Origin of the sequence: Kineobactrum sediminis, from assembly GCF_002868715.1 — a bacterium.
Classification (GTDB): Bacteria; Pseudomonadota; Gammaproteobacteria; order Pseudomonadales; family Halieaceae; genus Kineobactrum; species Kineobactrum sediminis.
Genome location: NZ_PKLZ01000001.1, coordinates 631802 through 688453, shown reverse-complemented (window position 1 = coordinate 688453; position 56652 = coordinate 631802). Strand labels below are relative to the sequence as shown.

Genomic DNA, 56652 nt, shown 5'->3' with positions numbered 1-56652 from the left:
TCCCAACCATCTGGCGCAGGAGGTGATCGACAACAGTGTCGACGAGGCGCTGGCCAAGCACGCCACGCGCATAGATGTCATCCTGCATCGCGATGGGGCCGTTACCGTCAGTGATGATGGCCGCGGCATGCCTGTGGATATGCACCCGGGGCAAGGCAAACCGGGCGTTGAAGTGATCCTCAGTACCCTGCACGCCGGCGGCAAGTTCTCCAACAAGAGTTACGAGTTCTCGGGCGGCCTGCACGGTGTGGGTGTATCGGTGGTCAATGCCCTGTCGCGGGAACTGGAAATCACTATCCGCCGCGACGGCAATGTCTACCGGATGACATTTGCCGGGGGCGAAAAAACCTCCGAGCTCGCGGTTATCGATAGCTGTGGCAAGCGCAACACCGGTACTGCAATCAAATTCACTCCCGATCCGCAGTATTTTGACTCGGTGAATTTTTCCGTTCCGCGCCTGCAGCACGTGCTCCGGGCCAAGGCGGTATTGTGCCCCGGGTTGCGGGTCACCTTCCTCGACGAGAAAAAAGGCGAAACCGAGGAATGGTATTACGAGGACGGTCTTACCGACTATCTGACGGATGCCACCAGTGAGTTCCCCTGCGTTCCCGAGCGCCCTTTCGTGGGGAGTTTCAGTAGCAGCAGTGCCGCTGTAGACTGGGCGCTGCAGTGGCTGCCCGAGGGCGGAGATGTCGTTGCCGAGTCCTATGTCAACCTGATCCCCACTGCCCAGGGCGGCACCCATGTCAATGGCCTGCGTACCGGGTTGCTGGACGCCCTGCGTGACTTTTGCGAATTGCGTAACCTGCTGCCCCGGGGTGTGCGACTGACCCCCGACGACATCTGGGACCGCTGCTGTTACGTGCTCTCGGTGAAACTGGCGGATCCCCAGTTTTCCGGCCAGACCAAGGAGAGGCTGTCCTCCCGCGAGGCAGCAGCCTTCGTTTCCGGCGTCGCCAAGGATGCCTTCAGCCTGTGGCTGAACCAGCATACGGGTGAGGCCGAGCAAATTGCCGAGCTGTGCATCAACAGTGCGCAAAATCGCCTGCGTACGGCACGCAAGGTCACCCGCAAAAAAGTCACCGCCGGCCCGGCGCTACCCGGAAAGCTCGCGGATTGCTCCGGGGAAGACCCTGTCCGGGGCGAGTTGTTCCTGGTGGAGGGCGACTCGGCCGGTGGGTCCGCCAAGCAGGCGCGAAGCCGGGAATTCCAGGCAATCCTGCCCCTGCGCGGCAAGATACTCAATACCTGGGAAATCGATTCCCAGGAGATTCTGGCCTCCCAGGAGGTGCATAACATCTCCATCGCCATTGGCATGGACCCGGCCAGTGATGACCTGAGCGGCCTGCGTTACCACAAAGTGTGTATTCTCGCCGATGCGGACTCCGACGGCCTGCATATTGCCACCCTGATCTGCGCCCTGTTCGTGCGCCATTTCCGGCCCCTGGTGGCAGCCGGCCATGTCTACGTGGCCATGCCTCCCCTGTATCGGATTGATATCGGCAAGGAGGTGTACTACGCGCTGGATGAAAGTGAAAAACAGGGCGTTCTCGACCGTATTGAAGCGGAAAAGAAAAAGGGCAAGGTAAACGTCCAGCGCTTCAAGGGCTTGGGTGAAATGAATCCCCTGCAATTACGGGAGACTACCATGGACCCTGATACCCGCCGCCTGGTGCGTCTGGTGCTGGACCCGGACGACGACACCAATAGCATGATGGATATGCTGTTGGCCAAGAAACGCTCCAGCGATCGCAAGGCCTGGCTGGAAAGCAAGGGCGACCTGGCCGATATTGCCGTAATCTGAAGAGGGTTTTACGTGATGCTTACACTGGCCAGGACACGGCTAGTGCGCGCTGGTAAATGCCGGTAAGCGCCGGAGTCGCTATCGCTCAACCGTATTGGCGAGACGCTGGTACAGCTGCCGATAGCGAGTATTTTGCGGTGCCGTCGCGGCCAACTCGCGGGCGTAGCGAACCGCCTTTTCCCTGTTCCCCAGCTCGGCGCTGTAGTTAACCAGTGCCAGCAGTACTTCCTCGTTACCCGGGATGCTGCGCTGTAGTGCCTCAAGTCGGGCAAGTGCCTGCTCCGGTTGCCCGCTATCGTGCAGGGCAATGGCGTAAACGTAGCGATGGCGCACCCCCTCCTGTTCAAGCTCCGCCGCGCGCTGCAGGTGCACCAGTGCCTGTTCGCGATTGCCGATACGGGTTTCCAGCAGGCCCAGGGCGTGAAGTGCCGCGCCGCTGTTCGGTGCAACCTCCAGCGCTGCCATGATTTCCGCCCTCGCCTCATCCTCGCGCTGTAGTGCTCGTAACAGGTCGGCCAGATTAAGCCGCGCGGGCAATAGCTGCGGATTCAGGTGCAGGGCCTCGCGGTAGGCTTTTTCCGCGGCGGGCAGGTCGCCCCGGTTGGCCAGGAAAATCCCCAGTTGCAGCTGCACGCCAGGCATATCCGCATGCTGGCGCTGGATACGGGTATATTCGCCGAACAAATTGCGTAATTGTTCCCCCTGTGCGGGAGAGACCTGGTCCGGTGGCACGCCCGCCAGGGCCTCCGCTACGGCCATGCGCACGCTGGTGATCTCGTCCGCTACCAGACCTTTCAGCAACTGATAGCGCTGCCCGAGAGGCAGACCAGCGAGGCTGCGTACCGCACTCACTCGCAGCAGCGGCTCCGGAGACTCCAGCTGCGCGGTTGCGTAGCCCGGCAGGCTCGGCGCGCCGGCACGTCCCAGGGCTTCCAGTACGGTAGCGCGCATAATGGGTGCGACGCTGTTGTCATTGGCCAGTTGCTCCAGCCGCGGCATGGCCCGCCGGTTGCCTGCCGCCAGTTGTTGTAAAGCCCGGGCGGGATGACTGGCGGTATCCCCGAACTCGATGCCCCAGCCGCGTACCGCCGCCAGCGCCCAATCCGCATCCTGGCCATCGTGGCACTGGTTGCAGGCGTTGGGTACGCCTGTGGTGATGCTCAGGTCGGGCCGCGGAATTCGCATACCGTGGTCCCGCCGCGGGTCCACCGTCATATAGGTGGTCTCGGGCATGTGGCAGTTGGCGCACTCGGCGCCAGCGGAGTCCGGCGTGTGATGGTGGTGTTCCCGCTGATCGTAGACATCCGCCTTGTGGCATTGGGCGCAGACACCGTTGCCTTCCGCGCGTAACTGCAGGCTATGGGGTTCGTGGCAGTTGCTACAGACAACCCCCGCCTGGTGCATTTTGCTCTGGACAAAAGAGCCGTATACGTAAACTTCGTCACGAATCTGGCCGTCGGGGTAATAGAGAGGCGGTTCGGGCAGTGCCAGGCGGTGGCTGTCCAGCAGGGGTTTACCGTAGTGATAGTCATCGAGAGTACCGCGCCGGGCATGGCAGCGACCGCAGTTGTCGATCTGGGCATTGCCGGTGGGCTCCTGCCGGCGCCGGGCAATGGACTCGTTAGCGGTGAATACCCATTCACCGCGCTGGCCCAGGGTCGTCTCCAGGCCGGTGTCCCGGCCGGCACCGAGCTGTCCTTTCGCAGCGAGCCTGATGTGTTGTTCTCCCGGGCCATGGCAGCTCTCACAGGCCACGTCGATTTCGGCGAAAAGGGTATCGTAACTGCGGGTAACCGGGTCATACCGCTTCTGCAGGTCAGTGCTGTGGCACTCGGCGCAGCTCAGGTTCCAGTTCATGTAGGGGCCGGTCCAGTGCAATGGGTCGGTGTGATCGGTCACCTCTTCCGGGTTCAGGTGAAACCAGCGCTGGCCGCCCTCGCCCGCGGGTCGCGAGTCCCAGGCGATATCAAAGGCCTGTAACCGGCCCCGGGACAAGGGCAGCAGATATTGCTGCAGTGGATAAACGCCGAACACATAGCGCACTGTAAAGTCCTGCAGGGTGCCGTTCTCTCCCGCCGTGCGCACAATAAAGCGCTCGCCGTCGCGGCGAAACGTGGTGGTGACACCCCGGCGAGTGAAAGAAGCGCCGTTGAAATCCCCGAGCACGGTGCCGGCATCAGGTTCCTGCATGGCCAGGTCATGATGGGAGTCTTGCCACAGCTCATGTTGTGGAGCATGGCAGCCGGCACAGCTTGCAACACCGGTGAAGGTGCCGGCTTGAGCGGCTGACGCCAATACTAAAAAGAGCAGGACACACCTGAACACGTTTGGTCACTCTGGGCATTAAAGCCGCTCAGGCTACCTTATCCCGCGGGAATTGCCCAATACCGGTACCCGCTCCCTCGAGCCACAACCACCGCTGCATTTCGCACATCTCATGCCCGGCTCCGTCGGCAAGCCAGCGCGCCAGGCACGCCGCAACGTCGGGAAACTCAACCATGGGAGGAGCGGGCCTGTGTTCCAGCCATTGACCCAGTGTGACCGGACACAGAGTGTTCGTCACCGTTGCGTAGCCGAGTTGATCCAGCGCCCGGGCATTCGATAACTGTTCTATCTGGCCCTGAAGGGGGCGCGTAAGCACCGGCTTGCGCCACTGCAGGCATTCACTGATCAGTTCAAAACCACTATTGCAAATCACCCCGGCACACTGAGCAAGGTCCCGTTTGAAGTTATTGGTGCTGGTGGGGCACAACAGGACGTTGGCGACCTGCATCGCGGCAAGGCCACTGGCGTATTGTCGAAACCGGTACTGCGGAAACTGTTGCAGCAGCCCTGTTATCCGCGGCTGTTCCTCAAACGGGAGATACACCACAATATCTTCACTGCGGCCGGCTTGCCGGTCTGGCAGGTGCAGTATCGGTGGCAGGACGTTGTCTGCATACGGGTACCAGTGTAGTCCCAATGGCCTTGTTACCGGCGCAAAACGGTTCATAACCTGGCGCGCCAGCCAGTGGCCGGCAACGGTAGGTGCGGTGTCGCCAAGGGCATACTGGTGGCCAATACCAATCACCGGGAGACCAGCCCGCCTTCCCGCCCAGGCCGTGATCGGCTCAAAGTCGGTGACAACGGCATCAAAGCCCGCCAGCGGCAGCGTCCGAACATCCCTCAGGAATCGCCACAGGTTGTTATGAATCAGTGTGCGGCCATAGTCGATGCGCCCGGCCCGGCTGATAAAAGTCAGTCCACGACGGTGCAGAAAGTCGCCAAAGGGCGCCATGTCAAACAGCTCGTGTCGCTCGCGCCCGGAAAAAAGCCAGGTGACCTCAACATCGTGGGCGGCCAGGGCCTCCGTCATGGCCCTGGCCCTGCTGATATGGCCATTGCCGGTACCCTGCACGCCGTAAAGTATTTTCATGCCGAAGGGAGCTCCGTTCAGCTGCCGAGCAAATGTGCGGTCAACAGCACGATGCTGCTGCCCATCACCGCGCCCGCGAGGGTGTCTCCGGGGAAATGTACCCCCAGCAATACCCGTGACAAAGCGACAGCGCCGGCCCATACAAAGATGACAGCCATGGGGCCGCCATAGATGACTGCCAGGGAAGTGGCCAGCAAAAAGGCACCCGAACTATGCCCTGAGGGGAAGCTGAAACGGTCGGCGGCAGTGACCAGGCTGCGGAATCCCGGCACTGCTTCCTGGGGACGCTGCCGCTTGAGGCTGTTTTTCAGGCTCCAGTACAGCGCACGTTCCATCAGCAGGGCCGGTATCAGCAATTGAATAAATGGCCCTGCATGGGGAGACCCGTATAGCAACAGCAGTAAAGGTAGCAGCAGATGAAGATAGCCATCTCCCGAGCGGGACACGGCCTTCGCCAGCGGCCTCACCATACGCCGCTCGCCCTGGGAAAAGATCCGGCCGAGCAGCTGAAGGTCTAGCCGGTTGATAACGGCAAGCATTTTCATAGAGTCAGCTTGCCGTTCCCGTATGGCAAGATGATGAACATACTGTGGCAGTTTGATGACACCCGCAGGCCTGCCCCAAGGTGGTATGGACAGTTCCCGGGTGTATTCCTATTATGGCAGCCTCATGTTTACCGGCCGCCGTTGCGCCGCCAACTGAAAGGGAGCCACGAGTGAAGCTGGGAATTCTGAAAACGGATGCTGTGCGCCCGGAGTGGGTGCCGGATTTTGGTGAATATCCCGACATGTTCATCGCCCTGCTGGGGCGCCTGGACCCCAGCCTTGAGTTTGTCGTTTACGATGTCGAGCAGGGCCGGTATCCCGCTGAGATTGATGAGGTTGACGCTTACCTGATTACCGGTAGCAAGAGCAGCGTCTACGACGACAAACCCTGGATCGAGACCCTGATGACATTTGTCCGGGAGCTGGACCGACGCCGGAAAAAGCTGGTGGGAATCTGTTTTGGCCATCAGCTGGTTGCCCAGGCACTGGGTGGCAAGACCGAAAAATCAACCAGGGGCTGGGGTGTCGGTTTGCAGGTCCAGCGTTTTACGCGCATGCCGGACTGGCATGACCAGGCCGCGGCGGATTTTTCAATACTCGTGAGCCATCAGGACCAGGTAATCGAAACGGCACCGGGTACGGAGGTGCTGGCGGGAAACGATTTCTGTGAAAACGCGGTCTGCCAGATTGGTGAGCACATACTGACATTCCAGGGGCATCCGGAATTTGTCTCTGGCTACTCGCGCGAGATCATGACTTTCAGGCGCGACCAGATCGGTGAAGAGGCTTACCTTGGCGGCATTGCCTCATTGCAGGATGAACCGGAAGCGGAGCGCATCGGGCGCTGGATCCTGGCTTTCCTGCAGGCATGATGTGGCTTGAGCTCCGATGATTTTTTTGTCACATTGAAGGCTTAACCTTCAGCCAGAGGACACAATAATGACCATCAAGGCCCTGCGCACCCCGGAAGAACGATTCGCTGATATTCCGGATTTTGATTATCCGGTTCACTATGCGGATGATTTGCCTGGTTATGAAGGCCTTCGCGCGGCGTGGGTGGATGCCGGGCCGGCTGATGCCGCGCAGGTTTTCCTGTGTCTGCATGGCGAGCCCAGCTGGTCATTCCTGTATCGCCGGATGCTGCCGGTGTTCCTGGCCAGCGGCGCCCGGGTGGTTGCACCCGATCTGTTCGGTTTTGGTCGCTCGGATAAACCGGCCAGTCCTGATGATTACACCTTTGATTTTCATCGCGACCATTTGCTGGCGCTGGTGGAACGGCTTGATCTGCGCAATATCACCCTCGTCGTTCAGGATTGGGGTGGATTGCTGGGGCTCACGCTCCCCGTTGACGAGGACTTCCGTGGTCGGCTGTCGCGCCTGCTGGTGATGAATACCGCGCTGGGGCTTGGCCTGAGCCCGGGGAAGGGTTTCGAAGCCTGGAAAAACTTTGCGGCAAATACGCCGGAATTCCGGGCCGGCAAGATAATCGCCAGTGGCACCCCGCATCTCACGGACCAGGAGATTGCCGCTTACGATGCGCCCTTCCCCGATGCCAGCTACCAGGCGGGTGCGCGCAAGTTTCCCGCACTGGTACCGGTATCGCCGGAAATGGACGGTGTTGCGCTATCCCGGCAGGCGGCGCAATTCTGGAGTGAGCACTGGAACGGCCCCAGTTTCATGGCTAGCGGCGCCGCCGACCCGGTATTGGGGCCACCGGTGATGGAAGCCCTGCGCAAACTGATCCGGAATTGTCCCGAACCCATGGTCATCACCGATGGCGGCCACTTTATCCAGGAGTGGGGCGAGCCCATAGCCCGGGCGGCACTGGCCGCTTTCGACAACAGCTGAGTGCGGGACCCGGCGTGGCACTTGCTACCAGCTGCCAACCTTCTCCATTGATGCCCAGGGCTCCTGCTTCGGCAGCGGCTCGCCTTCCTGCAGCAACTCGATAGAGATGCCGTCGGGGGAGCGGACGAAAGCCATGTGACCATCGTGCGGAGGCCGGTTGATGGTCACCCCGCCATCCATCAGCCGCTGACAGGTGGCATAGATATCCTCAACGCGATACGCGAGATGGCCAAAGTTACGGCCACCGCTGTATTCCTCGGGATCCCAGTTCCAGGTAATCTCCACCATCGGGCTGCTATTTTGTTCGGCGTTTTCAACATCGCCTGGAGCAGCCAGAAAAACCAGTGTAAAGCGGCCGCCTTCGCTATCGTGGCGACGCACCTCCACCAGGCCGAGTTTGTTGCAGTAGAAATCCAGGGTATCGTCCAGGTTGCTGGCACGCACCATCGTGTGCAGGTATCTCATCGCAGGTTATCCAGTACAGTAAAGGTTACTGTTCATGTTAGGAGCCCTTGCCGATGGTAGCAAGCCCGCAGCGGGCGACTGCCTGGACATAGCCTATGCGCCCGCCGTTGCAATTTGCCTGCCCGCGAGACGGCCGGAGAAAGTGGCATCGCCCACCGACATGCCACTACTGTAGCCCTCGGCCCTGCGCACAATGCCGCAGGCGGTGCGGCCCGCTGCGTATAAACCGGGGACGACCTCGCGCTGGGCGTTCACGACTTCGCCCGTGGGCAGGGTGTCGAGCCCGCCGAGGGTAAAATACGGTACGAATACGCCGCGACCGGGAGTGATATCCAGCGCTACCAGCGGCGGCTCCAGTGGCTTCAACCACTCTGCCGATTTGTGGAACAGGGTGTCTTTGCCGGCAGCGCAGTCCTCGTTATAGAGGGCGACAGTGTGGGCCAGTGAGTCCGCGCGCAAACCCAGCTCCGCCTCCAGCTCAGCGACCGAATCGCCTGTTGCGGCGACCGGGGCACCCAGGTAGCTCATGGTTTCATAATCCCCGTAATCCTCCACACTGACTACCAGGTACAGCCGTTGGGAGAGTTGGCGCAGGGCAAATGCGCCAAGACGACCGTGGTAGACGTCCTCATTGACGAAGCGCTGGCCCCGGTCCGTGATGGCGATGCCGTAGGTGAGGCTCGCGGGTGGATAAAACGGCAGGCTGACGAAGCCCTCATGCATATTGATGGCGGCCCCACCCGCAGCCATTCCCATGAGGATGCCGCTACCGGTATCGCCGGGATTGCCGATCGGTTGCGTGCCCTGGGTGAGCATGGGCGCATATTTATGCAGCATCTCCTCGTTCATGACAAAGCCGCCCGCGCAGAGTAGTACCCCGCCGCGCGCGCGTATGTTGAGTTCCTGCTGGTTTTGCCGGATCACCAGGCCCACTACGCGGTCATCCTCATCAATGATCAGGGTCAGCGCGCGGGTTTCATAGTGCACGGCAATGTTCGCGCGGCTGGCCACGTTATCGGTAATGATCTTCATGAACAGGGGACCGCCGTTATCACCCTCCACCTCCAGGTTGTGGCCCCGCGGGCAGGGTTTGGCCTGCTCGACAAAGGGCCAGGCTTTCTCGCTGCCAGTGTATAGAAGACAGTCATCGGTCAGAGCCATAATGGCGCGCTGGGCATGGAAACTGTCCTTGAACGGTACTCCCAAGTCCACCAGCCACTGGAAGTGTGCGGCGCTCTGTTCGCAATAATTGCGGATTTTGGCTGCGTCGGCCTGGGGACCGGCGGAGGCCATCATGTAGTTGTACATGTCCTCGGTATCATCCTCGAACCCGCAGGCCTGTTGCACCCGCGTGCCACCACTGCCGCCCATGTAGATCTCGGCGCTGGACAGGGCCGTGGAGCCGCCGCTGGCACTGGCCAGCTCGAAAATGATGACCTCGGCGCCATTATCCGCGGCTTCAATGGCGGCACAGCCCCCGGCGCCGCCGAAGCCTACTATCGCGACGTCCGTCTCCAGATCCCACTGCTTTACGTCGCGTACCTTGCGCGGATGGACGGGACTGGTTTTAGCCTTCTCTGTCATTTCTGGTCACCTTGATTAAGCGTAGCGGTGGATTAAACCGATTCGGCCAAATGCGCTCAATAGCAACGGCCCAATATGTTGTACACGGCAGGATTATTATTGTTGGGTTACAATCCCCCACCCATTTAGAACACCTCGTTCCGGGCGAACGAGCATTTTCAGATATTATCGTGGCCTTTGGCCACTACCGGAGTACAACATGTGGTTCAAGAACGTCCGGGCTTATCGCCTGACCAGCCCTTTTGACCTGTCGCCCGAGCTCCTCGGGCAGCAATTGGCCCCCCGTGAGTTCAGTCACTGTACTGCCACCCAGCCTCTCTCCCTGGGTTGGGTGCCGGCATTGGGTGGCACCACCAGTGAGCTGGTGCACCCGGTTAATGGCCGCTATCTGCTGCGTTTGCGCCGCGAAGAGCGGCTGTTGCCCTCCACGGTCGTGCGCGAGCAGCTGCAGGAGAAAATAGCCGAAATTGAAGAGCGCGAGGGGCGCAAGGTATACCGCAAGGAACGCCTGACCCTGCAGGATGAAATTGTGCTGGATTTTCTGCCTCGGGCTTTTACCCGCTCATCCTACCAGCACGCTTATATTGATACCCGCGCCAACTGGGTGTTTGTCGACGCCTCCAGTGCGACCCGGGCAGAAGAGTTTCTCAACCTGCTGCGTGAGTGCATCGGCAGTTTCCCGGTGGTGCTGCCCCAGGTTAACGAGGCCCCCACCGCCACCATGACCGGGTGGCTGGCACATCAAAGCCTGCCCACCGATTTTGCGCTCGGCGAGGAATGCGAATTGCGCGAGCCGGGCGACGAAGGTGGCGTGGTGCGCTGCCGCGGCGTGGACCTGTTAAGTGAAGAGCTGGAGACCCACCTCAACGCCGGCAAGCAGGTAGCCCGGCTGGCGCTTTCATGGCAGGAGCGGGTGTCACTGGTATTGGCGGAAGACCTCTGCCTGCGGCGCCTCAAATTCTCGGAGGAACTGATGAAAGAAAATGAGGACATTCCCGAAGCGGAACAGGCGGCGCGACTGGACGCTGATTTCGTGCTCATGTCCGAGGCCATAACCGGTCTCCAGCAACGGGTTATGGCGCTGTTTGGCGGCGAGGCGGAGTAGCGTTCACTGGCCATGAAGGCGCGACCGGATACCTGCAATTACCGCCAGCTGTTCCTGGATAATACGCCGTTCCTGGACCTGCGCGCACCCGCTGAGTTTGCACACGGCGCGTTTCCGACGTCCTGTAACCTGCCATTGATGAGCGATGACGAGCGCGCCCAGGTGGGTACCTGCTATAAACAGCGGGGACAGGCAGCGGCAATTGAGCTTGGCCACCGGCTGGTAGCGGGTCTCGAGCGCGAACGACGGCTGGCGGCCTGGTCTGATTTTGCCCGGCGTAATCCCGAGGGTTACCTGTATTGCTGGCGCGGCGGGCTGCGCTCGCAAACCGTGCAGCAGTGGCTGGCGGAAGCGGGTGTGCACTATCCGCGGGTGGAAGGTGGCTACAAAGCCCTGCGGCGGTTCCTGATTGACGAACTGGCACGGTCGCTGGCGCGGGCACAGCTGGTGCTGGTAAGCGGTCGCACGGGTACCGGCAAAACTCGCGTTATTGCCGCGCTGCAGCGGGCCGTTGACCTCGAGGGCCTGGCCCGGCACCGAGGCTCCAGCTTTGGCCACCTGCCAGAGGGCCAACCCAGCCAGACTGACTTCGAGAATGCGCTCAGTGTTGCTTTGCTGCGTTTGCTGAATCAGGGTGACGGGCCGGTTTATCTGGAGGATGAGGGGCGCCTTATCGGGCGCCTTGCGCTACCTGAAAACCTCCGGGAGAAGATGCAGGCGGCGCCCATGCTGGTGGTGGAGGAAAGTGTTGAGCAACGAATAGAGGTGGTGCTGCAAGACTATATCGTGGATCTTGGCCAGCGCTATATCGCTCGCGATGGTGTCGCAACCGGGGCCGAATGTCACAGCCGGAGTCTACTGGACGGTCTTGACCGCATACGCAAGCGTCTTGGCGGTGCCCGCCACCAGGCTATTCGTGCGTTGATGGAAGATGCGTTCCGGCAGCAGCGGGCAACGGGCGATATCGAGGCCCATCGACTCTGGATTCGCACCCTGTTGGAGACTTACTACGACCCCATGTACAGCTATCAGCTGTCCCAGCGCGCCGGCAGGATTCTGTTCCAGGGTGATCGTGGCAGCGTACTATCCCACATCGAGGCCCGCTCACCTTGCTGAAGCAGCCTCAGCTCTGTCGCGACCTGGTCCTGGTGGGTGGTGGCCACGCCCATGCACTGGCCTTGCGTATGCTGGCCATGAAGCCCGTTTCCGGCTTGCGCGTAACCCTGGTTTCGCCAGCCAGCCATACCCCCTATTCCGGCATGTTGCCCGGCCTGGTGGCGGGGCATTACACGTTTACTGACAGCCATATTGATCTCGTGCGTCTGTGCCAGTGGGCCGGTGTCCGTTTCATCCGTGCCGAAATCACCGGCCTGGACCTTGCAAGGCGGGAGCTCACGCTGCCCGGTCGCGCCCCGCTGGGTTACGACGTGCTGAGCCTTGATATCGGTTCCCAACCGGAACTCGACAGTGTGCCGGGGGCTCGCGAACATGCGACTCCGGTCAAGCCCGTGGCGGCGCTCTGGCAGCGTTGGCAAAACCTGGAGCTGGCATTGAAGGAACAGCCCCCGGGCCAACCACTGCAACTGGCTGTGGTTGGCGGCGGTGCCGGTGGTGTTGAGCTGGCGCTGGCCATGGCTCACCGGCTACGTGACGCACCGGTTGCTTTGGCCCTGTTCTGCGCCGGTCCCGATATTCTGCCGGGCTATAATCGCTGTAGCCGGCGCGCCGCCAGACGCGCGCTGGACGAGGCCGGGATTGTCCTGCACTGCTACAGCCGCGTACAGCGTGTCGAAGCCACCACTCTGGAATTTGATGACGGCGCCAGTGCGCCCTTTGACACGTTATTCTGGTGCACCGGCGCGGCAGCAGCAACCTGGATCGCGGACAGCGGGCTGGCGACTGATAAGCAGGGTTTCGTTGCCGTTCATGACACCCTGCAGGCAACCAGTGACGACTCCGTTTTTGCCGTCGGCGATATTGCCACCCAGCTTGCACACCCGCGGCCCAAAGCCGGTGTTTACGCCGTCCGCCAGGCCCCGGTGCTGGCGCATAATCTGCGTAACATTCTGCTCGGGAGACCGCTGCGAACGCACCGGCCCCAGCGTGAGTTCCTGTCGCTGCTCTCCCTGGGGCGGCGCCGTGCCATTGCAGACAGAGGCCCGTTCAGTGTTACCGGGGACTGGGTGTGGCGCTGGAAAGACCGTATTGATCGCAAATTCATGGATCAGTTTGCACACCTGCCACCGGTGATGCCGGCCGGCGTCACCGATGTCCTTCCCGATACCGAATCTGCAGCGAGCCAGGCCCCCTGCGGTGGTTGCGGAGCCAAGGTGGGCGGCGACAGCCTGCGCTTTGCGCTGCGGCAGTTGCGTAGCCGCTATCCGCAGCTTTGCCCCGATCCGGAGGCTGCGGATGATGCCGCCATAATGCCGGTACCGCCGGGTGGTATCCAGCTGCAGAGCATCGATATCCTGCGCGCCCTGGTGGGTGACCCCTGGCTGATGGGACGCATTGCCGCCAATCACGCGTTGTCCGACCTGTATGCCAGCGGCGCCCGACCCCTGGCCGCACTGGCGGCGGTAACACTGCCCTTTGCCAGCCCGGCCCTGCAGCAACGTGAACTGGTCCAGTTGCTGGGCGGGGCCCTGGCCGAGTTTGCCCGGGTAAACTGCCAGTTAGTGGGTGGCCACAGTTTGCAGGGGCCGGAGCTGGCAATCGGCTTTGCCGTTCAGGGAGCGCCACTGGATGCCAGCGGCAGGCTGTTGCACAAGCGCGGTCTGCGCGATGATGATTTGCTGCTGCTGACCAAGCCGCTCGGTACCGGCACGCTGTTCGCCGGGCTGATGCAGAACCGCGCTGACGGGCGTGACATCAGCGCGGCAATTGAGATGATGTTGCAGAGTAATTTCGAGGCGGCTGGCCTGGCGCTGGCGCATGGCGTTGAAGGCGCCACGGATGTTACCGGCTTCGGGTTGGTCGGGCATTTGCTGGAGATGCTGGGGCCGGAGCAGGGTGCGGCCCTGGAACGGGCGGCGCTGCCCGCCTTACCCGGTGCCCTGGCCAATCTCCAGGCTGGGATTTACAGCACCATGCATGCAGACAACGCCCGCCTTGGCGAGCATACCGCTACACCGGATCCGCGCCGGGACCTTTTGCTGGACCCGCAGACCAGTGGCGGCCTGTTGCTGGGGGTGACACCCGCGCTGGCCGGCCCGTTACGTGCGGCCTTGCAGGCGGCGGGATATGGTGACGCTGCGGTCATCGGCAAGGTAAACCGTAGACCAGACACCGGCGAACGTATCCAGCTCGACTGATCGTTCAACCGAGGCGACGTTCCAGCCACTGCCAGAGCGGCCCCTGCTGCCGGTCCTTGCCGGTGAGCACATATTCCAGCAACGCATCACTTTCCAGTACCGAGCGCACGGCTTTCGCTGCGCCATCGCGTCCCGCCAGCAACAGGCGATCACCCAGCGCCAGTACAGTGTCATCCGCCGGAAACAGGATGTCCTCCTGTTTCCGGCGGATCAGGGCAACTTCCAGCGGCAGCCGTAGCCCCCGTTGCCGGGGGTTGGTGAGTAGCGCACCCACAGTAACGGTGCGGCCCGATTCTATGGCCCTTGTCAGGGCAGGTGCGCGCTTTGCACTGATTCTTCCAGAGGAAAATTCCGGTGGCCGGTGGTCCTGGTGGCGCAGAAAGCACGCCAGTACATCGCGCGCGAAGGCGTTATCCCGGGCGAGCAGATTGAGGATGAACGGCTCCACCAGGCGAGAACTGATGCGACTCAAAATGGTGCCGGCAATGACCACGCTGGGCTGCCCGATAATTTCCGGTTCGGCGGCGCGAAACAGGGAGTGGCTGGATAGACCGTTTTCCAGTACCACATGGAACAAGTCAGGGTTCAGCGCCCGGGCAGTAATCAGGATGGACAGATTGTCCGCATCGTCATCGCTCGCGGCAACAATACCCACCGCGCTGTATACCCCCGCCGCCGTCAGCTCATCGGCCTGGGTGCCGCAGCCCCTGATAGTACCTTCCGGGCGACCTTCTCCGTTCGGGTCGGGATCGATAACCGACACCTCCATGCCGCGCTCGCGGAGTAGTTGCCACGCAGCGCGCCCAACCCGGTTGAAGCCGCAGACTATCCAGTTGCCCCGGGGCATGGGCAGCTGTTTCATCAGGTGGGCGTCGGGTCCGGAGTTCAGCCAGTGATAGAGACGGAACAGATCCGGTTTGTCGATCGCCAGTTCCAGCCTGCGCACATATTCCTCCACTGGATTAACCACATGATCAGTGGCGAAGGAGCGCATATTGTCGGCCTCACTATGGGTATTGGCACGAGCGTAGACCGCCACCTTGCGATTGAGCAGGGTCGCACTGATGGCAATTTTCAGGTTGACCTGGCCGTTGCCGGTAACTGCAATAACACCGGAGCACCAGCGGTTGCGCAGGCCCGCCTGCTCCAGGTTGTCGGGCCAGTTGGCATTCATGAAGAAAGGAATGACCGGTGCATGGAGATTTTCGATCTCCAGCATCTCTATTTTTTCCTGGTGGGTATCGATAACCACTACCTGGTGGCCGCGCGAGGTCAGCGCCCTGGTGAGCATGCGCCCGGTGTCGCCATAGCCACAGACCAGGTAAAAGGGCTGGTTCATGCCCCGAACCCTGCGCGACAGCCGGGCCCTGCGCAGCGCCCGGGTATAAGCCGGATCCTGCAGCAGTGAAATGATGGAGCCTATAGAAAACAGCCAGGCGATAACCGTGAGGTAGATGCTGACAATGGTCCACAGCCGTTGCGCGGCCGAAAAATCGTAGGGTACTTCACCAAAGCCAATGGTGCTGCCGGTATAGCTCACCACATAGAAGGCTTCAAACAGGCTCATGTGCCAGGGGTTACCCTGGTCATCGGTGCCGGGCATCAGGGTGAAGCCCACGGTGGCGATGGCATAGGCTGAAATCAATACCACCAGGGGCACCCGCATGCGCCGGAGGAACAGAAAAATGAAAGAGTCGTTCAGGGGGCTGCGGGTCGCCACCTGGTCTAGCGTCCCAGGCCCGCGGTTTCGAGGGTAAGCAGCACCAGCGACAGCAGGTTGGCCAGCAGTGCGCCCCCGGACAGCGATACGATGGAGGCCATTACCGCGGGCGTTACACCACCATCGGTCATGTTTGCCGCGACGGCCCAGATGATAGCTGCCGCGATCAATTGCAGGTCCACAACCAGGCTCGACGCAAGCAACACCGCACCAATCTGTGAGCGTTCACCAAACTTGAGTACCGTGGCGATCAGTCCTACTACCAGGGCGGCGAATAACTCATAGACATTATGATGGTCCGGGTTGTCTATATCACCGATGAAAAAGCCAAAATTCAGGGTAACCGCCAGCAGTACAAAGAAACCGAATACGACCTTGCTCATGTTCATTGGCGGATGTCCCAGGTTATTTGATAGTGATTGCCATTATGCGTAAGTGGCGCCGGGTTACCAGCCCTGCGTCAGCCCGCTGCAAAACGGTCAAGAGCCTTGCCGCTCAAGCGATAGCCTACCCATTCACTCTGGGGTTCAGCGCCAAAGGATTCATAGAAGCGTATTGCCGGTTCATTCCAGTCCAGCACATTCCATTCAAAGCGGGCGCAGCCCTCCGCCACGGCCTGGCGTGCCAGGTATTGCAGTAATGCTTTACCGGCACCCTTGCCGCGCTGGGCGGGATCTATGTAAAGATCTTCCAGATACAGGCCCAAACGACCGCGCCAGGAAGAAAAATTATAGAAGTAGAGTGCAAACCCTGCAGCCTCGCCGTCAATCTCACAAATCAGGCCGAAAACTTTCGGGTGCTCGCAAAAGAGCAGGGCGCGAAGGTCTTCCGCGGTGGCGGTAACTTCCTCGAGGGCTTTTTCATAGAGCGCGAGATCGCGCACGAAGCGCAGGATCAGTGAGCAGTCATCGGCCTGCGCGGTACGTATATTCATGTTTGCCATTATCTTATTCACTACTCCAGTTGCGCTGCATTTCGTAAAACAGGAAGGAGGCGGTCCAGGTAATAAGTACCAGTCCGGTCAACGCCTCTATGCCTACAAGATAACGGATCGGGCCCTCCGGGAAAATATCGCCAAAGCCGAGAGTGGAAAACACCGTAAACGAAAAGTACACGCAATCCATTATCGTGCCGCCAAAATTGCCACTCAGGCTACCCCAGCCGAACTCCGTGGTCAGTAGATAGAAGGCAAACCCAAAAATCCAGATCTCTACGGCATGCGCAATTAGCGCCCCCAGTACGCCGACGGTGATTCGGGCACGGTGCACCATCGGTAGCCGGGGCAGCAGCCTGGTCAGCCCATGCAGGAATTCATGATGAATGAGCACAACAAGAGAGACGATCAGGGCGTTGACCAGAAATACGACCATACCAGTGGTTTCCAGTTGGGTAAGTGGTGCCAATGGTAACGTGAACTGCAAGCGGCAGCACTTTTTGCAAGTCGATTCAGTCGCGCCCGGTGCCTGCACGCGGATACCAGGGAAATAGCGCTGCAATAAGCAAGCCTATAACCATAGCCCCCGTAAAAGTAGTGACATAGCCAAAATGAGTTACCGTGGAGCCTGCAATGGCCGAACCGCAAGCCTGGCCGATTGCCACAGGCAGGAAAGCTATGGCCGGGCCCAGGGAACGATGCCCCGGGGTCAGCCGGATACCGGTTACCAGGTAGACACCCGTCAATGTCATGTAGGCAAAGCCGAATATCGACGCCGAGAGAATCGCCAGTGCAAGCTGTCCGGGAAACACCAGCAGCAGGAGCATGGCCAGGGACAGGGCAATCAGCGCACCACTTTGTGTCCTGGCAGCACCGAAGCGGGCGATGAGATCACCGGCAAACGCACCGGCCAGACCGGCAAGTCCTATTGCCAGCCACAGCCAGCCGGTAAGGTGTTCCGGCAGGCCGCCCCGAACAACCGCCAGATCAGGTGCGAATACCCAGAATGCGGCACTCACGAATCCCATGCCGCCGGTAAACACGGTCAACTTCCATAAAGGCGCCCGGAGGATTTTTCTAGCGCCGGTTTCCTCGGTAATAGAGAGTGTGCTCAGTGACTTCTTTTGCGGCATCCAGGCCCAGGCTGCAAGGGCGCCGATAGCGGCAAACAGGGCAAAGGATACGTAAGCGGCACGCCAGGCATTGCTCAACAGGATGACAGCCGGCACTGACACGGCAATACCCAGGCCGGTACCGGCGTTCATGATCGCGACGGTTCGGTCATGAAGCTCCGGCCGGATGGCTACGCCATTGCCGGCGCTCAAGGCCGGCATCATCATGCCTGTCGCAATGCCACAAGTGAGCAGGCCGGTCCCAAGTACTCCTGCGCCATTTGCCTGGCTAACAAACGCCAGTCCCATACAAGCCAGGACTGCGGCAGCAACAGCCGCGACCCGGGGCCCAACCCGTTCCACTACCGAAGCGGCAAACAGACTGGTGACAACAAAACTGATAAAGGGCAGGGAGCCCAGCGCACCCATAACCTGCGCGGACAAACCGAGTTCTTCCCGTATCGGCGGCACAAACAGCCCGAACGCGAACCTCGCCAGGCCATAGCTGATGGCAATCAGGCCGGCGCCAAGAAAGGCGAATTGAGTCGAAGACAATGCTTTCAATACAGAGTCTCCCATGCACACCACGAGGATGATTCTATCGGGGGCTTTGTGTGGCAAAAAAAGCTGTGTGTTAGAAGGGTAGAAGAGGGTCGGCTAAAATGCCTGCATGTTGCGGTGGTTTTTTGTGTGGAGCCCTAGTCTAACGGGGATGCCTGTGGACCAGGGAGCGCCTCGACAGAACCGCTGCGCGCAAATACCGCGATCAGATCCGATCGGGTGACGATGCCAACCAATATCCCATCATCAATGACAGGTACGGCCTGTATTTCATCATCGGCGAGTAAATTGACCAGGTCACCTATCGGTGTCGTTCCAGTAACGGTTTCCGGCTGTGCTGTCATGATATCGCCGGCGGAGATGTTGCGCTTTTTTGTCGCTTGCTTGAGGAGTTCCCTTGCGGCGGCGAAGGTGCCTCGGTAGACCACAGCTTCGCGACTCGCCTTCTGTATGAGATCATTTTGGCTGACGATTCCTTTCAAATGGCGATGGCTGTCCACAACGGGCAGGGTCTTGAAGCGGTGTTTGCTGAACAGCTCGGCAATCCGGTCAAGCGGTGTGCCGGGCTCCACAGTGATGAGCTCCCGGGACATGATGTCGCCACAGGTCTGGCCTTCAAACCGTCGCCGCGCGACTTCCTCTTCCGCAGATGCGAGGATCAGCGCGAAATCCTCAGTACCCAGATTCGCCGATAAATTGAAGCGATTCAGCAGTTCCTCGAGATCTTCAGTCGACAGGCCGAGAGGGCGCGCAGGCGCTTTATAAGGTTTGTCCTGCGCGGTTGTGGTTGTATCGACTAGCTGCCGGAACAGATAACTGCGACCGGTAAGCCTGTTCCAGGCCAGACCGACGAGAACCAGTATGGTGGTATCCAGCATTACCGGTACAAGGGCAAAATTGTAGCCCAGCGTATCCAGCTGCCCTGCGCCGAGAACCGTTGACAATGCGACCGCAGCCCCCGGAGGGTGGAGAGCGCGCAACAGTCCCATGGCTGCGATGGCGCCGCCGACAGACAGGCCGGAAGCGACTGCCAGGGGCAGCTCCAGCCTGATCACGAAAACGGCCACCACGGCCGATGCCGTATTACCGATAATGCAGGACCACGGTTGTGACAGAGGTGAATTGGGTACGGCAAACAAAAGGAAGGTTGTGGCACCCAGGGGCGCCACAAGAATTATGCCTTTGGCGAGGTCGTTAAACAGCAAGTGGACGCCGGTCAGAATGAGCCCGCAGACGGCAAGCGCAATGCCGCCACCAATGGCAGCGCGAACGATCTCCTGTGGTTGCGGGCGCAGCATTGCCGGCCCGAAGGCCCGTATGAAATCCCTGAAGCCCGTCCGACCGCGGTCGGCGGGTGATGGTCCACTTTGGGGCGGCTCCATGGTCTCCTCGATTGCTACTTGTTCAATATTTGCGCCTGAGTGACCAGTATACAGGGTGCGGTGGGTCCCCACTGTGAAGGGTATTGCAGCGGATACCAAATCCTGGTGGCGCTACGGGTAGGCTGGCGCCGCAGCTTCACTCCTCCTGCAGCGCGAACTCCAGGGCACCGGTCACCGCTGCCACCTGGGCCAGGATACAGTTCTCCGCGTCCACGCGTGGGCTGTCGGGATAGACCTCGGTGGTGGTGCGATAGGGGGCATCGGTCAGGCCCATGCACAGCCCCAGCTTGCGCGCCGCATAGTTGATCACGCCGTGCTGCTGCAGCGGTTCGCCCAGTAGTTTGCCCTCGGCATCGGCAGGGGCGATGGGCGTGACTTCGGCAACCGCCTTGATCACCGCCTGCTGGAATGCCGGAGCTGGGCAGTCAGCTTCTCCCACGAGATAAAAGCCGTCCGGGATATCCCAGACGTCGAGCGTCACCCCGTCCCGTGCTGCCAGGGCAGGACGGAACTCGCTGTTGTCGGTATTGGTGGTTTCGTGCAGGTCGATGTGCAGCAGGAACTTGCCGGCAAACGGCTCCAGGTAGCGCATCAGGGTAGCGGCCTCCGGGGCTGGACTGCCCCGTCGGAAGGCGCGATTGGGGTCCATGGCAGCCGGGTTCCAGCGATTGATGGTCTCGTAACCCCAGGGGCTGAGGGCCGGGGCTACCAGCAGGTTGAAGCGATCCGCATAGCGCGGGGCTTCGGTCTCGAGAAAACGCAGTGCTCCCTGCACCCCGCTGGTCTCGTAACCATGCACACCGCCAGTGATCAGGGCGATGGGTTTTGCAGGGTTCCACTGGCGACTGCGTACCGCAAACAGGGGATAGCGCTCCGGATCAACAGGCAGGGCACCGTACTGTTCGACCTCGAATGTCTTGCGCAACGTCGCAAGATGCGACAGGACCTCGTCGGCATAGGAGCGCTGAATTGCCTGGGCTACATACCAGGCCTGTTTTTCTGCGTCACTCCAAGCCTGGCCCGGGGTGCCGATGGGATAGTCATTGGTGGTATGCATGGGTGGTGATGACTCCTCAGGAAAAGAAAACCAGCAGCCTCGATTCGATGCTTTCCCTGGGGGGCGCGGCGACCGGCGCCAGCGGATTGGCGAAAGCGGTGTGAGCGACACGCCGGGCCCGACCATCAGTGGCCGAATCAAAGGTCTTGAACAGCAGTGCTTCCTCGAATTGCTGCTCGGGGAAGTAATACCAGCGGTGCTCCGGATTTTCCAGTACCAGCTGCAGCTCGCCGACCCGATCCTGCGCCCGCCGTTCGCTGGCGACAAAGTCATCGGGGTCGGCTGAACTGAAGTCGCACAGCGCAAGCGGGCTGTTGAACACAGGTCCGTTGATCGAGCGCCACACGTTGATGATCGCGAAGCGGCTACGCAGGCGCCGGGCCGCTTCATCGGCAGGCAACAGGTCGCGAAGCCGTTTCCCGGCGGATGCGTCGGTGTAGTCATTGTGTACCACGGAGGCCGGCTCACGGCTGGTGTGCTGGCCACGTACCGTGCGTGAATCCGAGCGCAGGGTGTGGTCGAATACCATGGCCGCCTCGGCGCCACTCGCGGCGAGTACCAGCGCGATGATCTCGGCCTCGTACTGGTCTCTTACCGGCTCGAGGTGATAGAAATCACTGATCGCGGTGGCGTGATCCACCAGGCAGAAACCCTGCTGCTCGAGGTTGGCGGGCGGGGAAAGTCTTCGGGCGTCGGCAATATCGACTTGCGCTACATCGAAGTGTGCGCCGATCCTGAGGGCGGCGTCGGCACCACCCTGGGAGGCAAAATAGATCGGGCGGTCCGCGCCGGGCCTGAGGTACTGAATTGGTGCCTGTACATCCGCTGAAGTCATAGATCGAGCTGCCAGTGTCTACAGCGGCAGTGTGGACCACTCATATATGGATGCAACTTTTTTTGCCCTGTAGTCTTTTTTCTATTTCCGGGTCATCGAGTATTCCGGCTGTTTTCTTGCAATATTCAGGAACCACTTCCACACTAAAATTCCATCAACCGCATCTTCGGATGCGGGCCATCCAGCTCTGGCGTCAACTCCAATGAGGAATCGACGACATGAAACATTGGGTCTGGTTAACGGGCGAAGTTGTGACAGGGCTACTCCTGGGTGCGGCACTGAGCGTGCCGACGGCGCTGGCCAGCTCCTCTCCGAATGGTGAAGCCATCTACCAGAAAGCCTGTGCCGCATGCCATGGCCCGCGCGGCAGGGGTAATCCCCGGCACGCAGTAGGCTTCGAGACGCCCTTGCCTGACTTTAGCGATTGCGATTTTGCCAGCCGGGAACCCAATGCCGACTGGGTCGCAGTGGCCCATGAAGGCGGGCCCGTACGGGCATTTTCGCCGATGATGCCGGCGTTCGGTGAAGCCCTGAGCGTTGCCGAGTTGCGGGCGGCCATGAGCCATATCCGTACTTTCTGCGCGGACAAGTCCTGGCCCCGGGGAGAATTCAACCTGCCGCGTGCCCAGGTTACCACCAAGGCGTTCCCGGAAGACGAAGTGGTATGGGAGACCCGCATTCCCGACGGCGAAACCGACGCGGTCTTCAACGATCTGATCTACGAGCAACGGTTTGGCGCGCGCAACCAGTTTGAGATTGTCGTACCCATCGGTTGGCGGGAAAATACCCACCCAATGGCCGATGATCAGTGGCGATCCGGCCTGGGGGATATCAAGCTGGGGCTCAAGCGCGTGCTCTACGACAATATGGAGCGTGGTGCCATCATCAGCGGCATCGCGGAGGTGTCCCTGCCCACCGGTGACGACGCTGACGGTTTCGGTGCCGATACCGCCATTTTTGAAGGTTCTTTGGCCTATGGGCAGATTCTGCCGGCCAACAGCTTCTTTCAGGGCCAGATAGGGGTAGATGTACCCAGAGAGGGTGACAAAGCCAACGAGGAAGCGTACCTGCGCCTGGCAGCGGGCCGCAGCTTTTTCTTTGATCGCTGGGGACGGCCGTGGACACCCATGCTCGAACTGGTCGCCAGCCGGGAGAACGCACCCAGCGCCGATACCGAGTGGGACGCCGTTCCCCAGCTACAGATCATGCTCAGCAAGCGCCAGCACGTGCGACTGAATATCGGCTGGCGCATGGCACTGACCAACGATGACATTCGCGATGACCAGTTTCTTGTATATCTTTTATGGGACTGGTTTGACGGCTCACTCGCCGAGGGATGGTAATCCTATGTATCACATCATCTTGCTCGCAATTGGGCTGGGTTTTGCCGCAATCAGCCAGGCGCAAATGCCGGATGACCCGCAACACCGGTTGTTTGAAACAAGCGACAAATGCCTGGCCTGTCATAATGGGCTGCTTACCCCGGGCGGCGAGGATGTTTCCTTTGGCCACGACTGGCAGGGTTCAATGATGGCCAACGCTTCCCGGGATCCCTATTGGCAGGCGGCCGTGCGTAGGGAAATAATGGACCATCCCCAGGCCCAGGCGCAAATCGAGGACGAGTGTGCTGTCTGCCATATGCCCATGTCTCGCTACCAGGCGAAGGCCAGCGGCGAACTGGGGCAGATCTTCACTCACCTGCCGTTCCCGTCCCGGGGCTCGCACCAGACCCTGCTGGCCGAGGACGGTGTATCCTGCAGTGCCTGTCACCAGATCACCGATCGCAATCTGGGCGAGCCGGAAAGTTTTACCGGTGGCTTCCACGTAGACACCGAGTCCCCGCCCGGCAGGCAGCAGATATTGGGACCTTTCGAGATCGATCCCGGGCGCCAGGAAATCATGCGCTCGGCCACCGGCTTCATTCCCCGGCAGGGAGGGCACCTGCAGACCTCGGAGTTCTGCGCCACCTGCCACACGCTGTACACCCATACCCTTGGCGAAGGCGGCCAGGTCGTGGGAGAACTGCCGGAACAGGTGCCCTACCTGGAGTGGCGGCACAGCGATTTCCCCGGCCACCGCAGTTGCCAGAGTTGTCATATGCCGGTGGTGCAGGAGGATACACCCGTGACCTCGGTGCTTGGCGTACCGCGGGAGGGGCTGAGCCAGCATACGTTTCGCGGCGGCAACTTCTTCATGCTGCGCCTGTTGAATCGCTACGCCAGTGAGCTGGGGGTAAAGGCGCCACCCCAGTCCCTGAAGGCCTCGGAAGAGCGAACGCTGGAATTCCTGCGCAACGGTACGGCGCGACTTGAGCTGAAGGCACGACAGGATGGAGAGGGTAGGCTGGAAGCGATGGTGCGGGTGGCCAACCTGGCCGGCCATAAACTGCCGACGGCCTATCCGTCACGCCGGGCCTGGATCCATCTGCAGGTGCATGATGCCGGCGGCGCACTGGTGTTCGAGTCCGGCCGCCTGACAGCTGATGGGGCGATCATCGGCAATGACAATGACTCGGATGGCACACGCTATGAACCTCACTACGAGCTCATAGAGCAACCCGGGCAGGTGCAGATCTACGAAGCCATCATGGCGACCCCGAGCGGCGCAGTGACCACCGGGCTGCTTTCAGCGGTTACCTTTATCAAGGATAACCGGCTGTTGCCACGCGGTTTCAACAAGGCGACAGCCGATTCAGACATCGCCGTACAAGGCCGCGCGTCCGGGGACGACGACTTCGCTGACGGCCACGACCAGGTTCGCTACCGAATAGCGGTTGATCAGTATAACGGGCCATTCCAGGTGGAAGCCCGCCTGTGGTACCAGCCCATCGCATACCGCTGGGCCCACAACCTGGCCGCTTACGATGCCGAGGAAACCAATCGCTTCGTGCGCATGTACCGGAGTATGGCCTCGCAGTCCGGGGTGGTGTTGGCGGAGACCGCCGCCGTGGTGCCAGGGCAATAGCGACGAGTGGGAGGCCCTACCCTGTGCACGGCATGACGAAAGCTACTCTGCTTCGATCACAACGGGTGCCGCCGAGACAAGTTTCCTGCCTTTGCCCAACACATAACGCACCTCGTAGGCGCCCGGCTTATCCGGGGCGTTAAGACTACCTTCCAGATTATCGCGCACTCTGATGTGTTGTTTGACTTCATCGGCCGGGGCATCGGCGACGACGATGGTAATGTAATCGGCAGGATGCACCGGGTTTTCCCAGCTGACCTTGATCCTGGAGCCGGCGATCGCCTGTGCCGGCGCGGAAACGCTGGCATTGGCCGGAGTCAGTTCAAGTGCTGCGCGGTCCACCAGTTTGCGGCCCTTGCCGAGTACATAGCGTACTTCATAGGCGCCAGGCTCGGGCGGAGCTGTGAGTGTGCCCGCGGCATCGTCGCGCACGCGAATGTGGCCACCGACTTCATTGTCCGGGGCATCGGCGGCGACGATGGTAATGTAATCGCCGGGATGTACCGGGTTTTCCCAGCTGACCTTAATGGTTGAACCCGCTGTTGCTATGGCAGGGGCGGAAACCGTTGCCTGCGGCTCAGTAAGTTGAATCGGTTTACGCGCAACCACTCGACCGCTGGCGGTGCTCAAATAGCGAAGCTCGTGTGGGCCGGCAATTTCCGGGGTCCGTAATGTGGTGCCCGAATGTTCCCTGATGCGCTTGTGGCTGTCACGCATATCAGGCTCCGCGTCCACTGACACGATAACAACCATGTCCTGGGGCTGAATATTCTCCCCTTCCCAGCTGACGGCCACTTCGGACCCGGCAACGGCGCTGTCCGGCGCGGTGAGAAGCACCACTGCTTCCGGGGGCGCAGGCTGGGCAGCCATTGCGGCGACTTCATCCAGTGCCTCCCTGAGTCCCTCGGCGTCGCGCGCAGCAAAGAAGCGCCCACCAGTGTTCTCTGCTATACAGCGCAGCTGCGCCTGATCGGCTTCCGCAGACACATCAAAGCCGACTACATGCGCGGTGAAGCGGATACCGGCCCGGGCCAGTTCTTTGGAAACCGCACAGGGATCCGCGTCGCAACTCTCGATGCCATCGGATACGAGCACCACGGTGGCCGGGCTGTCGCGAAAATTCAGGGCATCCGCTGCGTGGCGTACGGCAGCGGTAAGGGGCGTCCGGCCTTTGGGCTGGATGGTTGCAATCTGTTTGGTAAGGGCCTCCCGATCAACCGGCCCGACTGGAACCACCGTTTCTATGTCCGAGCAGTCACTAACATGCCGATGCCCGTACGCTACCAGGCCAATGTTGGTGTTTGAGTTCCAGCCTGCAATCAAATCCGTCATCACGCGGCGGGCAATACTTATTTTGGCCTCACCTTCGATCTGCCCCCACATCGAATTGGAAGCATCGTAGACGACCACAGTGTCCTCGGCTGCCGTCGGCATCCCCAGGCTCAACAGTGCCGTGATTCCGGCTGTAATACCGGCAGACTGGATAAAACGCATTACTTATCTCCTCAGGTGTCAGTCAGCTCAATTCGCAAATTGGTTACTCAGCTGTCGTTACCCTAACATTCTGAGGCGGGGTTTATCAGCGTTATACACATGTCCCTCGCCTTCAAAACCTTGGCTCGTGAGGTTTTTTGGGACTTATAGGTAGCCGTTTTCGGTCAAAATTCTACGCACCTCTTTCTCGCTACGGAAGGCCCTGCCGAACATTTGATAGCTGCCGGCCTCGCGCCTTGCACGGCCTGCGATGATACAGGGTAAAATACGGAGGGTTTGCGCTAACTGTCCTACCCCTGCGGCATCGGTGGGTAGGCCGTTGGGTATGCTGTCTTGCGGAATGAGCACTTCTTGCGCCAACGCATCGGCCTGGTCCTCTCGTGGGTCGGTAGATATCGCGTCAAGATTGTCGAGGTACCAAGTCTCCGTTCCATCGAAATGGAGGGCGATGTGCGCGAGCTCATGCATCAAGGTAAACCAGAAGTTGTCCAGGCGGTCGTGACGCAAAGTTAGGGCTACAACCGGATGCCTTGCCTCAGAAAAACAAACTGCTCCATCCAGATAGGTTTTGGGTAGGTGCTTCTCAATCACCACGTGAATACCCGCTTTGTTCAGAAACTCCACTGCCAAAGCAGGGCCCTGTTGTGACCACGAAAGACGCGCCAAATCGCGCATCCAGTCTTGAGAGACGGTTCCGGACACATAGGCCGGCAAATTTGGCTGGCTGTGGGCAAGGTGCAGTACTCTGGCCTGCCAGGCCAGCATCGCAGCTGGATCGGACATCTTGTCATTTTCGCGCAGGTGGGAGGTTGCGCGCGCCATCATTGGCTGCGCGCTGGATTGAAGGTTGACTGACTTCAGGAAGCCGCCAACCACCTCCTGTGCATATCCCTTTAATTCCGAAAGCGTACCGTTAAACCCGGCAAAATAGCCGCGCTGGTGCATCTCCTTCAGCGGGAAGTCGAGCCAGTTGACCCCTTGATCAAAGTGCTCCTGCTGTTCCGGGTCCTGGATAAGTACATCTAGCGGAATCCCCAGGCCTTTATGGAGGCGACGAATCATGGCAAGACTTAGTGTACGTTTGCCATGCAGTACTTCTGAAACTTTCGGTAGTGACCCTATATATGGTGCCAGGTCCTTCCGGGACAGCCCTTGCTGATCCATGCGAAACAAAATAGCGTCCACAGGTGAAGGCAGCTCTACAGGGAAGTGTTCTTCCTCGTAACGCTCGATCAACAGCGCCAGTACTTCCAACTCGTCATTTTCGATGGACCCTTCTTCCGGCTCCAAATCCATCAGCGCATACAGTCGCGCTATTGCTTGAGCGTGGTCATCTTCGTCTTTGAGAACTTTGAGATTCATAATCCCACCTCCTAAAACCGCTACTTATCGTATTCAGCGTGCGTGCCGACCCATTCAATTAGGACAATTCCGTTTTGGTATCTCACCTTGACGACCAATCGGAAATGATTGCCCTTAATGTTGAAAATAACCCGGTTGCCAGCCAGGAAGTCAGCACTTTTGTAGCGATTCTTGATGTCCTGGGGTGTCTCCCAGTTCGCTTGATTGGCTTCTGTAAACCATGCTTCCAATGCACCTTTAGCTTTAGCGTGCTTTTTGGCGAAAACATCCAGCAGGTTTCTTTTCAGAACTTTCATGGTTGATCGCGAGGCGCTATTCTAGACAATTTTCCCAAAATGGTAAACAAGTTTCCCGCATCTTTTATCAAATTTACCAAAAAGGGAATTTTGTGTAGATGTGAGCATCGCTGCTGCTTGATGGCTGTAATTTCCCAGATATGGTCTTTGAGTTGTTCGTGTAATTGTGGGTTCACTTACTATGAATCCGTATGGCTTATGAGTACTCGCCCTTACCAGATCCACATTTCTGATTTTCTGAGAAAGTCGTGGAACGATATGAAGGCATAGACCCTACTCTTTTGGAAGGCCACGCGCCGCAGGGGCGCTGGCTGAATATGGGCTGGCCCCACTTGTCCTCACACTTGTAAAACCGCGATTGGGCGCTTGCGGTGCCAGCCAGTGTGGCCAGCAAAATCAGGCCGATTCCGTACCTCATCATTCTGGTTCTCCGGTATTTCCGCAGCCGCTCTTAGTGGAAAGGGGCCTTGATTTGGCAAGCACTCACCCATCAAGGGCTGGTGTTTCGCCAGTTTTGTTATCCAACGGGATATCTGTCCAGATAATAATCCACCTTGGTGTCAGATGAATATTCACTAATCTGCCAGTCGCCCGCTGTTGCCAGATCATCTGCAACCGACTGTGTTACCTCGCGCAGCTCGAGCCCTTCCAGCAGGTGGGCGGGGATGGCTTGCAGGCCGTGCAGGGCACCCAACAGGTTGCCGGTAATGGCCCCGGTAGAGTCGGAGTCGCCGCTGTGATTGATCGCAAGGAGTACGCCATCTTCAAAGTCGCCAGCTCCCAGGGCACAGTAAAGGCTGATCGCCAACGCCTCCTCCGCCACCCATCCTTCGCCAAGCGAAGCCAGGGCTTCCGGACTGGCGGGCCGGCTGGAAGCCAGGCTGATAGCCTGCTCGAGTATCCGGGTAGTTTCCTCGTGACCACGACTGCCCTGAAGTACGTCCAGGGCGGTCGCCGTTGCAGCGGTGAGGTCGGTGCCCCTCAGCAATAGAGCGACCATCAGGGCCAAGACCCCGGCGGGCAGTTGCCCGGAAATATGGCCGTGGGTAAGGGCGGCATTGTCCACCCCGAGCCCGAAAACGGTGTCTGCAAATTCCCGGTCTCCCATTTCAGGGAAGACGCTCGCAGCGAACATACCGACAGGGGCTACCCGCATCACGCCGCCGCAGCCCTTGCTGTCGTTGCTGGCGGGGGTATTGAAATCAGGCATCTGTCGCAGCGCGGAAAGGCAGGTCATGCCAGGGGCGCGCTGGTGATGGAGATCACGTTGCCGGATTAACCAGCCGTCTTCGCTGACGTCGAGGTCGGCCTGCGCGCGGCTTCCCTGGGTGAGTAGCCAGCGCTGCAGGGCGTGTGCGGTAACGCTGGTATAAGCAGCAACGGTGCCCCGCATACGGGAGCGCACATGCGCCCTGAGCAGGCCTTCAGCGGTGAAAAGGGTCATCTGGGTATCGTCGGTGATTGCACCGATGCGGCCGTAGGCTGGTGCGTAGGCGGTAATACCGGCAGGGCCGAACTTTCCCAGTATATCTGCCCGGGACATGAACTCGACGGAGCCGCCGAGCGCATCGCCCACCGCACCGCCGATAAGGCAGCCGCGCCAGCAGTCTATGGTGCCAGGGTTTGTTTCGGCTTCGGTACTTGTCGCGTCCATAGTTGGCCTTTGTGTGGGCAGGGTGGTTGCTGCCCCTGCGGTGGCCCAGCTTTCGTGAGCGAGGTTCTTTGTCCGGGCACCGCTCGCTTTGGACCGTGGGCTCGACGCTCAACATTACATCAGATGGATTGATATATGTAACATCCCGTGCGCTAGCATTACTATATGCTCGCCCGATACTCCGATTTTGGGTTGGTATTCATCAGGCCTGTCTGCATATGTCTTTGGATTTGCGCGAGCTGCGGGATGCATCGCTGGTACACCTCAACCCGTATGAGTGGCGAAAGCGCGCCCGGTAGAGGTACTCTCGACCTCATGTTTGTCCTCGAGTTGCATGATTCGATCGGAGCTGAAAAGTCATGAGTGAGCAAAAACCTCCATCAAAGACCTTCAAGCAGGTGCGCGCCGACCAGCTTGAGTACAATGCGAAGCGGGAGTCCGGGTATCGTGAGCGTGCCCTGAAGATATACCCGTGGATCTGTGGTCGCTGTGCGCGAGAGTTCGACCGCAGGAACTTGTCGGAGCTAACGGTCCATCATGTTGACCATAACCACGACAATAATCCCGGCGACGGCAGCAATTGGGAGCTGCTTTGTATTTATTGCCACGACGAAGAACACAGTAAGTTTGAGAGCTACGTTCGCTATGGCAGCGCCGGGGCCACTGCAGTGAAACCTGCAACCCATAATCCATTTGCCAACCTGAAGGCGAAGATGGAGGGCAAGGACTGAGGGCAGGCTGACGGGGAAGGCGCGATCGTGAACCTAAAAAGGAGGTATAAATGGTGCCCAGAGACAGAATCGAACCGGCCGGCGTTCCGGGGCCGACATGGGGATTTTCAATCACAGTTCGGCGTTATGCAAGGCGATCGCCTTGACGTACGTACGAAAAAGCGTACACTTGTTGGAAAGTTGAACACGCAAGAGGTGCGTCATGACCGGAATCACAGCAACTGAGGCGCGCAGTAACCTTTATCGGCTGATCGACGAAACTGCCGAGTCCCACCAACCAATCGTCATTTTGGGTAAGAGGAACAAGGCCGTTTTGGTATCCGAGGAAGACTGGTCGGCCATTCAGGAAACACTTTACCTGTTATCTGTACCAGGTATGCGGGAGGCTATTCGTGAGGGAATGGATGTCCCTGTGGATGAATGCGATGAGGGGCTGGACTGGTGACATGGAGGTTGGTTTACACCAAGCAAGCCCAGAAAGATGCAAAGAAGCTGGCCTCCAGCGGCCTCAAACCAAAAGCTCAGGAACTGTTAGCGCTGATAGCCGAAGATCCATACCGCAAGCCGCCTCCCTTTGAGAAGCTTATTGGCGATCTTGCTGGAGCCTATTCACGCCGCATCAACATTCAGCATCGTCTGGTCTACCAAGTGTTAGAGGACGAGGAGGTGGTGAAGGTCCTCAGGCTCTGGAGTCACTACGAATAATGCATAACCAGCCGCTGTTGCGGGCCATTTTTTCCACCGCTTCGCGGCTCCAGAATTGCCGCAAAGCTTCGCGTTAGCTGTCAAATTCTCAGCAAGCACTCTGTAGCCGCAACCCTAATGAAGTGATACTATAGTGACACTTCAAGAGGGTAGCCTATGAAAGTTGAACTAGTCACCAACCTCAAGCGTCAAGCAACAAAGATCCTGGCTGAATTGCACGAGAGCAAAGAAGCAGTTCTGATAACCGAACATGGTCAGCCGTCAGCCTATCTGGTTGATGTTCAGGACTATGAGTTCATGCAGCGCAGACTTGCGCTGTTGGAAGGATTGTCGAAGGGAGAGCGGGCAATGCTGGAGGGTAAGAATACCTCCCATGGTGCAGCCAAGGAGCGGATGCAGAAGTGGCTGAAGTAATATGGGCAGACCCAGCATTGGATCAGTTAGAGGAGATCGCGGAATACATCGCGCTGGATAAGCCTGGCGCAGCATCCAGCCTCGTCAAGACGATCTTCTCAACAGTAGAGCGGCTTGAACAGTTTCCGGAGTCTGGCCATATTCCAGCAGAACTACCTGATTCGATCTACCGAGAGCTGTATGTCAGACCTTGCCGGATCTTCTATCGCAACGAAAATAAGGTTGCTCTTATCCTGCACGTCATGAGAGAAGAAAGGCAGCTACGCAGATTTATATTAGAACCTGAGTTGGACAGCTAACCATCCATTGTACGCGACCAGACAAGCTGGCGCATGAATAGGGGCGTTAGGGTTATGTACGTAAGTAATCCCTGGCAGTCATTGCGACTTCAGGGAACACTTGAATTAGTTTGTTATCGCCCGTGATCAGTTTTAGATTCAGTGATTTTGCCAGCGATATAAATTCGCAGTCATAAGCTGAACAGCCGCTTTCTGAAGCAAGTGCCAACACATTCATGGAGTTGACGGTGTATTCGTTATCGGCAAGCTGCTGTTCTGCTTGTGATTGCATAGCGATAGCGGTGCTTAACTCAACAATGCCTTTTTTGATGTACAACGACAGTACGTTTCGGAATTCGCTTCGCCACAGCAAAGGTGCAACCCAATGAGGATCTTTGTGCAGCAACGAGACTACGTCATCCGTTTGCGCGGTAGGAAGATACAGATATGCGATGGTGTTGGTGTCCGCTACAATCATTCTCTGCCCTGGTTTTTGGACGCATTGATTTCGTCAATATCCAGTAGTGATAATGTTACGTGACTGCGCAGCTCGGCTGCTTTGCCGGCAAGCTCGGCAGCAGAGAACCGGGTTGGTTTATATGTCTTTTCCAAGCAATGAATCAGTTCGCTGTTTACGCTTCTATGGTGCGCATTGGCGGCCTGCTTCAGTTGCTCGTATAGGTCGTCGGGTATGTTTTTAAAGGTGACATTGGCCATGCTCATGCCCTACGTGGTTCCAAAACGGTTTCATTATGGTTTCAGGAAGAGGCACTTGTCAACCCACCCTAGCAATCAATTGCACGCGGTCAGCTGCGCTGCCGCGTGAATACGGCGTTATGGTGCGCCGAGACATTGAGCGAGAAATGAAAATTAAGAGGCTTTCAAAGATATTGTTCGCGTTCGTGTTCGCGGTCGTCTCGACGTTGGAGGTGGCTGCGGAAGATGAACACCCGAGGGGGCTGTGGTCTCCCACGGCATGCAGAGACAATATTTTGGTGGCGGTGCGGCCTATATACCCGAGGCACACAGTTCATCCAGACTCTGGTTGTCGCATATCCGTAGACGTCAAGGTAATGCCGAGTGGCAAAGTTCAGGTGCCTCACTACCCAAATGATGTGAATGATGAAGGCCTTAGAACAGTCGCTCAGATAGAACCAGAGGAATGCAGCAATAGGTACATCAGTTCCGTGCTACATTCGCTACAAAAAGCACAGTTTGCAGAATCGCATGACGGTTTTAGCTGCAAGTACACATATCACTGGCTCCTGGAGCCGTAATCTCATTTGGCTTTGGTTAATGCGCACTCTAACAAATCAAGCCACTCGGACCTTGAACTTCACCCGCTAGAACGGAGACCTCAATCTAACGAGGAGTCTGTTGATGCCAAGATATACGCAACCGAGAAGGACGTGGCAATACGCCAATGAGTTCAAGGTCAAGGCAGTGGAGCTGAGTCACCTGCAATTTGACTCCCTTTCACTCGTGAACAGTCGGCCTGGTCTATTACCGCTTTTGAGGTGAAAGCTGACCTCCCTAATAGCCGTATCTGTCGCATATCTCATATATCATGATATGTGAAATCAGGCCAGCTAAGGTCTCATAAGTGCCCAAATCCTATTATGTGAGACCACACCAGACCTCGCGGCACAGCTCCAGAATACACACTATGCTTTTGAGACCGCGCCAGCACAGTGCTAACCGAATAATGCGCTTTTCGCCTACTTTGAGATACTAAAAAATTGAAGCGATGCCCGCTTTCACCACAAAGCAGCTAGGTCCGCTGCCGACACGTTGCTACCATTAACGCATCAATAATGGGCCTAATGACATACAATCTAATCCATCCATTTCAGAATATTTTAGTTGCCACCAGCGTGTTCACCTGGGGGAAAGAGGTCTAATTATTGTGCTGCCTACTTCATCAGGGAACTCAGCTGCATCTTCTTGTATATAACCAACCAAAGCAAAAGATTCGCGAAAGAAGGCTAAAAAAATCGCAATGCCGTGATCTTCCACAGTTGTCCAGCGATAAAAGAACTGGTCATTTAAGACACGGTTACATCTTTTGAGCTCCGGAAGGTTGGATAGAATCGGTGCTAATTCTCGCGGGATTTCATCAGCAATTATTTGTAGGTTAGTCCACCAAGTAATCGCTATTCCCGATTTCGCAGTTAGCACCCTTTCAGCGTGCTTGTAGTAAAGGGCACAGAAAAGTTTCCGAGCGAAATTTTCCATCGCCTTCTTACATAGCGGGCCCACAGCAATCAATGGTAATTCTGCATATGAGCCACCTTCGGGGAGTAAGCTGTACTTTTGTGCCGCGCTACGTCGCTGTCGTGCGCTTGATTTGAGTTCCAGTAAAACCTCTGGCTGAAATCTACCTATACCCTCCATCATCTTCAAGGACTCTCTGGCCTCGAGCTCACTTTCGTCACCATTTTTTAGTCGTGCAAGCAAAGCAACAATTTGTTCATCACGACTGGAGCTTCTATTGCATTTCACACACGCAGGGAATTCGAAGCCCTCCGGCCATTGGCGATTATTGAAGAAAGCTCGGCTCGGAATATGGTCCGGCTCCTGCGCTGACGTGGAGCCTCCACAAAAGCAGCAGATTGGATGATCTTGTAAAAACTTGGCTTTCCTTGCTTTCTTGTTCCCCACTGTTTCCACAACCTTCATGTTGATAGAGCGTCAGTATATCTCAAAAGTTTCCGCTTCTAGGCGAAAGCGGTATTAGCGGAATCTTATTCGGTAGAGTTAGTGGCCACGACCGCTCTTGGCAGAAGCGGCCCCTCGCACTCTGGGAGAACCCTGGCAGCTATGATGTGATAGTGGGTATCTGCAGAAGCCTTATTTGTCGCACATCTCATGATATATGAGATATGCGACAGATAGGGCTACTAGGGAGGTCAGCTTTCACCTCCAAGCGGCCCTTAGAGGAATTGCCCCATGCCCCTAACCAATGCCCTGCCCTGGATTTGTCGCGAGGCGGCCGCTCTGGGGCAGAGGGGAAATCGCGCCAGGCGTTAAAGCGAGTCTGCAAATCGACGTATCCGTTCAATCGCCTCTGGGGCCTGCGACAGGTCTGCATGGTCTACACCACCTACTTCAAGAAATTCTGCATTAGGTAGTGCCTCCGCGAGCGCCCTGCCCAGACGGATCGGTACAGCCAGATCGCCTGCGAAATGGAGCACCAGCGTGGGACACGTTATTTGAGGCAGCAGAGGTCTCACATCGGTTTTCTTCATATAGTCTACCAGCTGCCGTACCGATTGGCGGGAGGCTATCAACTGCTCAAAACCCTGGTAGGTTTTGTCGCTCATTTGCTTGCGGGTGATACTCGGAAAGAATAAATCCCGAAGGACGCCAGTACCCCAGGCTTCAGGCATGCCATCCAGGGTCTTCCCACTGATCCCCATTGGAAAATCGTCGGCCTGTAGCCAGCGCGCCGTAGTGCCAAGTAGCACGAGGCCTTTGACGCGCTCGGGGTGGTCATACGCAAACTTCAAGCACATGGGTCCGCCCTCGGAAAGGCCGTAGAGAATCACCCGGTGCATACCCGCCGCGTCCATAACGGCCTCTATATCGTGGACACGCTCATACAGATTAGGAACACTCACAGAGGGATCCGACAGACCCTGGCCCCGTTTATCAAAACACAGCACTCTGGCGAAGGCACACAAGGACTCCAGAGTGTCACGAAAGATAGGTAAATGAGACATTATATTAAGGTGGCTTATAATACCGGGTGCCATCACGATATCGTGCGCACCATTGCCGAGGACGGCGTAAGCAATGCGTAGGCCGTCACTCTCGGCAAAATGAATGGGAAAAGGCGCGGGGGCACTCAAGCTTTTGAGTGTGATCTCTGCTTCTTGAGTAGGTTCGGCGGCGAGGGAGGTAGTATTACGAGCGCCTTCTACCCTTCGATGGATGAAACCCAATACCGAAATCAGGACGCCCATCAGGACAATAATTGCCGCCATACCACTCAGCAGCGTTTCGCTCTGTGAAATCCACTTGCCAATGGCTGTCAATGTTTCCATACAAATCGCGGGCTTTTATTTTTGCTCCTGCAGTCTATAGTTTAGCAATGTAGTTTCACAAGGCGAATCGGACTCGTAAGTGCAACTCAACAGGTCGAAAGGAAGAGCAAACTGCGGTAGCATCGCGGCCTTTCCTTCCGGCAAGAATGAGAAGTACAGATGAGAGAAGTAAAGGCGGATAAAAGGTGCTTGTGAGGCTGTAGCCCACAGGAATGCATGCCAATCCGCTATTCAGTGGCGTCCCTGCTGATTGATCTGTGAAAACACGGCTTCCTTAACGGCGAAAAAAGAGACAGCGTGGCAGGTTGGGCTGTTGAATTCTCTCTAACGCTAAAGACCGCTGTTAGGACAAAGCGGTCAGACAAAAAATCGACCATAGGATTTTAGTGATTGCTTTCAATATGGCCGTGCGGGGGGTGTGGCCTTGAATGCCTGTTTCAAATTCACCTATATACAAACCTTTGTGACAGCCATTGACTCTCATGGGACACTAGTGGGACGCTTCTCAGCGATAAACTACGATAAACTACGATAAACTACGATAAACTACGATAAACTACGATAATCAGGGATCATAGTGACTCAGCAGTCCAACCCTATCTCGTTGAAATCACATAGGATTGTTGATCCTGGGTTACCTTGGTTGATCCATTTCCACGGACTCATAATCGGCAGGCACTTGTGCGATGCGCGCAAGGACACTGCAGCGCACAAATTAGCGTCTACATGAAACACTTGCTCTGGAGGGTGTTCTAAAAAGCGCTACGTAACATAATGATTTTATTGATAAATATGGTGCCCGGAGACAGAATCGAACTGCCGACACGGGGATTTTCAATCCCCTGCTCTACCGACTGAGCTATCCGGGCGTATAAGCTGTGCTGCGGAGGGTGCGTATTAAAACCGCAGACGCGGTTAGAGTCAAGCGCCGGGGCTTATGCCGTGGGTTCAGGCTGAAGGTGGTACGTAGCCTTCGGCCCGGTCGTGCTCTTCCCCGGCGAAGAATTTGTCCATTTCCTGCTGCAGGTATTTGCGCGCCTCGGGGTCGATCAGGCTCAGCTGCTTTTCGTTGATCAGCATGGTTTGCTGGGCCTGCCACTCGTCCCAGGCTTTTTTGGAGACATTCTCGTAGATGTCCTGACCCTTGGGGCCCGGATACGGCGGTGCCGACAGGCCTTCGAGTTCGCGCTGGTACTTCTTGCAGAATACGGTGTGGGTCATCGCAGTGCTCCTGGTAGTTCCTGTCATTCAAGATAGTTAAAGCGTGGCCAGAAGCCGGGCTACCGGTGCTGCCAGGCCGACCTGGGCGGGCTGGGCCACGTTATACCAGAGCTGGTCGTCCGCTGCCATGACCGCCTGCGGGTTTCCCGCAAGCCGTGCGCGCAGGGGCTGTATGTCCAGGTGGTAATGGCTGAAGGTGTGCCGAAAAATGGTTTCGGGCTGCGGATCCCGGGGTGCCTGGCCGAAGTGGTCCAGGCACCACTCGTCTACGCCGGTGGTGGCCTTTATTTCGGGAAAGCACCACAGGCCGCCCCAGATGCCAGTGGGTGGTCGCCGCTGCAACAGTACGGTGCCCGCTTCGTCCTGCAGAATCAGGAACACGGTGTTGCGCACCGGCAATACCTTGCGCGGCTTGCGACCGGGAAAGTCGGCCTGGCTGCCATCGGCCCTGGCTGCGCAATCGCGGGCCAGTGGGCAGTCGTCACAGCGGGGCCGGCTGCGGGTGCACAAAGTGGCACCCAGGTCCATCATCGCCTGGCTGTAGTCGGCAACGCGGTGGCCGGGTGTGTGCTGTTCGGCCAGTTCCCACAGTGCCCGGTGTACCGCGGTTTGCCCCGGCCAGCCGGCCACTGCGTGGTAGCGGGCCAGTACCCGTTTTACGTTACCGTCCAGAATGGCCGCGCGCTGGCCAAAGGCGATACTGATAATGGCACCGGCGGTTGAGCGGCCAATTCCGGGCAGGGTGTTCAGGGCTGCCACCGAATCCGGAAACACCCCATCGTATTGGCTGCAGACCTGTCGGGCCGCCTTGTGCAGATTGCGCGCCCTGGCGTAGTAGCCGAGGCCGGTCCACAGGTGCAGCACTTCATCCACCGGTGCGTCGGCGAGGTCCACCACAGTCGGGAACGTCGCCATGAAGCGCTGAAAGTAGGGAATTACGGTGCGTACCTGGGTTTGCTGCAACATGATCTCCGACACCCACACGCGATAGGGGTCGATAGCCTGCTGCCAGGGCAGGTCCTTGCGTCCGTGCTGGTCAAACCAGGTGAGTACGCGTTTCGCGAGAGAGGGTCGGTTGCTCATGGCGGTAGTGTAATGGATTGTCGCTGGTCGCGGTAAGGCGCGGTCGTCCGATTTGGGCTCCAGGTGCGTACAATGCACTGGATGATGTTTATGAGGTAATTGAGACCATGAAGCTGGCACTGCTTGCAGCACTTACTTTACCGATGCTGGCGCTGGCGGGCTGCGGCGTAATACTCGGCCAGGAGCGTCCCGCCGCCGCAGTGAACACCGTAACCTATACGCCGGAAGGCTGGCCCCGAGCGCTGGAGGCAGACGTTTATCAGCCGCAGGGCGCCGGGCCTTTCGCGGGTATGCTGTTGGCTCACGGTGGCGGCTGGGAGCGGCGTTCCCGGGACGACATGAGCCGGCTTGCCCGCTATTACGTGGGCCGCGGCTATGTAGTGATGAATGCCGGTTACCGTTTCGCACCCGAGGCAGTGTTTCCCGCCCAGGTTCACGACCTGCAGCAGGCCATGCACTGGCTGCATCGCGAAGCGGATCGCCTGAATCTGGATCCCGGGCGGATCGGCGCATTTGGCTATTCCGCGGGGGCGCACCTGGTCAGCCTGATGGCGCTGGCCGCCGGCACCGGTCGGGATCTTGATGAACCCTGGGGTGGCATCAAGACCCGGCCGGAGGTAGTGGTAGCCGGTGGTTCGCCAATGGATCTGCGCAAATACAAGAGTGGAAAGCTGGTGCCGCAATTCCTGGGTGGTTCAATCAAGGAAATTCCGGAAACCTATGCCAGGGCGTCGCCGGTTACCCTGGTGCACGCCGCTGCGCCGCCATTTTTTCTGTTTCATGGCGCCTGGGACCAGCTGGTCGACATTGATCATGCCGAGGAATTCAAGTCGGCCCTTGAACGCCAAGACGTGCCGGTGGTGCTTGAGATCCTGCCCGCGCGCGGCCATATCCTCACTTTTTTGACTGTCGGCTCGGTTTTACCCGCCGTTGAACGTTTTCTTGAGCCGTATCTGTCGCCTCCGCAGAACTGATTGCAGCCCGCGCCGCTATTACCGAGTCTGTGGCGGTGAATTCAGCCGGGCTTTCTTCTATAATGGCGCGCTTTGCGGGGTACCCCGCATCGATCCCCGCTACAGGTTCTGGAGAACAGCATGTCCGAGCGCAAGGCGAGTGTTACCCGTAATACTCTGGAGACCCGGATTACCGCGACGGTAAACCTGGACGGTACCGGCCAGGCGACATTCGTCACCGGCATTCCGTTCCTGGAACACATGATGGACCAGATTGCCCGCCACGGCATGATTGACCTGGATATCAAGGCCGAGGGTGACCTGCATATTGATGATCACCATACGGTGGAAGATATCGGCATTACCCTGGGCCAGGCATTTACCAAGGCGGTAGCCGACAAAAAGGGGATTGTTCGCTATGGCCACGCCTATGTGCCCCTGGACGAGGCCCTGTCGCGGGTGGTGGTGGATTTTTCCGGCCGTCCGGGGTTGATCTACAAGATTCCCTTTACCCGCGCCCAGGTGGGCGGGTTTGATGTTGATTTGTTCCAGGAATTCTTCCAGGGTTTTGTCAACCATGCCCAGGTAACACTGCACATAGACAACCTGCGCGGCGACAACAGCCACCACCAGATCGAAACCGTATTCAAGGCGTTTGGTCGGGCACTGCGCATGGCGCTGGCGGCTGACCCCCGGATGGAGGGCATCATGCCCTCCACCAAAGGCGTGCTGTAGGCAACGCTGGTGAGTGGTACTGTTGCGGTAATCGATTATGGCATGGGCAACCTGCATTCCGTGGCCAGCGCGCTGCAGCATGCCGGTGCCGACCGGGTAATTGTCACCCATGATGCGAACCAGATCCGGGCTGCAGACCGGGTGGTGTTTCCCGGTGTTGGCGCGATTCGCGACTGCATGGCGGAGATTCGCCGCCTGCATTGTGATGAGCTGCTGCAGCTGGCGCTCACCGAGCAACACAAGCCGGTGCTGGCCATTTGCGTGGGCATGCAGGCGCTGATGACCAGTTCCGAAGAGAACGGTGGGGTACCCTGCCTGGATATTATTCCCGGTACCGTACGCCACTTCGGGCACCCGCTGCTGGATGCCGATGGCACTCGCCTGAAAGTACCTCACATGGGTTGGAACGAGGTTTGCCAGGTACGTGAGCACCCACTATGGGAGGATATTCCCGACCGCACCCGATTCTATTTTGTGCACAGTTATTACGTGACCGCGCGCGACCGTTCGCTGGTCGCCGCAAGCGTGGAATACGGGTGCAGTGCGGATGCCGCGCTGGCCCGGGACAACCTTTTTGCCGTGCAGTTTCATCCGGAGAAAAGCCATACCGCCGGTCTGCAACTGTTACGCAACTTTCTCAACTGGAACCCCGCATGCTGATTATTCCCGCGATTGATCTCAAGGACGGCGAGTGCGTGCGCCTGCGCCAGGGCCTGATGGACGACAGCACCGTATTCTCCGACGATCCGGTGGCGGTGGCCCGCCGCTGGGTGGACGCCGGCTGTCGGCGCCTGCACCTGGTTGACCTGAATGGTGCCTTTGCCGGTGAGCCTGTGAATGGCGAGGTGGTTACGGCAATTGCCGCGGCCTACCCGAAACTGCCGATCCAGATTGGCGGCGGTATCCGCACCCTGGATACCATTGAGCACTATGTGCGTGCCGGGGTCAGTTTCGTGATTATCGGTACCAAAGCGGTCAAGGAGCCGGATTTTGTTGCCGAGGCCTGCCGTGCCTTTCCCGGCCGGATTATCGTCGGCCTGGATGCAAAAGACGGCCTGGTGGCCACCGACGGCTGGGCCGAGGTGTCCACGGTGCAGGCCACGGACCTCGCCCGGCGCTTCCAGTCCGATGGTGTCAGTGCCATCGTCTACACCGATATCGCCCGCGATGGCATGATGCAGGGTGTGAACGTGGAAGCCACCCTGGCCATGGCCAGGGCCTCCAGCATTCCGGTGATTGCCTCCGGCGGCATTACCAACCTGGACGATATTCGTGCCCTCAATGCGGTAGCTCACGAGGGTATTTGTGGCGCCATTACCGGGCGCGCCATTTATGAGGGTACGCTCGATGTGGCAGAAGCCCAGCGCCTCTGCGACGGAGAGTCCTAGTCCATGGGCCTGGCCAAACGTATTATTCCCTGCCTGGATGTCGACAATGGCCGGGTGGTGAAGGGTGTTAATTTTGTTGGTATTCGCGATGCCGGTGACCCGGTGGAAATCGCCCGGCGTTACAATGAACAGGGCGCCGACGAAATCACCTTTCTCGATATCACCGCCAGCCACCAGGGCCGGGACACCACCGTGCATACGGTGGAGCAGATTGCCGAACAGGTATTTATCCCACTGACGGTGGGTGGCGGCATTCGCTCGCTGGAAGATATCCGCACCATGCTCAACGCCGGTGCCGACAAGGTCAGCATCAATACCGCCGCTATTCATAACCCCGAACTGGTGCGCCAGGCCTCCGAGCGGTTTGGTGCCCAGTGCATTGTGGTTGCCATCGACGCCAAGCGGGTAGAGGATGTGGAGGGCAAGCCGCGTTGGGAAATCTTCACCCACGGTGGGCGCAAACCCACTGGTATTGATGCGGTGGCCTGGGCGATAAAAATGGCCGAATTGGGGGCGGGGGAAATCCTGCTTACAAGTATGGATCGTGATGGTACCCGCAATGGCTTTGAGCTGGGCGTTACCAGCGCCATCACTGACGCGGTGGATATCCCGGTCATTGCCTCAGGCGGTGTCGGCAACCTGCAACACCTGGTGGATGGGATCCTTTTGGGCGGCGCTGACGCGGTCCTGGCGGCCAGCATCTTTCACTTCGGCGAGTTCACCGTGCCCCAGGCCAAGGCCTACATGGCGGCACATGGCATTGAGGTGCGGGTCTGAACCCCGTTCCGGAAAGCGAGACGCCGGTAGTGGTCGACTATGTCTCCGATCCCGCACTTACCCAATTTCTTGATCTGCTGCTCGATGTCGTCTGCGTGGTCGACAGCGACGGCCACTTTCAGTATGTATCCGCTGCCTGTGAGTCAGTGTTCGGCTTTACCCAGGAAGAGATGGTGGGCAAGACCGTGCAGGACCTGGTGCACCCGGACGACCGGGAATACACCCTCAACCGTGCCCGCCAGGTGATGGCCGGCACCGATAGCACCCAGTTCGAGAATCGTTACCTGCGCAAGGATGGCGAAGTGGTCCACATCATGTGGAGTGCCCGCTGGTCCGAGGAGGGCCAGGTCCGGATTGGCGTCGCTCGCGACATTACCCGGCGCAAACAGGCGGAACTGGTGCAATCCGCCTTGTTCCGGATATCCCAGGCGGCTCATCGGGAACGTGATCTGGGCATCCTGCTGGACCAGATTCACGACATCGTTGCCAAACTGGTACCCGCCCGTGGCTTTTATCTGGGCCTCTGGGACTATCGCGATGGACGCTGGAATTATCCTTTTTCCCGGGATCGGGAAAACGCGGGTGCCGCGCAGGCAGAAGGGGTGGAACCCCTGTGTGAACAGGTGCGCATCAAGGGCCAGACACTGTTGTCCGGGCCTGGGGCCCTGACTACGGGGGATACGGACATCAGTGGCAGCCGATCTTGCTATTGGTTGGGCGCGCCGCTGACCAGTGAGCAGGGGGTTATTGGTGCGCTGGTGGTCAGGAGCGACTCCCCCGCTGCCGGTTTTAGCGAAGAGCATCAGCAACTGCTGGAATTCGTAGCGGACCAGGTGACGGTCGCCATCAGCCAGCAACGTCTGCTGGCGCGACTTGAACAACGGGCCCAGTATGATGCCCTGACCGGGCTTCCCAATCGGGCCCTGCTGGATGATCGGCTACAAAAGGCGATCAGTGTCGCCGAGCGTGAATCCGGTATGCTCGCGCTGCTATTTGTCGACATGGATGATTTCAAGCGGGTCAACGATACCCTGGGCCATGCCGCCGGTGACTGCCTGTTACAGCTTACTGCGCAGCGCCTGCTTGCCAGCGTGCGTGCCTCGGATACGGTGGCCAGGCTGGGCGGAGATGAATTTATCATTGTCCTTGAAGGGTTGGCAGCGACCGATCACGCGCAGGTCCTGGTGGACAAAATCCAGGGCGCCTTTGCCCTCCCCTTCGAGCTGGACCACAAACCCCTGCTGTCGCCTGTCAGTATCGGGATGGCCTTGTATCCCGATGATGGCACTACTCCGGAGTCTTTGTTGCGGCATGCAGACAAACGCATGTATGCCGCCAAGGAAACTGCCGCGGCGCAGCGGACTACTCCTTCAGATCAGGAGCAACCACCAGGCAGTGACGCCACTCAGTAGCGTTGCACCCCCATAGCAGAGCAGTTGCATGAGCCGCCTGGGAGCGCGCAGATGCAGGTCGTGCAGGCTGTGATAGATCCGGTGCAGGGTATGAAAAAGAGGCAGCACCACACAAGCCAGTACCAGCAGTTTTCCCAGCGGATGCGCGAGCAGCGCGCCAACGGCGGCATGGGTCGCCACCGGATCGTGTGCCGCCAGCCAGGGCAGCAAGGCGGTAGCCAGCACCAGGCCGGGTCCGATAAAAGCCAGCAACATGCCACCGGCACCAAACAGGGACCAGGCGATGGGCTCATGGGAGCGACGCATGCTCAACGCCCTCCCCCGACAAGTAGCAGTACCAGCAGCAGCAAGCCGACATTGCAGACCACGGCGCCCACCTGGTGCAGCCTCTTCACTACCGTTGGGCTGACCCGCAGCCGGTCCGTATCGATAACCAGGATCTTCGGCACCAGGGCAATCCAGGTAACAGCGTGGAACAGTGCCGCCGCCAGTGCCACCCCGTGCAGGGCCAGCAACCAGGGATTGCGCAACAGTTCCAGCCAGCCCAGGAACGCCGCCTCGCCGCGGGTGAACTGGTACAAGCCGCTCATCAGCAAGAGGGTGTAAAAGAGCAGGGGTAAGGCCGTGGCCTCGCGCAGCATATAGCGGCGATAGGCGGGGTTGCGCAGCCACCAGTCGGCCCGCTGGCGCTGAACGTAGGGCTTACGCATCGTCCTTGCCTCGCAGGATATTAAACAGGTTTACTGCGTAGTTAATGTCCGAGGCCACTTTGCCCTGGTTGATCGCTGCCGCCGGGTCGACGTCCTTGGGGCACACTTGCGAACAGTAACCGACAAAGGTGCAGCTCCACACGCCTGCTTCGGCATTCAGCCAGTTCATTCGCTGGCTTGCGCCCTCGTCCCGGGAATCCAGGTTGTAGCGCTGGGCGAGGGTCAGCGCCGCCGGCCCGAGGAAGGCGGGATCGCGGCCAAATTGCGGACAGGCGGCATAGCACAGGCCGCAATTGATGCACTGGCTGAAGGCCGCGTAGCGCTGCATCTGCTCGGGAGTCTGGCGATAAGCGCCGGCACTGACGGGTTGCTCGTCGCTACGGATCAACCAGGGTTGTACGGTCTCCAGATGGTCGATAAAGCCGCTGATATCAGACACCAGGTCGCGCTCGATGGGAAAATTGTCCAGGGCCCGCACTTCCAGGGCATCCTTGCCCCGGTAGTCACGAAGGAAGGTCTTGCAGGCCAGGCGCGGCTCGCCATTTATCATCACCCCGCAACTGCCGCAGATTGCCATGCGGCAGGACCAGCGATGGCTGAGAGTCGGGTCCTGCTGGTCCTTGATCTGGTTCAGGGCGTCCAGTATGGAAAGGTCTTCGCTGTAGGGCACTTCGAAGCTCTGCGCCCAGGGTTCCTGATCTTCTTCTGGCCGGTAGCGCTGTACCCGCACGGTCACTGTTTCGGTCACGGTTTGCTCTCCTGCTGCCCGGCAGCACCGTAATGGCGTTCCGCAGGCTGTGAGCGGGTGATCACCACATCCTGCCAGTCCAGCCGCGGCGTGTCGGCTGCGCGATACACCAGGCTGTGCCTGAGGAATTGCGCATCGTCGCGCTCGGGGAAGTCTTCGATCCGCTGGTGGCTGCCGCGGGATTCCTTGCGGGCCAGTGCCGCATGGGCCATGGCCTCCGCGACATCCAGCAGGTTGCCCAGCTCGATCGCATTGAGCCACTCGGTATTGAAAACGCGGCTGCGATCCACCAGTCCCAGTTCGCGATAGCGCCCCTTCAATTCTGCAATTTTGGCGCAGGTCTGTTGCATCTGCCCCGGCAGGCGGAAAATGCCGGCCCCGTCTTCCATGGCGCGGGCCATTTCGTCCCGGATCGTGGCCAGGTGTTCGCCGCCCCTGGCTTCGCGCAGGGACTCCCACCCCGCGGCATTGTCTTGCGCCCGGGCCAGCAAGCGTCGCGGATCCACCGCTGGCCCCTGGCTCGCACGCGCTGCCGCCTGTTCCCCCGCCACCCGACCGAACACGCTCAGTTCGGCCAGGGAATTGGAGCCCAGCCGGTTCGCGCCGTGCAACCCGACACTGGCACATTCGCCGACGGCGAACAGCCCCGGCAGAGCAGTAGCAGTGTGACGGTCAGTCTGGATCCCGCCCATGGTGTAGTGGGCGGTAGGCCGCACCGGGATTGGCTCATGGACAGCATCAACGTTGACATAGGTGCGAGCCAGATCGCGGATAAAGGGCAGGCGTTCATTGATGCGGGCCTCGCCGAGATGGCGCAGGTCCAGGTTCACGGCCTCACCGCGGCTGGTGGCCAGCGCCCGCCCCGCCTTGGCCTCGTGCCAGAAAGCCTGGCTCAGGCGGTCCCGCGGCCCCAGTTCCATATATTTGTTGCAGGCTTCTCCCAGGGGAGTCTCCGGGCCGAGACCATAGTCCTGTAAATAGCGGTATCCGTCGCTATTGGTTAGTACACCTCCCTCACCCCGGGCCGCCTCGGTGATGAGGATCCCGGAGCCGGGCAAACCGGTGGGATGGTATTGCACGAATTCCATGTCCCGCAGCGCCACGCCCTGGCGATACGCCAGGGCCATGCCGTCGCCGGTGACAATACCGCCGTTGGTGTTATAGCGATAAACCCGGGCAGCGCCACCGGTGGCGAGGATGACGGCGGAAGCCGCGATCAGGGTATGGGTGCCGTTGCGCATGTCGATGGCCTGGACGCCGGCGCAGGCGCCGTCCTCCAGCAGCAGGTCGGTGCAGAAGTATTCGTCGCAGCGGCGGATCGAGGGGTACTTGAGAGAGGTCTGGAACAGCGTATGGAGGATGTGGAAGCCGGTCTTGTCGGCGGCGAACCAGGTGCGCTCGATTTTCATGCCACCGAAGGCGCGCACATTGATGCTGCCGTCGGCTTTGCGGCTCCAGGGGCAACCCCAGTGCTCCAGCCGCAGGTTTTCCTCGGTGGCGTGATGCACGAAATAGTCCACCACATCCTGGTCACAGAGCCAGTCGCCACCGGAGACGGTGTCATCGAAGTGCGCATCGAGGCTGTCGTGGAGCTGGATCACGCCGGCGCAGCCGCCCTCTGCCGCCACCGTATGGCTGCGCATCGGGTACACCTTGGACAGCAACAGGATGTCCAGCTGCGGGTTTGCCTCGGCTGCGGCGATGGCGGCCCGCAGGCCGGCGCCGCCGCCACCCACTATCACGATATCGGCTTGCAGCGCGCGTATATCGGGGGCGTCGCCTGCATTCAACGGGATGGCCTTTGCGGCCAGCGCCAGGCGCTGATCTCCGGCATGTCCACCCCGTGTTCATGGGCGTAATGACGGCACGACAGCCGCATGTCCCTGAGTTTCTCCTTGGTATGGGCGCCACTGGCCTGGAGCGCTGGTACCCGGTCAATGGCGTCAATGGCGAGGCTGAAACGGTCCACGTTGTTTTCGATGGCCAGCTCCAGAGGGGTATTGATGCTGCCCTTTTCCTTGTAACCACGGACGTGCAGGTTAGCGTGGTTGGTGCGTCGGTAGGCCAGCCGGTGAATCAGCCAGGGGTAACCGTGGAAATTGAATATCACCGGCTTGTTAACGGTGAACAGGCTGTCGAAGTCGCGGTGGCTAAGGCCATGAGGATGCTCCTCCGGGGGTGTCAGGCGGAACAGGTCCACCACATTCACAAAGCGGATCTTCAGGTCGGGGAAATGGTCGCACAACATTGCCGTCGCCGCCAGCGCTTCCTGGGTGGCGATATCACCGCATCCGGCCATCACGATATCGGGATCTTCACCCTGGTCAGTGCTGGCCCAGTCCCAGATGCCGATACCTTTGGTGCAGTGGATAATGGCCGTTTCCATATCGAGATACTGCAGGTGGTGCTGTTTGTCGCAGACGATCACGTTGATATCGTTGTGGCTGCGCAGGCAGTGGTCCGCCGTGGACAACAGGCAGTTGGCGTCCGGTGGCAGGTAAACCCGGGTTACATTGGGACTCTTGTTAACCACGATATCGAGAAAGCCGGGGTCCTGGTGGGTAAAGCCATTGTGATCCTGGCGCCAGACGGTTGAGGTAATGAGCAGGTTAAGAGAAGCGATGGGTGCCCGCCAGGCCAGCTGGTCGCTGATTGCCAGCCACTTGGCGTGCTGGTTGTACATGGAGTCGATAACATGCGCGAAGGCTTCGTAGGTTGCAAAAAAGCCGTGGCGCCCGGTGAGCAGGTAGCCCTCCAGCCAGCCCTCGAGGGTGTGCTCGGAAAGCATTTCCAGGACTCGTCCGTCGGGCGCGAGCTCGCCGCCGTCATCGTCCTCCGGCAAACGTTGCGCCAGCCACAGCTTTTTGCTTTCCTCGTAAACCGTATCCAGCTTGTTGGAGGTGGTCTCGTCGGGGCCAAACAGGCGAAAAGTATCGGGGTTGCGCGCCATGGTATCGCGCAACAGCGCCGCCAATGGCCGGGTATTGAAGACACGCTCCTGTCCCGGAGATTCGACAGCTACTGCATAATGGCGAAAATGCGGCAGTCGCAGGGGTCGCCGGAGCAGGCCACCGTTGCTGTGGGGATTGGCGCCCATGCGCCGCGGCCCAATCGGAGACAACGCACGCAGGGATTCCACCAGGCGGCCCTGGTCGTCGAACAATTCCTCCGGCCGGTAACTGCGCAGCCAACTTTCAAGCGCCGCCAGGTGTTCCGGGTCGGCGCGTACGTTTGCCAGTGGCACCTGGTGTGATCGCCAGCTCCCTTCAACCTTGTGGCCATCGACAGTCTTGGGGCCAGTCCAGCCCTTGGGGGAACGCAGCACAATCATCGGCCAGCGCGGCCGGTTTGCGACCCCTGCTGCGCGTGCCTCATTCTGCAGGCTGCGGATCTGTTCGATACAATGGGTCATCGCTGCGGCCATTTGCTGATGCATGTCAGCGGGATCCTCACCGCTGACAAAAACCGGTACCCAGCCATAACCCAGCAACAGGTTTTCCAGTTCTTCATGCGATATGCGTGCGAGCAGGGTGGGATTGTTGATCTTGTAGCCGTTGAGATGCAGGATCGGCAGCACCGCTCCGTCGCGCAGGGGATTGAGGAATTTATTGGAGTGCCATGAGGTGGCGAGGGGCCCGGTTTCCGCTTCACCATCGCCCACCGCGGTAAATACAATCAGGTCCGGGTTGTCAAAAGCGGCGCCAAAGGCATGGGACAGGCTATAACCCAGTTCGCCACCTTCATGTATCGAGCCCGGCAGTTCGGGGGTGCAGTGGCTACCCAGGCCGCCCGGAAAGGAAAACCGCCGGAACAATTCGCTCATGCCCTGTTCGTCTTCGCTCATATTCGGGTAGATTTCGGAGTAACTGCCCTCCAGGTATACCGGTGCCAGTACGCCCGGTGCGCCGTGCCCCGGGCCTGCTATGAACAGGGCATTGAGGTCATAGTGGCGGATCAGGCGGTTGGCGTGTACATACATGAAAGCGAGCCCCGGGCTGGCCCCCCAGTGGCCCAGTAGCCGTTGCTTGATGTGTTCCGGTTGCAGCGGCTCTCGTAGCAGGGCGTTACTACGCAGGTAAATCATCCCCGCGGCCAGGTAGTTGCAGGCCCGCCAATAGCCGTCGATGGCGCTAAGCTGTGCGGGTTCCAGGATGTTTGTTGTCATCTCTTGTGCGCTCTTTGACATGGGATGGGCTCCTCACCGCGGTTGCTGTTACCGTGCGTTCAGCAGTGCCATTGTCTGCCGGGCAATCTCCAGCTCCTCATTGGCGCGGACAATAAGTATCGTCACCGGCGCGCCGGGTGTATGAATAGCCTTGCTACCATCAAGACCGGGGCAGCGGTTGCGCGCCTTATCAATACTGATACCGAGGTTCTGCATATCGGTGCACGCCATGGCTCGAACCGCGGCCGAGTTCTCGCCGACCCCCGCGGTAAATACCAGGGCGTCAAGACCGCCCAGGACGGCGATGTAAGCACCGATATATTTGCGTATCCGGTAGGCGTAGATCGCCAGCGCCAGCTTCGCCGCGGCATCGCCCTGGTCACTGCGGCTGCTGATGTCGCGGACATCGTTGCTGCCGCAGAGCCCCAGAAGGCCACTGCACTGTCTCAGTTCCTGTTCCAGCTGACCGAGGTCCAGGCCTTCTTCGCGCGCTACATGGAGCGCAGCCGCAATGTCGACATCGCCGCTGCGGGTTCCCATTACCAGCCCCTCCAGCGGCGTCATGCCCATGGAGGTATCCACGCTGTGACCGTTTTTGATAGCGGCGGCACTGGCGCCGTTGCCCAGGTGCAGGGTGATCAGCTTCAGCTGCTCAAGGGGGCGGCCGAGTTGCTGTGCCGCGGCCCTGGCCGCATAGCCATGGGAAATGCCATGGAAACCGTAACGTTGTACCCGATGGTCTCGATACCAGTGGTCGGGTACCGCATAGCGGCGAGCATGTGCGGGCATACGCTGATGAAATGCCGTGTCGAATACCGCAGCCTGGGGCAACTGGGGAAAATGTTCCCGGCATTGGTTGATTACTGCCAGGGCGGGTGGATTGTGCAGTGGTGCCAGTGGAGCCAGCTGCTCAATCTCTGTGATGACGTTCTGGTCTATCGCGACCGCGCGCCGAAAGCGGTCACCGCCATGGACCACCCGGTGGCCGATGGCTTCGGGGGAGGGTAAGTTTTCCTGCTCGGCCAGTGTCTCCAGGTGTTGATAGATGTGTTGCAGGGCTGCCGAGTGATCCAGCGAATCGTAATCCTCGCCTTGTTCGCGGCGAACCCCCGTCCCGCTCAACCACTGATGTCGGGCATGGCTGTGCTCTTCACCGAGTCGCTCCAGGCGCCCCTTGCACAGATCCTTGCCGTTGGTACTGTCGACCAGGCGGTATTTGAGAGATGAGCTGCCACTATTGAATACCAGTACATTCATATCCCGCGCTGCCGCCGCCTCCCATCTGGTTCACTGAAATTCGCTCTACTGAGCATAGCTCACTGTGGTGATAGCCCACGCTCGGTCCGGTCAGATTTCATTGGCAATGCCAGGGAGGGAGTCTGAAGGCTTGCACTACTGCTATTGACAGTCATGCTAATGATTATTAGTTTTAACTGAAACATAATGAGACTGCTGCCATGGCCCTGTACGAACCCATTGAGTCAACAGATTCCCGCCGCCACCTGCTGCTGCGCAGCCCGGTTACCCTTGAACCCTGTGGTGAAATGGTATGTGCCAATGAGGACGACGTGGCTGCTGCTATCGCTACCGCCCGTCAAGTCCAGCCTGCCTGGGCAGCGACCCCGATTCGCGAGCGCGCCAGAATAGCCGAGCGCGCTTTGCAGCTGGTGTTGGAACGGCAGGACCAGATTATCGACACGGTCGTGGCAGAAACCGGCAAGACCCGCACCGATGCCATGAGTATGGAGATTTTTTCGGTGGCCGATTCGCTGTGTTATTACGCCAAGCATGCGGAAGACTTTCTTAAACCGCGCAAACGTCGGGTGCACGGGATTATCGGTATCGCCAAGCAGCTGCGCATTCTCTATAAGCCACTGGGGGTGATTGGGCTGATTACGCCCTGGAATGGCCCCTTCGTGCTGGTGATGAACCAGGCGGTGCAGGCTGTTCTGGCGGGCAATGCGGTAATCGCCAAGGGCTCTGAGGTCACCCCCTTCTCAGCCCGGCTGGCCCAGACGATTCTGGAGGACGCAGGGCTGCCGCCCGGGGTGCTGCAGGTATTGCTGGGTGACGGCGATACCGGCGCGGCCATTGTCCGCGGTGGGGTCGACAAGGTGTCTTTTACCGGCAGCGTGGCTACCGGGCGCAAAGTGGCCGAGGCCTGCGCCAGCCAGCTGATCCCCTGCACCCTGGAGCTGGGCGGTAATGATGCAATGATTGTCTGTGCCGACGCCGACCTGGACCGCGCTGCCGACGGCGCCTGGCTGGGATCGTGCATGAATACCGGTCACTATTGCTGTGGCACAGAGCGTATTTACGTGGTGAGCGAGGTCTACGACGAGTTCCTGCGGCTGGTACTGGACAAGGGCAGGCACCTGAGCCAGGGGCAGCAACATGGCTGGACAGAAGATGTTGGCGCCGTATTCTGGGATCGGCAGATGGCCATTATCGAAGCTCATGTGGAAGATGCCCGTAGCAAGGGCGCGGTGATTCATACCGGAGGCCGGCGCAACCCGGATCTCCCCGGCCTGTACTATGAGCCAACGGTGATTACCGGTGTCGACAACAGCATGGATATCATGGTGCACGAGACCTTCGGCCCCATTCTCTGTATTGAGCGGGTGGCCGATGAAGATGAGGCCCTGCGGCTGGCGAACGATTCCGAGTTTGGTCTTAACGGCAACGTATGGACCCGGGACAAGGACAAGGGCTACCGCCTGGCGGCCGCCATTGATACCGGCAGCTGCAGTGTCAACGATATGGCCCTGAGTTACGGAATCCCGGCGGCTCCGTTTGGTGGGCGCAAGAACTCCGGTATTGGCCAGGTTAATGGTAAGAAGGGCATGCGTGGCTACTGCCACGAAATGCCCATCGTAATCGACCGCTTCGGCGGTAAAATGGCGAACGGCTATCCCAATAGCGTGAAGAGCGCCGAGGGCATGCGCAAGCTGATGGATTTCATGTGGCGCAAAACACCCCTGGGCCGCTGGCTGAGCTGACTCGCCACCACTCAGTCCCTAAACAGGGTGGTCACATAATCCGCCTCAAACACCCGCCCCTCGAACAGGTCGTTATCAAGGGTACCCGTCACCCGTACCTGGTCACCGCTGTTGATCTTCTGGTAGCCTTCGTCATCCAGCGGGTTGTAGGGCATCTCGTCCACCTCGACAGTGATCATCCGTAGCCCGGTGTTGAGGTTGAATTCCTCTTCGTCCTCGTCAACACTGGTAACGGTGCCCTGAAGCACGCCGCTGGAGGGCACTATCGGCACAGCGAAATAGGACACGGCCATCGGGTCTTCCTCATCCACCGCACTGGCGTAGAAGGTCGTGCCCAGGTTTTCCACGAATACGCTGCTCGCCTCGATAGTGGTGGTTTCGAAGAGGTCATCGTCCACCATTCCCGATACGGTAACTTTGTCACCTTCGTATAACTTGTAGGCGTCCGCGTCGCGATCACCGTCGTCCATTTCCACGGTAATCGTGCCGTCACCATAGTCCAGCATGAATGAATCGGGGGTGACCGAAGTAACGGTACCGCTGATCTCGATCCAGGTGTCATCGGGCTGGAGATAGGGATTCTGGGACCAGGCGGGAGCACCCAGCAACACGCCTGAGAGTAAGATAGCCAGTTTTTTCCTGTTCATGGACTACTCCTTTTTCAAGTGGGAATATCAAAGACAGTGATTGGTTGTCTGTTGATAAAAGTAGTCCAGCCCGGTTGGGTGGGGTTGTCCCAAATCAAAAAAGTAGTGCTCTTACTCAGTTGGCGCGGCTTTTGAGAGAATCTGAAAGCAGTGCGCCCTGGCGCTGTATGACATACTGGATTATCTGGTCCTGGCTGTGTTCGTTTTCGTCAAAGTCCACTCGCAGTCTGCAGGATTCGTTGGCACTTTCCCCATCTTCAATACTTATTATGGTCCCGAGCAGGTCAACGGGCTCCCGCGCCGAATTGATCAGTATGCCTATGCGCAATCGTTCCCCGACCAACCATGTCCCCCGGGCCTCGAAGGCTATGCCGCAGCCGCTCAGATTAACCTGCGCTTTATCATAGGACTCTCCGTTAAGTTCGTCGGCTGCCAGCAATTGTGTCGCCAATGCGGAAATCTTGCGGTTGAGCAGCTCCATTGCCTGCGCAATCACAGGATCCCGCTGCGCTACATGTTCAATGGCGTCGTTGAGATCGCGGTCACTTTTACCCAGCAGAATGCCTGCTCCAAGGTCAGTGCTCTCCGCCGGCGTCTGTCCTCCGGTAATCGCGCCATAACGCAGCAGAACTGTGTCATTGATGCGGTAGTAGCGCCGGCGATCGTTAATCCCGTTCATGCGCTGTTCCTCCTGGCAAAGTGTATTGGTGAGTTTTTAATCGAGGCCCGGAATTTCCAGCGACTCGGAATCTATCTGCAAAAGATCATCCGTGGCAAGCTCGGCACTATCTTCCAGGCTCTGCCGGATAACGATTTCAACTCGCCTGTTAAGGGCGCGACCCGCTGCCGTATCATTGGAGGTGAAGGGGCGCGTGTCGGCGTAGCCGACGACCATTGCACGGCGGCCCTGCAGGCTTTTCCCCGCCAGCAGTTCATGGGTAACCGAGAGTGCCCTGCCGGACGCCAGTGCCCAGTTGGATTTGAAGGTGCCGCTTTTTATTGGCACATCATCGGTGTGGCCCTCAATGGAGATCTTGCCGGGTATCTCCACCAGTGCTTCCCTGAGCCTGTGCATCACCGGCAGGAAATCCTGGGTAAGGGTTGCGGAACCGGAGGGAAACGAAGCATTTTCGCGAATCCGGATGGTGATTAAACGCCCCTCTGACTCAATTTCAATATTCTCGCGATTAATCTCATCGCTGAGAATGGCTTTCAACTTTTCGGCATCGGCCCGGGTCTCGTCCAACAGGTCCTGGATCTTCTTTGCGAGCAGCGCCTCTGCCTCTGCTTCACTGAGTTCGGTGGCCGGTGTCGCTCGTTCACCTACTCGCAGTGATGAATCTGTGGTGTCTGTGGTCACCTGCTGAATGGTCTTTATCGGCGTTGGGGTGGTTTCCCCGGGGCTGAACTCCCGGGCGATGATGCTGGTACCCTTGGGAACATCCTTCAGCTCCAGCTCTTTCTGAACGCCGAAAGCCATCTTCATAGACCCGGCGATGGTTTTATAGCGCTCCAGGTCCATCTCTGAAAACGACAGTAGAAGTACAAAAAATGCCAGTAACAGCGACATCAAATCCGCGAAGGTCGCTATCCAGGCGGGCGCACCGCGTACTTCTTCTACTTCAAAATCGAACTCAATCATCTTTTTCGCTGTCGACCTTGCGCCTGGCAGGTGCGAGATAAACCCTTAACATCGAATCGATTACTCTCGGGTTCTGGCCGGCCTGGATGGCAAGCAGGCCATCGATACACATCGCCTTGAGACGGCCTTCCTCACTCTTGCGCAGGTTCAGTTTGTCGGCGATGGGAAAGGCGACCATGTTCGCCAGCATGGCGCCATAGAGAGTGGTGAGCAGCGCAACGGCCATGGCGGGGCCGATTGTCTTGGGGTCATCCATGCCGGCGAGCATTTGTACCAGGCCGATAAGCGTACCGATCATGCCCATCGCGGGTGCGACATCACCAGTAGCACTGAAGACTCTGGCACCCCAGTTATGACGGTCAATGGTCTGCTGCAGGTCTTTCTTCAGCACGGCACTGACGGTCTCCGGGGTGTTTCCATCGGACAGCATCTGTACGCCCTGCTGTAGGAATTCATTTTCTATTACCGCGTTTTCCAGCGCCAGCAGGCCTTCTTTACGCGATGTTGTGGCCAGCTCTACAATTTTGGCCACCATGGCCTCGGGATCTTCCAGCTGGTTGGAAAATGCCCGCGCCGCCACCCTGAATGCACTCAGGAACTGGTGCAGGTTGAACTTCATCATAACGACCAGCATGGTGCCCATGAGGACGATCAGGATTGAAGGAATATTGACGAAGATGATCGGGGAGCCACCGGTAAGAATTGCCGCAATCACGACACCCATGGCCCCTACCAGGCCCAGCAATGTTGCCAGATCCATACCGCAACTATCCTTATGTCCGTTTGTTGTTGTTGAAGGTCGCTTTTATGATGCTCGAGTATATCTTAAGCGCTGTGACAAATGCGTTCTGTTACACTTTTGTGAGGGCCGGTGTGTCCGAAACGGGCGATGCTCCTCGTATGGCCTGCTACGTAGCCTGTAACGGTGGGGTTGGTGTCATATGTTGTCGGTTGAAAATGCTGGCCGAAGAGTCCGTGACCAGTGGGTCTGGCGGGGCCTGGATTTCCGCGTGACCCCGGGTGAAGCCTGGGCAGTGAGTGGTCCTTCCGGCTCGGGCAAGACGCTGTTGCTGCGTTGTCTTGCGGCGCTGGACCCACTTGATGAAGGCCGGATACTGTTTGAGGGCCGCGATACGGAAACAATCAACGTGCCGGCTTATCGTGCCAGGGTTTTGTATTTACACCAGCAGCCGGCGTTCTTTGAGGGGACGGTGGAGGAAAACCTGCGCGCCGTGCTCGCACTTGCGCAACACAGCGGGCGTGAATTTGACCAGGCGTGGATTTCCGGCACGCTCGAGCGCCTTGGCAAATCACCGGATTTCCTGCAGCGCCCGATATCGGCACTGTCCGGTGGCGAGGCACAGATAGTGGCTTTTTTACGCGGCCTGCAAATTTCCCCGACCCTGCTATTGCTTGATGAGCCCACCGCAGCACTGGATCCGGAAGCGGTTGGCCAGATCGAATCACTGATTGAAGCCTGGCAGGCGGCCGATCCTGAGCATTCGCTGCTGTGGGTAAGCCATGACCAGGGTCAGCTTGAACGCATGACCAGCCGACGGCTGCTGCTGGGGGACGGCTGATGGATTCGGCTTACATCCAGATTGGTAATCTCGAGCTGGCACTGGCGGCGCTGCTGATGCTGATTAATCTTGGCCTGTCAGCCTGGCTGCGGTTGGGCCTCGGCAGGCAACTGGTACTGGCATCGGTGCGCATGTCGGTACAGCTGTTACTGGTGGGACTAATACTTGAATGGATCTTTGCCCTGCGCAATCCCTGGGTGGTGCTCCTGCTCGCCATGATCATGGGCACTACCGCCGGTATTGCGGCGGTAGGGCGTACCGGGCGACGTTTTCCGGGCATCTACCGCAACAGCCTGTTGAATGTACTCTTTGCCTCCTTTCTGGTGACCGGGCTGGCCGGGCAGGGGATCATCCGCTTTCAGCCCTGGTATGACCCCCAGTATTTTATCCCCTTGCTGGGGATGCTGTTGGGTAATGCGTTAACCGGTATCTCACTGGCTCTGGACCGGTTCATGGAAAACCTGGTGAGCAGGCGCGCCTTTATAGAATCAATGCTGTGCCTGGGTGCAACGCGCTGGGAGGCGGCACACCGTGAGGTAAAGGACGCCGTGCGCACCGGCATGATTCCCATCATCAACGCGATGATGGTAATGGGAGTGGTCAGCCTGCCGGGCATGATGACCGGACAGATTCTCGCCGGTGCGGACCCCGCCGATGCGGTGCGCTACCAGATTGTGATTGTATTCATGATTGCCGCATCCACGGCGCTGGGTACCCTGGGGGTGGTGATGATGAGTTTTTTCTCGATGTTCTCAAGCCGTCATCGCCTGCTATCTGCCCAGCTCCTGCGTACTCAGAGCGAGTGAAGCTGCGGCTGTGCCAGAACCTCTGACACGGTGGCCAGGCGCAGTCCCTGGGCCTCAAGTGTTGGCAGGATCTCCTGCAAAAACGCGATGGTTTCAGGGTATGGGTGGCCAATAGCCACTGCCACGCCTTCGCGCCGCGCACGGCTCACAAGTACCTCAAA

57 protein-coding genes and 1 tRNA gene (2 of these 58 only partly in view) are annotated in these 56652 nt (G+C 58.8%); 22 read left to right on the top strand and 36 right to left on the bottom strand.

Annotated features, from left to right (window positions below; genetic code table 11):
• Positions 1-1804: the 3' portion of a DNA topoisomerase IV subunit B gene (gene parE / locus CWI75_RS03080; protein ID WP_101519973.1), read on the top strand. The gene continues 89 nt to the left of window position 1, outside the view; only the last 1804 of its 1893 coding nucleotides appear in the window; its start codon lies off the left edge, out of view; the stop codon is at positions 1802-1804.
• A gap of 78 nt (positions 1805-1882) precedes the next feature.
• Here the strand turns inward: parE and CWI75_RS03075 are convergent, their stop codons facing one another.
• The 3 genes from CWI75_RS03075 to CWI75_RS03065 form a co-directional block, all read right to left on the bottom strand.
• Positions 1883-3994, bottom strand: a complete 2112-nt coding sequence (locus tag CWI75_RS03075; RefSeq protein WP_146003535.1) for a tetratricopeptide repeat protein — start codon at positions 3992-3994, stop codon at positions 1883-1885.
• Between the two features lie 163 nt (positions 3995-4157).
• On the bottom strand, positions 4158-5219 hold the full coding sequence (locus CWI75_RS03070; protein WP_101519972.1) for an MJ1255/VC2487 family glycosyltransferase: 1062 nt from the start codon (positions 5217-5219) through the stop codon (positions 4158-4160).
• Between the two features lie 17 nt (positions 5220-5236).
• Positions 5237-5764, bottom strand: a complete 528-nt coding sequence (locus CWI75_RS03065) for a phosphatase PAP2 family protein (RefSeq protein WP_206604618.1) — start codon at positions 5762-5764, stop codon at positions 5237-5239.
• A gap of 170 nt (positions 5765-5934) precedes the next feature.
• Between CWI75_RS03065 and CWI75_RS03060 the strand changes: the two genes are divergently transcribed.
• Complete coding sequence (locus tag CWI75_RS03060; protein ID WP_101519971.1) at positions 5935-6636, top strand: glutamine amidotransferase-related protein; 702 nt, start codon at positions 5935-5937, stop codon at positions 6634-6636.
• 67 nt (positions 6637-6703) lie between these two features.
• Positions 6704-7612, top strand: a complete 909-nt coding sequence (locus CWI75_RS03055) for a haloalkane dehalogenase (RefSeq protein ID WP_101519970.1) — start codon at positions 6704-6706, stop codon at positions 7610-7612.
• A gap of 24 nt (positions 7613-7636) precedes the next feature.
• Here the strand turns inward: CWI75_RS03055 and CWI75_RS03050 are convergent, their stop codons facing one another.
• Together CWI75_RS03050 and CWI75_RS03045 are read right to left on the bottom strand one after the other, a co-directional pair.
• Positions 7637-8077, bottom strand: a complete 441-nt coding sequence (locus CWI75_RS03050; protein WP_101519969.1) for a VOC family protein — start codon at positions 8075-8077, stop codon at positions 7637-7639.
• A 93-nt stretch (positions 8078-8170) separates the two neighbouring features.
• Positions 8171-9661, bottom strand: coding sequence for an FAD-dependent oxidoreductase (locus tag CWI75_RS03045; protein ID WP_101519968.1), 1491 nt, complete (start codon positions 9659-9661; stop codon positions 8171-8173).
• Between the two features lie 199 nt (positions 9662-9860).
• Here CWI75_RS03045 and rdgC point away from each other — a divergent pair, with 199 nt between their 5' ends.
• From rdgC to selD, 3 genes are read left to right on the top strand one after another with little or no spacing between them, the layout of a single operon-like run.
• Complete coding sequence (rdgC, locus tag CWI75_RS03040) at positions 9861-10766, top strand: recombination-associated protein RdgC (protein ID WP_101519967.1); 906 nt, start codon at positions 9861-9863, stop codon at positions 10764-10766.
• 12 nt (positions 10767-10778) lie between these two features.
• On the top strand, positions 10779-11882 hold the full coding sequence (gene mnmH, locus CWI75_RS03035) for a tRNA 2-selenouridine(34) synthase MnmH (RefSeq protein ID WP_101519966.1): 1104 nt from the start codon (positions 10779-10781) through the stop codon (positions 11880-11882).
• Entirely contained in the window at positions 11876-14080 is a 2205-nt protein-coding gene (gene selD / locus CWI75_RS03030; RefSeq protein ID WP_101519965.1) for a selenide, water dikinase SelD, read from the top strand. The genes mnmH and selD overlap by 7 nt, the downstream gene beginning before the upstream one ends.
• 4 nt (positions 14081-14084) lie before the next feature.
• Here the strand turns inward: selD and CWI75_RS03025 are convergent, their stop codons facing one another.
• From CWI75_RS03025 to CWI75_RS02990, 8 genes are all read right to left on the bottom strand, one after another.
• Positions 14085-15800 (bottom strand): potassium channel family protein, encoded by a 1716-nt coding sequence (locus tag CWI75_RS03025; protein WP_101519964.1) that lies wholly within the window; start codon positions 15798-15800, stop codon positions 14085-14087.
• Positions 15801-15805: 5 nt separating this feature from the next.
• Positions 15806-16189, bottom strand: coding sequence for a DUF6394 family protein (locus CWI75_RS03020; protein ID WP_101519963.1), 384 nt, complete (start codon positions 16187-16189; stop codon positions 15806-15808).
• A gap of 71 nt (positions 16190-16260) precedes the next feature.
• Positions 16261-16734 carry a GNAT family N-acetyltransferase gene (locus CWI75_RS03015; protein ID WP_420913244.1) on the bottom strand — a complete coding sequence of 158 codons (474 nt, stop codon included), beginning with the start codon at positions 16732-16734 and terminating at the stop codon, positions 16261-16263.
• A 13-nt stretch (positions 16735-16747) separates the two neighbouring features.
• Positions 16748-17170 (bottom strand): potassium channel family protein, encoded by a 423-nt coding sequence (locus CWI75_RS03010; RefSeq protein ID WP_101519961.1) that lies wholly within the window; start codon positions 17168-17170, stop codon positions 16748-16750.
• Between the two features lie 76 nt (positions 17171-17246).
• Entirely contained in the window at positions 17247-18410 is a 1164-nt protein-coding gene (locus CWI75_RS03005; protein WP_162299972.1) for an MFS transporter, read from the bottom strand.
• A gap of 134 nt (positions 18411-18544) precedes the next feature.
• Positions 18545-19789: an HPP family protein gene (locus tag CWI75_RS03000; RefSeq protein ID WP_146003534.1), complete on the bottom strand. Its 1245-nt coding sequence runs from the start codon at positions 19787-19789 to the stop codon at positions 18545-18547.
• 136 nt (positions 19790-19925) lie between these two features.
• On the bottom strand, positions 19926-20846 hold the full coding sequence (locus CWI75_RS02995; RefSeq protein ID WP_101519958.1) for a M14 family metallopeptidase: 921 nt from the start codon (positions 20844-20846) through the stop codon (positions 19926-19928).
• 16 nt (positions 20847-20862) lie between these two features.
• A complete protein-coding gene (locus tag CWI75_RS02990) occupies positions 20863-21681 on the bottom strand; it encodes a CmcJ/NvfI family oxidoreductase (protein WP_101519957.1) in 819 nt (272 codons plus the stop codon).
• A 218-nt stretch (positions 21682-21899) separates the two neighbouring features.
• Between CWI75_RS02990 and CWI75_RS02985 the strand changes: the two genes are divergently transcribed.
• The gene (locus tag CWI75_RS02985; RefSeq protein WP_101519956.1) at positions 21900-23024 is read left to right on the top strand and encodes a c-type cytochrome; all 1125 of its coding nucleotides are present in this window, start codon (positions 21900-21902) and stop codon (positions 23022-23024) included.
• A 4-nt stretch (positions 23025-23028) separates the two neighbouring features.
• Entirely contained in the window at positions 23029-24645 is a 1617-nt protein-coding gene (locus tag CWI75_RS02980) for a hypothetical protein (RefSeq protein WP_101519955.1), read from the top strand.
• A 42-nt stretch (positions 24646-24687) separates the two neighbouring features.
• On the opposite strand, the gene CWI75_RS02975 is transcribed toward CWI75_RS02980, so the two are convergent.
• The 5 genes from CWI75_RS02975 to CWI75_RS02960 form a co-directional block, all read right to left on the bottom strand.
• Complete coding sequence (locus tag CWI75_RS02975; RefSeq protein WP_101519954.1) at positions 24688-26139, bottom strand: vWA domain-containing protein; 1452 nt, start codon at positions 26137-26139, stop codon at positions 24688-24690.
• 144 nt (positions 26140-26283) lie between these two features.
• Positions 26284-27501 (bottom strand): ImmA/IrrE family metallo-endopeptidase, encoded by a 1218-nt coding sequence (locus CWI75_RS02970; protein WP_241521053.1) that lies wholly within the window; start codon positions 27499-27501, stop codon positions 26284-26286.
• Between the two features lie 20 nt (positions 27502-27521).
• A complete protein-coding gene (locus CWI75_RS02965) occupies positions 27522-27797 on the bottom strand; it encodes a type II toxin-antitoxin system HigB family toxin (RefSeq protein WP_101519952.1) in 276 nt (91 codons plus the stop codon).
• A gap of 196 nt (positions 27798-27993) precedes the next feature.
• A complete protein-coding gene (locus CWI75_RS18890; protein ID WP_420913248.1) occupies positions 27994-28215 on the bottom strand; it encodes a DUF4124 domain-containing protein in 222 nt (73 codons plus the stop codon).
• Positions 28216-28314: 99 nt separating this feature from the next.
• Positions 28315-29451: an ADP-ribosylglycohydrolase family protein gene (locus CWI75_RS02960; protein WP_101519951.1), complete on the bottom strand. Its 1137-nt coding sequence runs from the start codon at positions 29449-29451 to the stop codon at positions 28315-28317.
• A gap of 359 nt (positions 29452-29810) precedes the next feature.
• On the opposite strand from CWI75_RS02960, the gene CWI75_RS02955 reads away from it, so the two are divergent.
• The 5 genes from CWI75_RS02955 to CWI75_RS02935 all read left to right on the top strand — a co-directional run bounded on the left by CWI75_RS02955 (position 29811) and on the right by CWI75_RS02935 (position 31600).
• Entirely contained in the window at positions 29811-30182 is a 372-nt protein-coding gene (locus CWI75_RS02955; protein WP_101519950.1) for a YajD family HNH nuclease, read from the top strand.
• 202 nt (positions 30183-30384) lie between these two features.
• A complete protein-coding gene (locus tag CWI75_RS02950; RefSeq protein WP_101519949.1) occupies positions 30385-30627 on the top strand; it encodes a type II toxin-antitoxin system Phd/YefM family antitoxin in 243 nt (80 codons plus the stop codon).
• An 8-nt stretch (positions 30628-30635) separates the two neighbouring features.
• Complete coding sequence (locus tag CWI75_RS02945) at positions 30636-30887, top strand: Txe/YoeB family addiction module toxin (protein ID WP_241521052.1); 252 nt, start codon at positions 30636-30638, stop codon at positions 30885-30887.
• Positions 30888-31043: 156 nt separating this feature from the next.
• On the top strand, positions 31044-31301 hold the full coding sequence (locus CWI75_RS02940) for a type II toxin-antitoxin system Phd/YefM family antitoxin (protein ID WP_101519947.1): 258 nt from the start codon (positions 31044-31046) through the stop codon (positions 31299-31301).
• On the top strand, positions 31289-31600 hold the full coding sequence (locus tag CWI75_RS02935; RefSeq protein ID WP_101519946.1) for a type II toxin-antitoxin system RelE/ParE family toxin: 312 nt from the start codon (positions 31289-31291) through the stop codon (positions 31598-31600). Before CWI75_RS02940 ends, CWI75_RS02935 begins: the two co-directional genes overlap by 13 nt.
• Before the next feature lie 52 nt (positions 31601-31652).
• On the opposite strand, the gene CWI75_RS02930 is transcribed toward CWI75_RS02935, so the two are convergent.
• The 7 genes from CWI75_RS02930 to mutY all read right to left on the bottom strand — a co-directional run bounded on the left by CWI75_RS02930 (position 31653) and on the right by mutY (position 37929).
• Positions 31653-32057 carry a type II toxin-antitoxin system VapC family toxin gene (locus tag CWI75_RS02930; RefSeq protein ID WP_101519945.1) on the bottom strand — a complete coding sequence of 135 codons (405 nt, stop codon included), beginning with the start codon at positions 32055-32057 and terminating at the stop codon, positions 31653-31655.
• The gene (locus tag CWI75_RS02925) at positions 32054-32296 is read right to left on the bottom strand and encodes a FitA-like ribbon-helix-helix domain-containing protein (protein ID WP_101520109.1); all 243 of its coding nucleotides are present in this window, start codon (positions 32294-32296) and stop codon (positions 32054-32056) included. Before CWI75_RS02925 ends, CWI75_RS02930 begins: the two co-directional genes overlap by 4 nt.
• Positions 32297-33457: 1161 nt before the next feature.
• Positions 33458-34258, bottom strand: a complete 801-nt coding sequence (locus CWI75_RS02915) for a hypothetical protein (protein WP_101519943.1) — start codon at positions 34256-34258, stop codon at positions 33458-33460.
• A 347-nt stretch (positions 34259-34605) separates the two neighbouring features.
• Positions 34606-35625, bottom strand: coding sequence for an alpha/beta fold hydrolase (locus tag CWI75_RS02910; protein ID WP_101519942.1), 1020 nt, complete (start codon positions 35623-35625; stop codon positions 34606-34608).
• A 793-nt stretch (positions 35626-36418) separates the two neighbouring features.
• Positions 36419-36494: transfer RNA gene (locus CWI75_RS02905), tRNA-Phe, on the bottom strand.
• 79 nt (positions 36495-36573) lie between these two features.
• Entirely contained in the window at positions 36574-36846 is a 273-nt protein-coding gene (locus tag CWI75_RS02900) for an oxidative damage protection protein (protein WP_101519941.1), read from the bottom strand.
• A gap of 36 nt (positions 36847-36882) precedes the next feature.
• Complete coding sequence (mutY, locus tag CWI75_RS02895) at positions 36883-37929, bottom strand: A/G-specific adenine glycosylase (protein ID WP_101519940.1); 1047 nt, start codon at positions 37927-37929, stop codon at positions 36883-36885.
• 107 nt (positions 37930-38036) lie between these two features.
• Here mutY and CWI75_RS02890 point away from each other — a divergent pair, with 107 nt between their 5' ends.
• The 6 genes from CWI75_RS02890 to CWI75_RS02865 all read left to right on the top strand — a co-directional run bounded on the left by CWI75_RS02890 (position 38037) and on the right by CWI75_RS02865 (position 43194).
• The gene (locus CWI75_RS02890) at positions 38037-38903 is read left to right on the top strand and encodes an alpha/beta hydrolase (protein ID WP_146003533.1); all 867 of its coding nucleotides are present in this window, start codon (positions 38037-38039) and stop codon (positions 38901-38903) included.
• Positions 38904-39023: 120 nt separating this feature from the next.
• Complete coding sequence (hisB, locus tag CWI75_RS02885; protein ID WP_101519938.1) at positions 39024-39617, top strand: imidazoleglycerol-phosphate dehydratase HisB; 594 nt, start codon at positions 39024-39026, stop codon at positions 39615-39617.
• Between the two features lie 9 nt (positions 39618-39626).
• Positions 39627-40277, top strand: a complete 651-nt coding sequence (gene hisH / locus CWI75_RS02880; protein WP_101519937.1) for an imidazole glycerol phosphate synthase subunit HisH — start codon at positions 39627-39629, stop codon at positions 40275-40277.
• Positions 40271-41005 (top strand): 1-(5-phosphoribosyl)-5-[(5-phosphoribosylamino)methylideneamino]imidazole-4-carboxamide isomerase, encoded by a 735-nt coding sequence (gene hisA, locus CWI75_RS02875; protein WP_101519936.1) that lies wholly within the window; start codon positions 40271-40273, stop codon positions 41003-41005. Before hisH ends, hisA begins: the two co-directional genes overlap by 7 nt.
• Positions 41006-41008: 3 nt before the next feature.
• Positions 41009-41782: an imidazole glycerol phosphate synthase subunit HisF gene (gene hisF / locus CWI75_RS02870; RefSeq protein WP_101519935.1), complete on the top strand. Its 774-nt coding sequence runs from the start codon at positions 41009-41011 to the stop codon at positions 41780-41782.
• A gap of 29 nt (positions 41783-41811) precedes the next feature.
• A complete protein-coding gene (locus CWI75_RS02865) occupies positions 41812-43194 on the top strand; it encodes a sensor domain-containing protein (protein ID WP_101519934.1) in 1383 nt (460 codons plus the stop codon).
• Here CWI75_RS02865 and frdD read toward each other — a convergent pair.
• The 6 genes from frdD to CWI75_RS02835 are packed head-to-tail and all read right to left on the bottom strand — an operon-like array spanning position 43153 to position 50074.
• Positions 43153-43500 carry a fumarate reductase subunit FrdD gene (gene frdD, locus CWI75_RS02860; protein WP_101519933.1) on the bottom strand — a complete coding sequence of 116 codons (348 nt, stop codon included), beginning with the start codon at positions 43498-43500 and terminating at the stop codon, positions 43153-43155. The two genes, CWI75_RS02865 and frdD, sit on opposite strands and share 42 nt — an antisense overlap.
• Before the next feature lie 2 nt (positions 43501-43502).
• A complete protein-coding gene (locus tag CWI75_RS02855) occupies positions 43503-43904 on the bottom strand; it encodes a fumarate reductase subunit C (protein WP_101519932.1) in 402 nt (133 codons plus the stop codon).
• Positions 43897-44652, bottom strand: coding sequence for a succinate dehydrogenase/fumarate reductase iron-sulfur subunit (locus CWI75_RS02850; protein WP_101519931.1), 756 nt, complete (start codon positions 44650-44652; stop codon positions 43897-43899). Before CWI75_RS02850 ends, CWI75_RS02855 begins: the two co-directional genes overlap by 8 nt.
• Entirely contained in the window at positions 44649-46442 is a 1794-nt protein-coding gene (frdA, locus tag CWI75_RS02845) for a fumarate reductase (quinol) flavoprotein subunit (RefSeq protein ID WP_241521051.1), read from the bottom strand. The genes CWI75_RS02850 and frdA overlap by 4 nt, the downstream gene beginning before the upstream one ends.
• On the bottom strand, positions 46439-48838 hold the full coding sequence (locus tag CWI75_RS02840; RefSeq protein ID WP_101519930.1) for a phosphoketolase family protein: 2400 nt from the start codon (positions 48836-48838) through the stop codon (positions 46439-46441). Before CWI75_RS02840 ends, frdA begins: the two co-directional genes overlap by 4 nt.
• Positions 48839-48865: 27 nt before the next feature.
• On the bottom strand, positions 48866-50074 hold the full coding sequence (locus CWI75_RS02835; protein ID WP_101519929.1) for an acetate/propionate family kinase: 1209 nt from the start codon (positions 50072-50074) through the stop codon (positions 48866-48868).
• 200 nt (positions 50075-50274) lie between these two features.
• Between CWI75_RS02835 and CWI75_RS02830 the strand changes: the two genes are divergently transcribed.
• Complete coding sequence (locus CWI75_RS02830; RefSeq protein ID WP_101519928.1) at positions 50275-51816, top strand: aldehyde dehydrogenase family protein; 1542 nt, start codon at positions 50275-50277, stop codon at positions 51814-51816.
• Positions 51817-51827: 11 nt separating this feature from the next.
• Here CWI75_RS02830 and CWI75_RS02825 read toward each other — a convergent pair whose 3' ends face one another.
• From CWI75_RS02825 to pomA, 4 genes are all read right to left on the bottom strand, one after another.
• Entirely contained in the window at positions 51828-52463 is a 636-nt protein-coding gene (locus CWI75_RS02825; protein ID WP_101519927.1) for a hypothetical protein, read from the bottom strand.
• Between the two features lie 115 nt (positions 52464-52578).
• A complete protein-coding gene (locus CWI75_RS02820) occupies positions 52579-53142 on the bottom strand; it encodes a PilZ domain-containing protein (RefSeq protein WP_101519926.1) in 564 nt (187 codons plus the stop codon).
• Between the two features lie 36 nt (positions 53143-53178).
• Entirely contained in the window at positions 53179-54105 is a 927-nt protein-coding gene (locus CWI75_RS02815) for a MotB family protein (protein ID WP_101519925.1), read from the bottom strand.
• A complete protein-coding gene (pomA, locus tag CWI75_RS02810; RefSeq protein WP_101519924.1) occupies positions 54098-54865 on the bottom strand; it encodes a flagellar motor protein PomA in 768 nt (255 codons plus the stop codon). Before pomA ends, CWI75_RS02815 begins: the two co-directional genes overlap by 8 nt.
• Positions 54866-55046: 181 nt before the next feature.
• Here pomA and CWI75_RS02805 point away from each other — a divergent pair, with 181 nt between their 5' ends.
• Both CWI75_RS02805 and CWI75_RS02800 read left to right on the top strand, forming a co-directional pair.
• Positions 55047-55685 (top strand): ABC transporter ATP-binding protein, encoded by a 639-nt coding sequence (locus CWI75_RS02805; protein ID WP_101519923.1) that lies wholly within the window; start codon positions 55047-55049, stop codon positions 55683-55685.
• On the top strand, positions 55685-56491 hold the full coding sequence (locus tag CWI75_RS02800; protein ID WP_101519922.1) for an ABC transporter permease: 807 nt from the start codon (positions 55685-55687) through the stop codon (positions 56489-56491). The genes CWI75_RS02805 and CWI75_RS02800 overlap by 1 nt, the downstream gene beginning before the upstream one ends.
• On the opposite strand, the gene CWI75_RS02795 is transcribed toward CWI75_RS02800, so the two are convergent.
• Positions 56479-56652, bottom strand: partial view of a divergent polysaccharide deacetylase family protein gene (locus CWI75_RS02795; protein WP_101519921.1) — the 3' portion only. Its footprint extends 627 nt past the window's final position; the window shows 174 of its 801 coding nt (coding positions 628-801); its start codon lies beyond the right edge, outside the window; its stop codon occupies positions 56479-56481. The two genes, CWI75_RS02800 and CWI75_RS02795, sit on opposite strands and share 13 nt — an antisense overlap.

Excerpts from the sequence above, each read along its gene's own strand:
- CWI75_RS02955 (WP_101519950.1), top strand. The coding sequence starts at position 29,811 with ATGAGTGAGCAAAAACCTCCATCAAAGACCTTCAAGCAGGTGCGCGCC.
- CWI75_RS02990 (WP_101519957.1), bottom strand. The coding sequence starts at position 21,681 with ATGACTTCAGCGGATGTACAGGCACCAATTCAGTACCTCAGGCCCGGC.
- CWI75_RS02835 (WP_101519929.1), bottom strand. The coding sequence starts at position 50,074 with ATGAATGTACTGGTATTCAATAGTGGCAGCTCATCTCTCAAATACCGC.
- rdgC (WP_101519967.1), top strand. The coding sequence starts at position 9,861 with ATGTGGTTCAAGAACGTCCGGGCTTATCGCCTGACCAGCCCTTTTGAC.
- hisB (WP_101519938.1), top strand. The coding sequence starts at position 39,024 with ATGTCCGAGCGCAAGGCGAGTGTTACCCGTAATACTCTGGAGACCCGG.
- CWI75_RS02805 (WP_101519923.1), top strand. The coding sequence starts at position 55,047 with ATGTTGTCGGTTGAAAATGCTGGCCGAAGAGTCCGTGACCAGTGGGTC.
- CWI75_RS02855 (WP_101519932.1), bottom strand. The coding sequence starts at position 43,904 with ATGCGTAAGCCCTACGTTCAGCGCCAGCGGGCCGACTGGTGGCTGCGC.
- CWI75_RS02985 (WP_101519956.1), top strand. The coding sequence starts at position 21,900 with ATGAAACATTGGGTCTGGTTAACGGGCGAAGTTGTGACAGGGCTACTC.
- mnmH (WP_101519966.1), top strand. The coding sequence starts at position 10,779 with ATGAAGGCGCGACCGGATACCTGCAATTACCGCCAGCTGTTCCTGGAT.
- CWI75_RS03010 (WP_101519961.1), bottom strand. The coding sequence starts at position 17,170 with ATGGTCGTATTTCTGGTCAACGCCCTGATCGTCTCTCTTGTTGTGCTC.
- CWI75_RS03015 (WP_420913244.1), bottom strand. The coding sequence starts at position 16,734 with ATGAATATACGTACCGCGCAGGCCGATGACTGCTCACTGATCCTGCGC.
- CWI75_RS02965 (WP_101519952.1), bottom strand. The coding sequence starts at position 27,797 with ATGAAAGTTCTGAAAAGAAACCTGCTGGATGTTTTCGCCAAAAAGCAC.
- CWI75_RS02890 (WP_146003533.1), top strand. The coding sequence starts at position 38,037 with ATGAAGCTGGCACTGCTTGCAGCACTTACTTTACCGATGCTGGCGCTG.
- CWI75_RS03055 (WP_101519970.1), top strand. The coding sequence starts at position 6,704 with ATGACCATCAAGGCCCTGCGCACCCCGGAAGAACGATTCGCTGATATT.
- pomA (WP_101519924.1), bottom strand. The coding sequence starts at position 54,865 with ATGGATCTGGCAACATTGCTGGGCCTGGTAGGGGCCATGGGTGTCGTG.
- CWI75_RS03000 (WP_146003534.1), bottom strand. The coding sequence starts at position 19,789 with ATGGAGCCGCCCCAAAGTGGACCATCACCCGCCGACCGCGGTCGGACG.
- CWI75_RS02975 (WP_101519954.1), bottom strand. The coding sequence starts at position 26,139 with ATGCGTTTTATCCAGTCTGCCGGTATTACAGCCGGAATCACGGCACTG.
- CWI75_RS02950 (WP_101519949.1), top strand. The coding sequence starts at position 30,385 with ATGACCGGAATCACAGCAACTGAGGCGCGCAGTAACCTTTATCGGCTG.
- CWI75_RS03050 (WP_101519969.1), bottom strand. The coding sequence starts at position 8,077 with ATGAGATACCTGCACACGATGGTGCGTGCCAGCAACCTGGACGATACC.
- CWI75_RS02900 (WP_101519941.1), bottom strand. The coding sequence starts at position 36,846 with ATGACCCACACCGTATTCTGCAAGAAGTACCAGCGCGAACTCGAAGGC.
- mutY (WP_101519940.1), bottom strand. The coding sequence starts at position 37,929 with ATGAGCAACCGACCCTCTCTCGCGAAACGCGTACTCACCTGGTTTGAC.
- CWI75_RS02910 (WP_101519942.1), bottom strand. The coding sequence starts at position 35,625 with ATGGAAACATTGACAGCCATTGGCAAGTGGATTTCACAGAGCGAAACG.
- CWI75_RS02815 (WP_101519925.1), bottom strand. The coding sequence starts at position 54,105 with ATGATTGAGTTCGATTTTGAAGTAGAAGAAGTACGCGGTGCGCCCGCC.
- CWI75_RS02840 (WP_101519930.1), bottom strand. The coding sequence starts at position 48,838 with ATGTCAAAGAGCGCACAAGAGATGACAACAAACATCCTGGAACCCGCA.
- CWI75_RS18890 (WP_420913248.1), bottom strand. The coding sequence starts at position 28,215 with ATGAGGTACGGAATCGGCCTGATTTTGCTGGCCACACTGGCTGGCACC.
- CWI75_RS02800 (WP_101519922.1), top strand. The coding sequence starts at position 55,685 with ATGGATTCGGCTTACATCCAGATTGGTAATCTCGAGCTGGCACTGGCG.
- CWI75_RS03065 (WP_206604618.1), bottom strand. The coding sequence starts at position 5,764 with ATGAAAATGCTTGCCGTTATCAACCGGCTAGACCTTCAGCTGCTCGGC.
- CWI75_RS03070 (WP_101519972.1), bottom strand. The coding sequence starts at position 5,219 with ATGAAAATACTTTACGGCGTGCAGGGTACCGGCAATGGCCATATCAGC.
- CWI75_RS02820 (WP_101519926.1), bottom strand. The coding sequence starts at position 53,142 with ATGAACGGGATTAACGATCGCCGGCGCTACTACCGCATCAATGACACA.
- hisA (WP_101519936.1), top strand. The coding sequence starts at position 40,271 with ATGCTGATTATTCCCGCGATTGATCTCAAGGACGGCGAGTGCGTGCGC.
- CWI75_RS02830 (WP_101519928.1), top strand. The coding sequence starts at position 50,275 with ATGGCCCTGTACGAACCCATTGAGTCAACAGATTCCCGCCGCCACCTG.
- frdD (WP_101519933.1), bottom strand. The coding sequence starts at position 43,500 with ATGCGTCGCTCCCATGAGCCCATCGCCTGGTCCCTGTTTGGTGCCGGT.
- CWI75_RS02930 (WP_101519945.1), bottom strand. The coding sequence starts at position 32,057 with ATGATTGTAGCGGACACCAACACCATCGCATATCTGTATCTTCCTACC.
- CWI75_RS02915 (WP_101519943.1), bottom strand. The coding sequence starts at position 34,258 with ATGAAGGTTGTGGAAACAGTGGGGAACAAGAAAGCAAGGAAAGCCAAG.
- CWI75_RS02940 (WP_101519947.1), top strand. The coding sequence starts at position 31,044 with ATGAAAGTTGAACTAGTCACCAACCTCAAGCGTCAAGCAACAAAGATC.
- CWI75_RS03045 (WP_101519968.1), bottom strand. The coding sequence starts at position 9,661 with ATGACAGAGAAGGCTAAAACCAGTCCCGTCCATCCGCGCAAGGTACGC.
- CWI75_RS02980 (WP_101519955.1), top strand. The coding sequence starts at position 23,029 with ATGTATCACATCATCTTGCTCGCAATTGGGCTGGGTTTTGCCGCAATC.
- hisF (WP_101519935.1), top strand. The coding sequence starts at position 41,009 with ATGGGCCTGGCCAAACGTATTATTCCCTGCCTGGATGTCGACAATGGC.
- CWI75_RS03020 (WP_101519963.1), bottom strand. The coding sequence starts at position 16,189 with ATGAACATGAGCAAGGTCGTATTCGGTTTCTTTGTACTGCTGGCGGTT.
- CWI75_RS03075 (WP_146003535.1), bottom strand. The coding sequence starts at position 3,994 with ATGCAGGAACCTGATGCCGGCACCGTGCTCGGGGATTTCAACGGCGCT.
- CWI75_RS02925 (WP_101520109.1), bottom strand. The coding sequence starts at position 32,296 with ATGGCCAATGTCACCTTTAAAAACATACCCGACGACCTATACGAGCAA.
- CWI75_RS02970 (WP_241521053.1), bottom strand. The coding sequence starts at position 27,501 with ATGAATCTCAAAGTTCTCAAAGACGAAGATGACCACGCTCAAGCAATA.
- CWI75_RS02995 (WP_101519958.1), bottom strand. The coding sequence starts at position 20,846 with ATGCATACCACCAATGACTATCCCATCGGCACCCCGGGCCAGGCTTGG.
- CWI75_RS02960 (WP_101519951.1), bottom strand. The coding sequence starts at position 29,451 with ATGGACGCGACAAGTACCGAAGCCGAAACAAACCCTGGCACCATAGAC.
- CWI75_RS02825 (WP_101519927.1), bottom strand. The coding sequence starts at position 52,463 with ATGAACAGGAAAAAACTGGCTATCTTACTCTCAGGCGTGTTGCTGGGT.